This window comes from Mycolicibacterium palauense, from assembly GCF_002592005.1.
GTDB classification, from domain to species: Bacteria; Actinomycetota; Actinomycetes; order Mycobacteriales; family Mycobacteriaceae; genus Mycobacterium; species Mycobacterium palauense.
On the sequence record NZ_NVQF01000043.1, the window covers coordinates 1 to 45,919 of the forward strand.

Annotated in this window: 45 protein-coding genes and 1 pseudogene; 27 read left to right on the forward strand and 19 right to left on the reverse strand. The window is 67.3% G+C overall.

Features of this window, described 5'->3' with window-relative positions; genetic code table 11:
- The 4 genes from CSR00_RS17255 to CSR00_RS17265 form a co-directional block, all read right to left on the reverse strand.
- Positions 1-3,276: Calx-beta domain-containing protein (locus tag CSR00_RS17255; protein ID WP_099023650.1), on the reverse strand; the 3,276-nt coding region annotated here is incomplete at its 3' end.
- A gap of 21 nt (positions 3,277-3,297) precedes the next feature.
- Entirely contained in the window at positions 3,298-3,837 is a 540-nt protein-coding gene (locus CSR00_RS30210; protein WP_141564384.1) for a hypothetical protein, read from the reverse strand.
- Positions 3,838-4,307: 470 nt separating this feature from the next.
- Positions 4,308-4,814, reverse strand: a complete 507-nt coding sequence (locus CSR00_RS17260; RefSeq protein WP_099023651.1) for a cupin domain-containing protein — start codon at positions 4,812-4,814, stop codon at positions 4,308-4,310.
- Between the two features lie 22 nt (positions 4,815-4,836).
- Positions 4,837-5,733: an SDR family NAD(P)-dependent oxidoreductase gene (locus tag CSR00_RS17265; protein WP_099023652.1), complete on the reverse strand. Its 897-nt coding sequence runs from the start codon at positions 5,731-5,733 to the stop codon at positions 4,837-4,839.
- 119 nt (positions 5,734-5,852) lie between these two features.
- On the opposite strand from CSR00_RS17265, the gene CSR00_RS17270 reads away from it, so the two are divergent.
- Positions 5,853-6,446, forward strand: a complete 594-nt coding sequence (locus CSR00_RS17270) for a TetR/AcrR family transcriptional regulator (RefSeq protein WP_245906162.1) — start codon at positions 5,853-5,855, stop codon at positions 6,444-6,446.
- Positions 6,447-6,626: 180 nt separating this feature from the next.
- Positions 6,627-8,252 carry a chaperonin GroEL gene (gene groL / locus CSR00_RS17275; RefSeq protein ID WP_099023654.1) on the forward strand — a complete coding sequence of 542 codons (1,626 nt, stop codon included), beginning with the start codon at positions 6,627-6,629 and terminating at the stop codon, positions 8,250-8,252.
- 126 nt (positions 8,253-8,378) lie between these two features.
- On the opposite strand, the gene CSR00_RS17280 is transcribed toward groL, so the two are convergent.
- From CSR00_RS17280 to CSR00_RS17295, 4 genes are all read right to left on the reverse strand, one after another.
- Positions 8,379-10,619 (reverse strand): N,N-dimethylformamidase beta subunit family domain-containing protein, encoded by a 2,241-nt coding sequence (locus tag CSR00_RS17280; RefSeq protein ID WP_099023655.1) that lies wholly within the window; start codon positions 10,617-10,619, stop codon positions 8,379-8,381.
- 6 nt (positions 10,620-10,625) lie between these two features.
- Positions 10,626-10,943 carry a N,N-dimethylformamidase alpha subunit family protein gene (locus tag CSR00_RS17285; protein WP_099023656.1) on the reverse strand — a complete coding sequence of 106 codons (318 nt, stop codon included), beginning with the start codon at positions 10,941-10,943 and terminating at the stop codon, positions 10,626-10,628.
- A gap of 97 nt (positions 10,944-11,040) precedes the next feature.
- Positions 11,041-11,418: a hypothetical protein gene (locus tag CSR00_RS17290; RefSeq protein ID WP_099023657.1), complete on the reverse strand. Its 378-nt coding sequence runs from the start codon at positions 11,416-11,418 to the stop codon at positions 11,041-11,043.
- Positions 11,415-13,142 (reverse strand): N-acyl-D-amino-acid deacylase family protein, encoded by a 1,728-nt coding sequence (locus CSR00_RS17295; RefSeq protein WP_099023658.1) that lies wholly within the window; start codon positions 13,140-13,142, stop codon positions 11,415-11,417. The genes CSR00_RS17290 and CSR00_RS17295 overlap by 4 nt, the downstream gene beginning before the upstream one ends.
- Before the next feature lie 35 nt (positions 13,143-13,177).
- On the opposite strand from CSR00_RS17295, the gene CSR00_RS17300 reads away from it, so the two are divergent.
- Genes CSR00_RS17300 through CSR00_RS17320 form a run of 5 tightly spaced genes read left to right on the forward strand, consistent with a single transcriptional unit; the run spans position 13,178 to position 17,480 of the window.
- On the forward strand, positions 13,178-13,555 hold the full coding sequence (locus tag CSR00_RS17300) for a VOC family protein (RefSeq protein ID WP_099023659.1): 378 nt from the start codon (positions 13,178-13,180) through the stop codon (positions 13,553-13,555).
- A gap of 9 nt (positions 13,556-13,564) precedes the next feature.
- Positions 13,565-14,077, forward strand: a complete 513-nt coding sequence (locus CSR00_RS17305) for a mycothiol transferase (protein WP_099023660.1) — start codon at positions 13,565-13,567, stop codon at positions 14,075-14,077.
- A 59-nt stretch (positions 14,078-14,136) separates the two neighbouring features.
- Positions 14,137-15,672: an aldehyde dehydrogenase family protein gene (locus CSR00_RS17310; RefSeq protein WP_099023661.1), complete on the forward strand. Its 1,536-nt coding sequence runs from the start codon at positions 14,137-14,139 to the stop codon at positions 15,670-15,672.
- Between the two features lie 60 nt (positions 15,673-15,732).
- Positions 15,733-16,596: a polyphosphate kinase 2 gene (gene ppk2, locus CSR00_RS17315; protein WP_245906164.1), complete on the forward strand. Its 864-nt coding sequence runs from the start codon at positions 15,733-15,735 to the stop codon at positions 16,594-16,596.
- A gap of 32 nt (positions 16,597-16,628) precedes the next feature.
- Entirely contained in the window at positions 16,629-17,480 is an 852-nt protein-coding gene (locus tag CSR00_RS17320) for a hypothetical protein (protein WP_099023662.1), read from the forward strand.
- A gap of 688 nt (positions 17,481-18,168) precedes the next feature.
- Here CSR00_RS17320 and CSR00_RS17325 read toward each other — a convergent pair.
- From CSR00_RS17325 to CSR00_RS17345, 5 genes are all read right to left on the reverse strand, one after another.
- Entirely contained in the window at positions 18,169-18,510 is a 342-nt protein-coding gene (locus CSR00_RS17325) for a hypothetical protein (protein ID WP_141564385.1), read from the reverse strand.
- Between the two features lie 3 nt (positions 18,511-18,513).
- On the reverse strand, positions 18,514-20,007 hold the full coding sequence (locus CSR00_RS17330) for a putative alpha/beta hydrolase (RefSeq protein ID WP_099023664.1): 1,494 nt from the start codon (positions 20,005-20,007) through the stop codon (positions 18,514-18,516).
- Positions 19,986-20,303, reverse strand: a complete 318-nt coding sequence (locus CSR00_RS17335; RefSeq protein ID WP_099023665.1) for a DUF2563 family protein — start codon at positions 20,301-20,303, stop codon at positions 19,986-19,988. The genes CSR00_RS17330 and CSR00_RS17335 overlap by 22 nt, the downstream gene beginning before the upstream one ends.
- A 111-nt stretch (positions 20,304-20,414) precedes the next feature.
- Complete coding sequence (locus CSR00_RS17340) at positions 20,415-21,110, reverse strand: hypothetical protein (protein ID WP_099023666.1); 696 nt, start codon at positions 21,108-21,110, stop codon at positions 20,415-20,417.
- A gap of 31 nt (positions 21,111-21,141) precedes the next feature.
- Positions 21,142-21,447, reverse strand: a complete 306-nt coding sequence (locus CSR00_RS17345; protein ID WP_099023667.1) for a DUF2563 family protein — start codon at positions 21,445-21,447, stop codon at positions 21,142-21,144.
- 143 nt (positions 21,448-21,590) lie between these two features.
- On the opposite strand from CSR00_RS17345, the gene CSR00_RS17350 reads away from it, so the two are divergent.
- The 5 genes from CSR00_RS17350 to CSR00_RS17370 all read left to right on the forward strand — a co-directional run bounded on the left by CSR00_RS17350 (position 21,591) and on the right by CSR00_RS17370 (position 26,353).
- The gene (locus tag CSR00_RS17350) at positions 21,591-23,171 is read left to right on the forward strand and encodes a putative alpha/beta hydrolase (RefSeq protein WP_099023668.1); all 1,581 of its coding nucleotides are present in this window, start codon (positions 21,591-21,593) and stop codon (positions 23,169-23,171) included.
- A gap of 19 nt (positions 23,172-23,190) precedes the next feature.
- Positions 23,191-23,862: a hypothetical protein gene (locus CSR00_RS17355; RefSeq protein ID WP_099023669.1), complete on the forward strand. Its 672-nt coding sequence runs from the start codon at positions 23,191-23,193 to the stop codon at positions 23,860-23,862.
- 197 nt (positions 23,863-24,059) lie between these two features.
- Entirely contained in the window at positions 24,060-24,812 is a 753-nt protein-coding gene (locus CSR00_RS17360; protein ID WP_141564386.1) for a hypothetical protein, read from the forward strand.
- 103 nt (positions 24,813-24,915) lie between these two features.
- On the forward strand, positions 24,916-25,644 hold the full coding sequence (locus CSR00_RS17365; protein ID WP_141564387.1) for a hypothetical protein: 729 nt from the start codon (positions 24,916-24,918) through the stop codon (positions 25,642-25,644).
- Positions 25,645-25,681: 37 nt separating this feature from the next.
- Positions 25,682-26,353: a hypothetical protein gene (locus tag CSR00_RS17370; protein ID WP_099023672.1), complete on the forward strand. Its 672-nt coding sequence runs from the start codon at positions 25,682-25,684 to the stop codon at positions 26,351-26,353.
- Between the two features lies 1 nt (position 26,354).
- On the opposite strand, the pseudogene CSR00_RS17375 reads toward CSR00_RS17370, so the two are convergent.
- Positions 26,355-28,367 (reverse strand): annotated as a pseudogene (locus tag CSR00_RS17375) (prolyl oligopeptidase family serine peptidase); the annotation flags it as partial.
- 73 nt (positions 28,368-28,440) lie between these two features.
- Here CSR00_RS17375 and CSR00_RS17380 point away from each other — a divergent pair.
- The 5 genes from CSR00_RS17380 to CSR00_RS17400 all read left to right on the forward strand — a co-directional run bounded on the left by CSR00_RS17380 (position 28,441) and on the right by CSR00_RS17400 (position 32,243).
- A complete protein-coding gene (locus tag CSR00_RS17380; protein WP_099023674.1) occupies positions 28,441-28,920 on the forward strand; it encodes a DUF779 domain-containing protein in 480 nt (159 codons plus the stop codon).
- 58 nt (positions 28,921-28,978) lie between these two features.
- Positions 28,979-29,263, forward strand: a complete 285-nt coding sequence (locus tag CSR00_RS17385; RefSeq protein WP_099023675.1) for a putative holin — start codon at positions 28,979-28,981, stop codon at positions 29,261-29,263.
- Complete coding sequence (locus tag CSR00_RS17390) at positions 29,256-29,846, forward strand: hypothetical protein (protein ID WP_245906166.1); 591 nt, start codon at positions 29,256-29,258, stop codon at positions 29,844-29,846. The genes CSR00_RS17385 and CSR00_RS17390 overlap by 8 nt, the downstream gene beginning before the upstream one ends.
- A gap of 75 nt (positions 29,847-29,921) precedes the next feature.
- Positions 29,922-31,316: a dihydrolipoyl dehydrogenase gene (gene lpdA, locus CSR00_RS17395; protein ID WP_099023676.1), complete on the forward strand. Its 1,395-nt coding sequence runs from the start codon at positions 29,922-29,924 to the stop codon at positions 31,314-31,316.
- A 3-nt stretch (positions 31,317-31,319) separates the two neighbouring features.
- Entirely contained in the window at positions 31,320-32,243 is a 924-nt protein-coding gene (locus CSR00_RS17400) for a hypothetical protein (RefSeq protein WP_099023677.1), read from the forward strand.
- Positions 32,244-32,265: 22 nt separating this feature from the next.
- Here the strand turns inward: CSR00_RS17400 and CSR00_RS17405 are convergent, their stop codons facing one another.
- Positions 32,266-32,814: a carboxymuconolactone decarboxylase family protein gene (locus tag CSR00_RS17405; RefSeq protein WP_099023678.1), complete on the reverse strand. Its 549-nt coding sequence runs from the start codon at positions 32,812-32,814 to the stop codon at positions 32,266-32,268.
- 49 nt (positions 32,815-32,863) lie between these two features.
- Positions 32,864-34,276: an acetate metabolism transcriptional regulator RamB gene (gene ramB / locus CSR00_RS17410; RefSeq protein ID WP_099023679.1), complete on the reverse strand. Its 1,413-nt coding sequence runs from the start codon at positions 34,274-34,276 to the stop codon at positions 32,864-32,866.
- A 122-nt stretch (positions 34,277-34,398) separates the two neighbouring features.
- On the opposite strand from ramB, the gene CSR00_RS17415 reads away from it, so the two are divergent.
- The 4 genes from CSR00_RS17415 to CSR00_RS17430 all read left to right on the forward strand — a co-directional run bounded on the left by CSR00_RS17415 (position 34,399) and on the right by CSR00_RS17430 (position 38,881).
- Positions 34,399-35,214 (forward strand): acyl-ACP thioesterase domain-containing protein, encoded by an 816-nt coding sequence (locus tag CSR00_RS17415; protein ID WP_099023680.1) that lies wholly within the window; start codon positions 34,399-34,401, stop codon positions 35,212-35,214.
- Positions 35,215-35,510: 296 nt separating this feature from the next.
- Positions 35,511-36,797, forward strand: coding sequence for an isocitrate lyase (gene aceA, locus CSR00_RS17420; RefSeq protein WP_099023681.1), 1,287 nt, complete (start codon positions 35,511-35,513; stop codon positions 36,795-36,797).
- Between the two features lie 119 nt (positions 36,798-36,916).
- Positions 36,917-37,774, forward strand: a complete 858-nt coding sequence (locus tag CSR00_RS17425) for a 3-hydroxybutyryl-CoA dehydrogenase (RefSeq protein ID WP_407662466.1) — start codon at positions 36,917-36,919, stop codon at positions 37,772-37,774.
- Between the two features lie 234 nt (positions 37,775-38,008).
- A complete protein-coding gene (locus tag CSR00_RS17430; protein ID WP_099023682.1) occupies positions 38,009-38,881 on the forward strand; it encodes a cyclopropane mycolic acid synthase family methyltransferase in 873 nt (290 codons plus the stop codon).
- Positions 38,882-39,010: 129 nt separating this feature from the next.
- On the opposite strand, the gene CSR00_RS17435 is transcribed toward CSR00_RS17430, so the two are convergent.
- On the reverse strand, positions 39,011-39,868 hold the full coding sequence (locus CSR00_RS17435; RefSeq protein ID WP_099023683.1) for a polyphosphate kinase 2 family protein: 858 nt from the start codon (positions 39,866-39,868) through the stop codon (positions 39,011-39,013).
- A gap of 27 nt (positions 39,869-39,895) precedes the next feature.
- Entirely contained in the window at positions 39,896-40,603 is a 708-nt protein-coding gene (locus CSR00_RS17440; protein ID WP_099023684.1) for a TetR/AcrR family transcriptional regulator, read from the reverse strand.
- 202 nt (positions 40,604-40,805) lie between these two features.
- Here CSR00_RS17440 and CSR00_RS17445 point away from each other — a divergent pair, with 202 nt between their 5' ends.
- From CSR00_RS17445 to deoC, 6 genes are all read left to right on the forward strand, one after another.
- The gene (locus CSR00_RS17445) at positions 40,806-42,095 is read left to right on the forward strand and encodes a DUF445 domain-containing protein (protein WP_099023685.1); all 1,290 of its coding nucleotides are present in this window, start codon (positions 40,806-40,808) and stop codon (positions 42,093-42,095) included.
- Positions 42,096-42,224: 129 nt separating this feature from the next.
- Entirely contained in the window at positions 42,225-42,734 is a 510-nt protein-coding gene (locus tag CSR00_RS17450) for a helix-turn-helix domain-containing protein (RefSeq protein ID WP_099023686.1), read from the forward strand.
- A 72-nt stretch (positions 42,735-42,806) separates the two neighbouring features.
- Entirely contained in the window at positions 42,807-43,496 is a 690-nt protein-coding gene (locus tag CSR00_RS17455; protein WP_099023687.1) for a heparin-binding hemagglutinin, read from the forward strand.
- A 205-nt stretch (positions 43,497-43,701) separates the two neighbouring features.
- Positions 43,702-43,983: a DUF2516 family protein gene (locus tag CSR00_RS17460; RefSeq protein ID WP_099023688.1), complete on the forward strand. Its 282-nt coding sequence runs from the start codon at positions 43,702-43,704 to the stop codon at positions 43,981-43,983.
- Positions 43,984-43,987: 4 nt separating this feature from the next.
- The gene (locus CSR00_RS17465) at positions 43,988-44,425 is read left to right on the forward strand and encodes a DUF2599 domain-containing protein (protein WP_407662465.1); all 438 of its coding nucleotides are present in this window, start codon (positions 43,988-43,990) and stop codon (positions 44,423-44,425) included.
- Positions 44,425-45,105 carry a deoxyribose-phosphate aldolase gene (gene deoC, locus CSR00_RS17470; protein WP_099023689.1) on the forward strand — a complete coding sequence of 227 codons (681 nt, stop codon included), beginning with the start codon at positions 44,425-44,427 and terminating at the stop codon, positions 45,103-45,105. Before CSR00_RS17465 ends, deoC begins: the two co-directional genes overlap by 1 nt.
- An 18-nt stretch (positions 45,106-45,123) precedes the next feature.
- Here the strand turns inward: deoC and CSR00_RS17475 are convergent, their stop codons facing one another.
- A complete protein-coding gene (locus CSR00_RS17475) occupies positions 45,124-45,885 on the reverse strand; it encodes an LmeA family phospholipid-binding protein (protein ID WP_099023690.1) in 762 nt (253 codons plus the stop codon).
- Positions 45,886-45,919 lie beyond the last annotated feature (34 nt).

Below are 45,919 nucleotides of genomic sequence, written 5' to 3' on the forward strand. Positions count from 1 at the left end.
GGTCAGGGTGGCGCCGGTGGGGTTGGTCAGGGTCAGGGTGAGGGTTTCGTTGGGTTCGACGGTGGTGTCGGCGGTGGTGGTGATGGTGACCTGTTGGCTGGTTTGGCCGGGGGTGAAGGTCAGGGTGCCGGTGGTGGGGGTGTAGTCCTCGCCGGCGGTGGCGGTGCCGTCGGTGGTGGTGTAGTCGACGGTGACGGTGTCGGTGGCGGCCTCGGAGAGGGTGACGGTGAAGGCCACGGTGCCGGTGTCTTCGGCCGCGGAGCCGCCGGTGATCGTCAGTGCCGGTGGGGTGGTGGGTTCGGGGTCGCCGCCTCCATCGTCAACGCTGGTGCCGTTGACGGTGAAGTTGGTGACGGTGGTGGAGTCGCCGGTGGCTTGGAAGCCGAAGGTGACGCTTTGGCCGGCGGCCAGCGCGGCGTTCCAGGCGGCGTTGTCGACGACGTAGTGGGTGCCCTCGTGGCTGGTGATCTCGCCGCTCCACAGGTTGGTGATCTGGGAGGGGGTGTCGAATTCGACGGTCCAGCCGTTGAGGGCGGTGTCGCCGGCGGTCAGGGTCACCGAGGCGACGTAGCCCGAGCCCCAGTCGCTGCCGACCTGGTAGAGCACCGAGGCGTCGGTGTCGGCGGGGGGTGGCGGTTCGGTGGCGGTGTCGTCGTTGGTGATGGTGGCGGTGGCCGTCGCGGTGCCCAGGGTGGCCCCGGCGGGGTTGGTCAGGGTCAGGGACAGGGTTTCGTTGGGTTCGACGGTGGTGTCGGCGGTGGTGGTGATGGTGACCTGTTGGCTGGTTTGGCCGGGGGTGAAGGTCAGGGTGCCGGTGGTGGCGGTGTAGTCCTCGCCGGCGGTGGCGGTGCCGTCGGTGGTGGCGTAGGCCACGGTGACGGTGTCGGTGGCGGCCTTCGACAGTGCCACGGTGAACACAACCGCCCCGTCGTCCTCGGCCGCCGACCCACCCGACACCGACACCACCGGCACCGACACGGTCGGCTCGCCCGCGTTGTCGAGGATGCCCTGCCACTTCTGCACCGTCGCGGCGTCGAGTGCGATCACGTTGCCGATCTGCAGATCGCCGATCGCCACCCCGTCGAGGGTGTAGGTCTGCTGGTTGCCGACGATCGCGATCCGGGTGGAACCGGTCTGCTCGCTGACGTCGAACTCGTCGGGGTGGAACCAGCCGAAGTCGAGCTTGTCGGTGGCCGGGTCGAAGTCGAGCACGGTGTCGGTGCCCCAGTGCCAGCCGATGACGGTGGTGGTGCCGCCCTCCACCGGGTCCCCACCCGTGCCGGTTCCGGTGCCGGGATCCACCGGGTTGGCCACCCCGAAGTCGTTGAAGACGTCGCTGAAGGCGGCCGTGGGGTCGGACAGCCCCGAGGCGTCGTTGGTGGACTGGCCCAGGGTGCCGGGATTGTCCCGCTGCACCGACCACATCGACAGCATCCCCAGGCCCTTGGTGTTGGCGTAGTCGAGCAGCGCCTGGGCGTCGGCGACGGTGAACACCTCGGTGGTGATGTCGTTGACGCCGATCATCGGGGTGACGCCGAGCTGGCCGTAGCCGAATTCCTCGCCGTGCTGGGCGTAGAGCTGCGCCAGCTGGGTGTAGGTCGACTCGGCGGATTCGATGGCGTAGGCGCCCATGGACTGGGCGTCGGGTCCGCTGGTGGGTGCCGCGGACTCGCCGTAGTCCATCGCCATGATGTTGACCCCGTCGAGTCGCACGCCGGCCGCCAGCGCCGAGTCGACGACGGACAGGCCGTCGGAGGTCAGACCGCTGGGCAGGACCGGCAGGGTGTACCAGACCTTCAGGTCGGGCCGGTCCTGCTGCAGCAGCACCAGCGCGTCGCTGCGCAGGTCGACCGAGGCCTGATCGGCCACGGCGGCGCCCTCGATGTCGAAGTCGAGGCGATCCAGGGAGTAGGTGTCGATCACCGCGCCGTAGGCGTCTGCCAGTGCCCGGGCGTCGAGCCCCTGGCCGGCGTAGACCTGCGCGATCGTGGTGTTCGCGACACCGCCCAGCGAGACGGCGACCTCCCCGCCGGCGGCCTGGAACTCCGCGATGGACTGGTTGATCGCCACCGCCTGCTCGTGTGTCGAGTCGGGTTCCAGCGCCGCGAGTGCGGCCCAGGCGAGCTTGCCGTTCGGGTCCGCCTGCATGAAGCCCAGGTTCAGGAAGGACACCCCATAGGTCTGGGAGATCGCCAGCAGGTCGGGCACCGGGTAGTCACCCATGTCGACATAGGGCGCGAAGAAGGCCGCCCCCGTCTGCACCGCCGCGGCCTCCTCGGCGGTCAGCGCCGTCGTGGCCGCCGCCAGCGAGACCGTCTGGGCGGAGGTGTCGGCGGGCACGGTCTCTTCGGCCGTGGATTCGGCCGTCGGCTCGGAGGTGGATTCCGACGTGTCTGTAGTGGCCACCGCGTCCGGTTCGGCCTGGAGCTGCTGCTCTTCGGTGCGCCGGTAGGCGGCCACCATCAGGTCGAACAGCGGAGTGCCCACCGGTGTCGACGGGTCGGTCGGCAACGCGCCGAGGTCGGTCACCGCGTCCTGTACTGCCACGGCCTCCTCGCCCGACGACTGGCCCGACGACTCGCCCGAGGATTCGCCCGACGGTTCGGTCGCTGCCGAGGTGTCCACCGCCTCGACCGTGTCGGTGACCTCGGTGGCTGTCGAGGCCGTATCCGGCTGCGACTGCCCGGAGGTTGCGGTGTCGGCCGGCTCCGCCTGGTCGGTGGCGGCGGGTGCGTCGATCTCGGGATCGCCGACCGCCGCGGCCTCGGGGGCACGGTCGGTCGCCGGGCCGGTTGCCTGCTCGGTGGGCGGGTCCCCGGCCCGGCTGCCGGCCTGGGCCCGGCGCTGGGCCCGCTCCTGGGCGCGTTCCTGGGCTCGCTCCCGGGCATTCTGCAGGGCCTCCTCGACGGCGGCTGCCCGGGCCGCCTGCCTGGCCTCCCGCTTCGCCTGACGTTCGGCCCGTTTGGCCTCCCGCTCGGCCTGTCGTTCGGCCCGTTTGGCCTCCCGCTCGGCCTTCTTCTCCGCCCTGGTGGCCGCGCGCTCGGATGCCGCGCTGCCGGAGGACCCGGTGACGCCCGAGGCCCCGGACGTCCCGGAGGTCCCCGACCCCGTCGACTGGGCCGCCCCGCTGCTGGTCGAGGACCGTGCGCCCGCCGCGCCGCCGTCGCCGGTCCCGCCGTCGCCGGTGTCGGCATTACCGACCGCCGGTGCGGCCACCCCGATCCCCAGTGCCACCGCCAGCGTTCCGACGCGTCCGATGTAGCGCGCGTGCCCCATGTCCCCGACCTTCCTGTTTGTTCAATCCCGGTATTTGTCCGGGAATGAATTCGAATAACTGACGAACTGACGCAAAAAAAGATCACGAACAGATATCGCGACGGACACCCGCCGATAAAGGAGCGAGACCGACGAGAACTCCTCCGGAATTGCTGACCGGTCGCTCTGTCGGATCCGCACAGAATCGGTCGACTGTCGGCGCGCATGCGTCGGGCGGCGCCGTGGAATCGGCGGTCGCGCTCCGGCCGTGCGGTCCGCGGCATCCGTCGGGAGGGCGGCCGACGCTCGGGATTCGGGGTTGCCGGCCGGGTAGTAGGCCGGGTAACTGCACGGATTCGGTCGCCGCCGAGGCTGGGCGTCCCGGTCCGCCGCGGCGTGAGTCGGTGTCGCGGATCCGTCCGGGTGGCCCGTCGCGTGGTGGGTCGGGAGGGCATCGGCGACGCCGGTGTCGTCGGCGGGGCGGCCGAGGGCGCGGGTGACACGGGCCGTCTCGACGTTGCTGAGCAGTTCTGCGGCAACGATGCGAGCGGCGCGGTTGTCAGGCGATGCGTATGTATCCATGAGTGAACTTCCAGCGCCCGATCGCTGGTTGGGGGTTTTTAGGCGGTCCTCTCGCGGGCGGCGAGGGGAATGTGTTGCATGACTATAGGACAAAGATGCGCATTGTTAAAGCCAATATGCCATTTTCCGATACGTCCGGGACCGCCATTAAGGCCGTAACCTAGCTAAGCTATTCAATGTATTCTCGCTGGCGGCCCCGAATCTATGTCCGACATTGGAGCCAGCTGTGTGTAGTCTCCGAAGACGCTGTGAGCGTTGGTGTAAACCTGCTGGACAAGTGCGGTTTGTCAACGGTGTGGACACCGGCCGGCCGCCGTGTCTTGCGGCACCGCGACGGAAAAGAGAAACTCGACCGCCGTCGTATTTACGCGTGTATATGCGGTATTGAGATATCAAAAAATGCGCCGAATTAATTTCGGCGCGGTCCGTGGTGAATTCGGGGCCGGCTCAGCCGGCGCATCTGGGGGCGCTCAGATGACGAAGAAATTGTCGTGGTCGACAAAGAACTGGGTCCGCTCGGCGTCGGTCATCTCCGCCAGCCGCTGGAGCCCCTCGAAGTAGCCCTCTCTGGGGGCGCCCGGTGCGAACAGGATCAGGATCGATGCCGGGGCATCGGCCTCGTTGGCGAATCCGTGGATGCCCCCGGGCGGGACGTAGAGGAAGTCGCCGGTGTCGCCGTCGACCCAGCCGTTTCCGTCGTGCAGTCTCATGCGGCCCTCGAGGACGAAGAATGCCTCCGACATCGTGCGGTGGAAGTGCGGGCCCGGGCCGCCGGAGGCCGGTGGCAGGTCCACCCGGTAGAGGCCGTAATCGCCGCCGGTGCCGGCGCCGGTGACCAGGTAGTGATACCGCAAGCCGGAGCGCGACGTCAGCTCCGCCCCGGTGTCGTGGCGGCGTAACCGGGCGCTGATCTTCGGGTCGTCGGCGGTGTAGCGGGGCGGGGGATACGGGGAACCTGGCGGCATGACCTGTGACATGCCGCCAAGTCTGCTCCGCCGTCTACCGGGGGAAGGTCACTGCGGTCAGTTCCTCGGAGACCGCCCACAGCCGACGTTGCGCCGCCACGTCGTGCGACCGGTCATTGGAGGCCACCACCTTGGGGTCGCCCTGTATCTCGAAGGCGCCGTCGGGCCCGTAGTACTGGCCGCCCAGCGCACTCGGGTCGACCGCCGCCCGAAGCTGCGGCAGCGCGCCCTTGTCCGCGTTCTGCGAGATGAGCCTGCTCAGTGGAACCAGGACCGCAGGCACGTGACGGATGAGTTCGGTGTTCGATCCGCCGGGGTGGGCGGCCACGGCGATGGTGTCGGTTCCTGCCAGTCGGCGCTGCAACTCATAGGTGAACAGCAGGTTGGCCAGCTTCGACTGGGCGTAGGCGGAGAAGCGGTTGTAGCTCCGTTCCCACTGCAGGTCGTCGAACCGGATGCGGCCAAACCGATGCCCGATGCTGCTGACCGTGACCACGCGCGAGCCGGGGGTGGTCAACAACCGGCCGAGCAGGAGCCCGGTGAGCGCGAAATGGCCCAGGTGATTGGTGCCGAACTGCAGTTCGAAGCCGTCGGAGGTGCTCTGCCGGGGCGAGGGATACATCACCCCGGCGTTGTTGATCAACAGGTCGATCCGGTCGTGCCCGGCCAGCAGTGCGTCGGCCGCCGCGTGGACCGAGGCCAGCGAGGTGAGGTCGAGTTCCTGTACCGAGACCTCGGCACCCGCGGTGCGCCGGGAGATCAGGTCGGCGGCCGCCTTGCCCTTGTCGGGGTTGCGAACCGCCAGCACGACGCGGGCCCCGGCGCCGGCGAGGGCCTTGGCGGTCTCGTAGCCCAGGCCGGTGTTGGCGCCGGTGATGACCGCGGTGCGGCCGCGCTGGTCGGGAATGTCGGCGGTGCTCCATCCGGGCATGACATCTCCTGCAATAGAATGGTTAAACGGAGCGTGCGCCCCGGTTGCCTTCGAATATACGGAACGCACGCCCCGCTTTGTCAATGCCCCGCTCGGGCCCGTCACGAGGTGGTGTGCGCGTGAGCCAACCCGGCGCCCGACCCGGCCGCGAGGGCCGCCCGTCGGCACGGCCCCTGCGCGCCGACGCGGCGCGCAACCGCGACCGCGTCCTCAAAGTCGCCTACGAGCTGTTCGCCGAGCAGGGCCCATCGGTGCCGATCGACGACATCGCGCGCCGCGCCGGTGTCGGGGCGGGTACCGTCTACCGCCATTTCCCGACCAAGGAGGCCCTCTTCCGGGCGGTCGTCGACGACCGGGTGCGTCAGATCGTGGAGCATGCGCGGGAACTCCTGGCCGCCGACCCGGGCACCGCCCTGTTCGGTTTTCTGCGCGAGATGGTGCGCGCCGGTGCGGCCGACCACGGCATGGTCGACGCGCTGACCGGGTACGGAATCGACGTGGCCACGGCGGCACCCGGCGCCGAAGCGGCGTTCCTGGGGGTCCTGGAGTCGCTGCTGTCCGCCGCGCAGCGCGCGGGCACGGTGCGCGCCGATGTCGGTGTCGCCGAACTGAAGGCGTTGATGACGGTGGGCAAGTCCGGTCAGGACCACGGGAGCGACGTCGCCGAGCGGATCGCCGCCGTCATCGTCGACGGCTTGCGACCACCGGGTTAAGCGCTGAGCGATCTTCTTGCACTCGGAGGTCCCGAGTGCTAAGAATGCAGTTGGCACTCGCGATGGGTGAGTGCTAGGTCGGGACGGTGAGATCGAGGCCCTGACAGCCGAGGTCGTCCGTCGCGGGCACTGCACCCGGCCCCGAACGTGTCATCCCCGATCCGGAGGAATCACTTCGCAATGGCTAAGACAATTGCGTATGACGAAGAGGCCCGTCGCGGCCTCGAGCGGGGCCTGAACAGCCTCGCCGACGCGGTAAAGGTGACGCTGGGCCCCAAGGGTCGCAACGTCGTCCTGGAGAAGAAGTGGGGCGCCCCCACGATCACCAACGATGGTGTGTCCATCGCCAAGGAGATCGAGCTGGAGGATCCCTACGAGAAGATCGGCGCTGAGCTGGTCAAGGAAGTCGCCAAGAAGACCGACGACGTCGCCGGCGACGGCACCACCACCGCCACCGTGCTCGCCCAGGCGCTCGTTCGCGAGGGTCTGCGCAACGTGGCCGCCGGTGCCAACCCGCTGGGTCTCAAGCGTGGTATCGAGAAGGCCGTCGAGTCGGTCACCGAGCACCTGCTGAAGAGCGCCAAGGAGGTCGAGACCAAGGACCAGATCGCGGCCACCGCCGGGATCTCCGCGGGCGACCAGACCATCGGCGACCTGATCGCCGAGGCCATGGACAAGGTCGGCAACGAGGGTGTCATCACCGTCGAGGAGTCCAACACCTTCGGCCTGCAGCTCGAGCTCACCGAGGGTATGCGCTTCGACAAGGGCTACATCTCCGGTTACTTCGTGACCGACGCCGAGCGCCAGGAAGCTGTCCTGGAGGAGCCCTACATCCTGCTGGTCAGCTCCAAGATCTCCACGGTCAAGGACCTGCTGCCCCTGCTGGAGAAGGTCATCCAGTCCGGCAAGCCGCTGCTGATCATCGCCGAGGACGTCGAGGGCGAGGCCCTGTCGACCCTGGTGGTCAACAAGATCCGCGGCACCTTCAAGTCCGTCGCCGTCAAGGCCCCGGGCTTCGGTGACCGCCGCAAGGCGATGCTGCAGGACATGGCGATCCTCACCGGTGGCCAGGTCGTCAGCGAGGAGGTCGGCCTGTCCCTGGAGACCGCCGACGTCTCCCTGCTGGGCAAGGCCCGCAAGGTCGTCGTGACCAAGGACGAGACCACCATCGTCGAGGGCGCCGGTGACTCCGACGCCATCGCCGGCCGGGTGGCTCAGATCCGCGCCGAGATCGAGAACAGCGACTCCGACTACGACCGTGAGAAGCTGCAGGAGCGCCTGGCCAAGCTGGCCGGCGGTGTTGCGGTGATCAAGGCCGGCGCTGCCACCGAGGTGGAGCTCAAGGAGCGCAAGCATCGCATCGAGGACGCGGTGCGCAACGCCAAGGCCGCCGTCGAGGAGGGCATCGTCGCCGGTGGTGGCGTGGCCCTGCTGCAGTCGGCCCCGGCCCTGGAGGACCTGAAGGTCACCGGTGACGAGGCCACCGGCGCCAACATCGTCAAGGTGGCGCTGGAAGCTCCGCTGAAGCAGATCGCCTTCAACGCCGGGCTGGAGCCGGGCGTTGTGGCCGAGAAGGTGCGCAACTCGCCGATCGGTACCGGGCTCAACGCCCAGACCAACGATTACGAGGACCTGCTCAAGGCCGGCGTCGCCGACCCGGTGAAGGTCACCCGCTCGGCGCTGCAGAACGCGGCGTCCATCGCGGCGCTGTTCCTCACCACCGAGGCCGTCGTCGCCGACAAGCCGGAGAAGGCCGCCGCTCCCGCCGGCGACCCGACCGGTGGCATGGGCGGCATGGACTTCTGAGTCCAGCCCTCACACACACGGGAAAGCCCGGCTCCTCTGGGAGCCGGGCTTTTTCGTCGTTCCGACGAGTGCGGGGCCAAACCCGGCGCAACGGGGATTCCGGGTGTTCGGGCCGCGCCGTGCGCCTCAGGCGGTGAACGGGGCGGGATCCAGAAACCGGCGCAGGACGTTCTCCGTGATTCGCGAGACGTTGTTGTCGTATCCAGCGTTGAACAGGCTACCCGCCCAGGAGATCGACCCGACGGAGAAGACCGCGCCGGCATTCGGCGTCTCGAAGAAAACCAGATCGGCTCGGGCGTCGGGATTCTCGTCGGCCCCCAGCGCGGGTCCGGTCTCGAGGAACTCCTCCGGAACCAGGTAGTAGGCATTGGTGTGCCGCTCCGAGGAGGCAAGCACATAGGCGTTGGGTGGGGTGCCCAGATCCGATGCCGCGCGGTCGAGTTCGAGTCCCGCGGCGCCGCCGCCGACCAGCCCGAAGTCGCCGATCAGCTCATCGGGACCGACACCGTCGAAGATGAACGCCACCTCGGGCTTGAAGCTGTCCGGCTTGCGGCGGTAGTAGGACGAGAGGTCGAAACCCTGGGCCGAGAACCCGACGCCGACGAGGGTCTGAGGCGCCCGGCCCTGGCGTAACCACAGGCCGCCGTAACGCCCGTCGAAACCCTGGTAGTACTCACCGGGTTCGGCCGCCCAGGCCCGCACCCCGGTCTCGGCCCGGCGCAGTTCGATGATGCCCGGGACCTCCGGATGGTAGGCAATGCGCCAATAGAACCCGTCCCCGCCCAGGTACATCAGCCTGCCGCCGTGGTTCTGATAGGCGGCATAGGCGTCCCACATCTCGGTAGACGTGTACTCGGGGTGCGACCCGGTGAGCACGACCTGGTACGGCTCCAGCAGGGGGTAGCCCACGTAGTGCAGTTCTTCGTCGGTATAGATGTCGACGTCGAATCCCTTGGCGTGCAGCCAGTTCACGATATGGGTATCGGCGTTGAACTGCCACAACTTCGAGGATCCGAAGCCGCCCAGCAGGCACTGCACCTTCGGGCGCATCTGCAGCAGTGGCCGCATCCGCGAGGAATAGCAGATCCCACTGCCGTCGGAATGCTCGTCGTAGAGCGAGCCGCCGTACTCCCAGTGCTCGTTGAGGTAGAGATCGGGTGGGGTCAGGACATTGAGGACGTTGTTGAGCAGCTCGGAATTCCCTCCGTCGGTTCCGAGGTGGTCGTTCCCGTAGGCCATGTAGCTCGCGGTCGGGAGAACGAGGGCGATGCGGCGTTCCCGGCCCGGTGCGGCACCGACGGTGAACGGGATGTACTCCTCGGCGTCCGCGGTGCGAAGCCGCGCGGCGTAGAGGCCGCTTTCCATCGTCTCGGGAATCGTCAGCGTGAAATCGGTTTCCCAGCAGGCGTCGTAGATGTCGTCGTCGTGGAAGTGGATGGCGCCCCACTGCGACGGGTCCTGTTTGAAATCCATCACCTCGCCGGTCCAGTTCCACCCGGTCATCGCTCGCGCGGGGAAGTTGACGACGGTACCGTGCAGCCCGTGCGGTGAGAGGTCGGCGGCCCGCTGGGAGCCGATGTCCGCGCCGAAGTCCCAGGCGCCGATCAGGCCCGGCATGTGCGGATCCACCCGCGGCATTGCCAGTGCCACACTTTCGGCCTCGGTGACGGGTCGATCGCAGATGCGTGGGCTGTCGATCTTGCCGTTGAACACCCCGGTGGGTCCCTGTCGTTCTCCGGGCCGCAGCCCGGAGAACGACGCGAAGAACAGCGGGCTTCCGGTGTGCTGCGGCCGGAAACTCAACCGTGTCTCCACCGCGCCGCCGTCATCGATCCCGGGCGTCGGGTGCAGGGGTGTCTGGAACACGCGAACGGTGCCGCCGACGGCATCGTAGCTCGCGCCGACGCGATACCAACGTCGCTGATGCATCGTCTTTCCCACGGCGACAACCGAATCGGTGGTTCCGTCACCGATCCGCAGGGCCACCGAGCCCGTGTCGTCGACGATGAGAGCGAATCCGGTGCCCTCCGACCACTTCGCAATCAGTGCCTGTTCACCCTTGCGCGGGGTCGTCGGCCACACGGCCGCCTGCAGCGAGAAGCTCTCCAGCTCCTCCAGCACCGCCCGACTCGGTACCTCCACATAGGAGCCGGCCTGGGCGTATTGCGTTCGCCCCGCGTACATGCCATTGGCGGACGTGTCGATGACCGCCTCCGTGACGCCCGGCCCCGCCGGTGAGGTATCGCCACAGATGATCCGGACGATCTCGGCGCGGTACTGCTCGGCCGCCTCGCAGTTGACCTTGAACTCGATCGTGTCGCCGGGGCGGCAGTAGAGACGATCGCTGTAGCCGGTGAGAGTGAGCATCAGGTTTCACTCGACGACCAGGTCGTGGCCGGTTTGTTCCTTCCAGCGCAATCGAAAGACCTCCCGCTCGGCCGTCAGCAGGTCGGTGAACGTCGTCTCGAGCAGCTGCACGGGCTTTCCGCGGTGCCCACTCAACTGTGCCAACCGCCATTTCCGGTGTGCGGAAACCTCGACGAGAACGTACTTCCCGGTAAGTGGTTCGCCGCGGAGCACGTTGAGCACGCGTTGCAGACCCGGGCTGTGCGCACCGACCGGCTCCGCCATGAACTCGCGGGCGAAGGGCAGGTCGCCGACCGGATCGATGCGATAGCTGGACTGCGTCATGCTCCGTGATCGTAGAGCGGTAGCCGGGTCCGCGCCCGTCGAGCGGAGGTGGGCGCCAGCACATCTCCCGGCGCCCGACCCCGATCGCCGCCGAACTCTAGGCCAGGGGCATGCAGTCGTCCGAACAACCGGGACGCGTCGGTGGCGATTCCGCGCTCGCCCTGCGATGCAGCACCGCGCGGCCGGGGATGACCACAAGCCGACCGTCCTCGGTGAGGCCGCCTTCCCGACCGTCGACGATCAGCGTGTATCCGCCCGGTTGGTGTGGCGGCCACAGCAACGTGACCTCAGCGTGGCGGGAGGCGTTCCTGCGTGAGCTGTTGCCGACGGGCCCGACGGTGAACCGTCCGTCGGCGAGTACGGCGGACACCGCCACGGTGTGCGCGCGGAAGTCGTCGCCGACCGTGATCAGGTACGCGCCCCGGAAGTCGGCCAGCGTGGCGGCCAGCCGATCGAGGTCCACCGGGACGCTCATGACGGAGTCGGCGGACGCTGGCGTCCGCGCACCAACCGGCCGGGGCGCGCCTCGGTGGGCACGCCGTTCTCGGCGATCACCTCGCCGGAGACGATCGTGGCCACGTAGCCCTCGGCGGTCTGGTCGAGGCGGCGGCCGCCGGCGGGCAGGTCGTAGGCGACCACCGGTTTGTGCAGCGTCAGCGCCGCGGAGTCGATCACGTTCAGGTCCGCCTTGTAGCCGACGGCGATGCGCCCGCGGTCGGCCAGCCCGGCGACCCGCGCGGGCACCGAGGTCAGCTCGCGCACCGCCTGTGCCACCGAGAGCCGTCCCGAGGCACGGTCGCGCACCCAGTGGGTGAGCAGGTAGGTGGGGAACGACGCGTCGCAGATCATGCCGTAGTGCGCGCCGCCGTCGCCCAGGCCGAGCACCACGTCCTCGCGGGGCAGCAGCTCGGCGACGGTGTCCAGGGAGTCGTCGCGGAAGTTGGCGAGTGCCACCAGCAGCATGGCATGCCCGTCTTCGGCCAGCAACAGGTCGTAAGCCTCCTCCAGCGGGCTGACTCCCCGGGCGCGGGCGCGCGCGCCCACGGATTGCGAGGGGGACGGTTCGTAGTCCGGCGGGTCGCCGAGGGGGTACATGTAGTCCCAGGCCTGGGCCATGAACAACAGCGGATGGCCGTCGCCGCTGGGTGAATCCGACAGGATTCGTTGCCGCACTTCGGGTCTGCGCATCTCGGCGACTCGCTCGGCCAGGGGGAACTCGGCGATCTCGCGGTAGCTGGGGTACAGCACGAACGGGTTGCCGGTCAGCTCGAGACCGATCACCAGGCCGATGGGGCGCGGGAAGATCTGGGCGGAGATGTCGCCGCCGGCGGCGTTGGCCTTCTCCACCATGGTCAGCGCGTCGAGGTAGTACGGCTCGCCGCGGTTGCCGATCGCCAGGGTGAACGTCACCGGCAGGCCCACCTCGGCGGCCACGTCGAACACCGTCTGCAGCGCCGGCTGGTAGTCGCCGGCGACCAGGTCGGGCACGAACTGGATCAGCCCGCCACCGGCGTCCTCGACCCCGCGCGCGATGGCCTCGATCTCCTCGCGGGCGGCGTCGTAGCTGGGGATCGGCAGGCCACTCTCGGTCTTGTGCAGGGTCAGCCGCGAGGAGGCGAAACCGAGCGCGCCGACGGCGACGGCCTCGGCGGCCAGCTTGCGCATCATGGCCAGGTCCTCGGCGGTGGCCGGTTCGCGTTCGACGCCGCGCCGGCCCATCACGTAGACCCGCAGCGGCGAGTGCGGCAGCAGCGCGGCGACGTCGATGTCGCGCCGCCGCGACGACACCGCGTCGAGGAACTCGGGGAAGGTCTCCCACGTCCAGGGCAGGCCGTCGACCATCACGACACCGGGGATGTCCTCGACCCCGGCCATGACGTCGACCAGCACATCGTGGTCCTCGGCGCGGCAGGGGGCGAAGCCCACGCCGCAGTTGCCCATCACCGCGGTGGTGACCCCGTGCGCCGACGACGGGGTCAGCCGGTCCGACCACACGGCCTGACCGTCGTAGTGGGTGTGCAGGTCGACGAAACCCGGGGTGACCAGCAGGCCGGTCGCGTCGATCTCCCGGGCGGCGGGCCCGGTCACCGCACCGACCGCGGCGATGCGGCCGTCGCGCACCGCGACGTCGCCGAGGAACGGCTCGCCGCCGAGGCCGTCGACGACGGTGCCGTTGCGCAGTATCAGGTCGTAGGTCATATCCCGAATCTACGGCGGAAATCTACGATGGATTCGTGATCGATCACCTGAGCATCAACTGTTCCGACTGGGCGAAGTCCCAGGAGTTCTACGACAAGGTGCTGCATGTGCTGGGCTACTCCCGCCAGATGGAGTTCGGCCCCGCCGTCGGCTACGGCCGCGACCGGCCGAGCTTCTGGATCGCCGACGCCTCCGCCGGGGGCGTCGACGGTCCCAATCGGGAGGTGCACATCGCCTTCGCGGCCCGCAGCCCCGAGGAGGTGCAGGCGTTCTACCACGAGGCGCTGGCGCTGGGCGCCGAGCCGCTGCACGCGCCGCGGCTGTGGCCGGAGTACCACGAGAACTACTACGGCGCCTTCGTGCGGGATCCCGACGGCAACAACGTCGAGGCCGTCTTCCACGGCGGGGCGTAACGTCGGGGCATGGCCGACTCGACCGCCGCTCAGGAACTGCTGCGTGACGCGTTCACCCGTCTGATCGAGCATGTCGACTCGCTGACCGAGGGGCTGGCCGACGACGTGTCGTTCTACCGCCCCACCCCCGAGGCCAACAGCATCGCCTGGCTGATCTGGCACAGCGCCCGGGTGCAGGACCTGCAGGTCGCCGAGATCGCCGGGGTTCCGCAGGTGTGGACCGACGAGGGATGGGTGGAGCGGTTCGGGCTGGACCTGCCGCGCAACTCCATGGGATACGGGCACACGGCCGCGGAGGTCGGCAAGGTGCGGGCACCGGCGGAGCTGTTGGCCGGCTACTACCACGCCGTGCACGCCATGACCCTGGACTATGTGACCACGGTGTCCGCCGAGGAGCTGGCCCGCATCGTCGACAGCCGCTGGGACCCGCCGGTGACCGCGAGCGTGCGGCTGGTCAGCGTGGTCGACGACTGCGCCCAGCACCTCGGACAGGCCGCCTACGTGCGGGGCATCGCGCCCTGAGTTGACAGGTGTCAACCCCGGTGCGACTCAGGTCACAGCCCGGGGCTACCATGGGCCCCATGACCGCGACACGTCCCACCGTCGAAGACCGTCCGGGCGCTCCGGAGCTGTCCACCACGATCCGCAACCCCGCCACCGGCGCGGTGGCCGGTGAGGTCGCCTGGACCGACCCGGGCGAGGTTCCCGCGATCGCCGCGAGACTGCGTGAGGCCCAGCGCGAGTGGGAGCAGCGCGGGCCGGAGGGTCGCGCCAAGGTGCTGGCGCGGTTCGCGGTGTGGATGGGTGAGCACCGCGAGGAGATCGAACGCCTGCTGATCGCCGAGACCGGCAAGTCGGCCGTCGACGCGGCCCAGGAGGTGCCGCTGATCGCCATGATCACCTCCTACTACGTCAAGACCATGGCCAAGGCGCTGCAGCCCGAGACCCGGCCGGCCTCGCTGCCGTTCCTGTCGATGAAGAAGGTCACCGTGCACTTCCGGCCGCGGGCACTGGTCGGGATCATCGCGCCGTGGAACTACCCGGTGGCCAACGCGCTCATGGACGCCATCGGGGCCCTGGCCGCCGGTTGTTCGGTGCTGTTGAAGCCCTCCGAGCGCACCCCATTGACCGCCGAGGTGTTGCTGCGCGGCTGGCGCGAGAGCGGCGGCCCCGACGTGTTGGCGCTGGCCCAGGGCGCCCGCGCGGTCTCCGAAGCGGTCATCGACGTCGCCGATTTCATCCAGTTCACCGGCTCGTCGGCCACCGGTGTCAAGGTCATGGAGCGCGCCGCGCGCCGCCTGACTCCCGTCAGTCTGGAACTGGGCGGCAAGGACCCGATGATCGTCTGCGAGGACGCCGATATCGCGCTGGCCGCCAACGCCGCGGTGTGGGGTGCGATGTTCAACGCGGGGCAGACCTGTGTGTCGGTGGAACGCGTCTACGTCCTGGAGTCGGTGTACGACCAGTTCGTCGAGGCCGTCGTGCAGGCGGTGAACAACCTGGAGATGGGTGCCGGGGAGGGGCACCACTTCGGTTCGCTGATCGACGAGAGCCAGGTCGCCGTCACCGAGCGGCACGTGGCCGACGCGCTGGCCAAGGGCGCCAAGGCGCTCACGGGCGGCTCGCGGCCGGCCGGCTCGGGCAACTTCTACCCCGCGACGGTGCTGGTCGACGTCGATCACTCGATGCTGTGCATGACCGAGGAGACCTTCGGGCCCACCCTGCCGATCATGAAGGTGCCGAACGTGGCCGAGGCGGTCCGGCTGGCCAATGACAGTCCCTACGGCCTGAGCGCGTCGGTGTTCTCCAGGGACGTCGACCGTGCCCGCGACATCGCGCTGCAGCTGGATTGCGGGGCGGTCAACATCAACGACGTGATCACCAACCTGATGTGCACCACCGCGCCGATGGGCGGCTGGAAGATGTCGGGGATCGGTGCCCGGTTCGGCGGTGCCGACGGCATGCGCAAGTTCTGCCGCCAGGAGACGGTGGTCGCCCCGCGTACCAGCGTCGGCGGCGGGCTGACCTACTACAACGGCTCGCTGAAGATGGCCAAGCGGACCAACAAGTTGCTGGCCAAGATGGCGCTGGCCCGGCCCCGCAAGCTGCTCAAGTAGCACACCGGTTGTTCACCCGCACGTCACCGTCCGGTACCTGCGCGCCGATACGTTTTGGCCGTGCTGCACGCAGACCCCTCCATCACGTACTCGGTTCGCGACGACGATGACGACGACCCGGTGCTGCTGCTGCAGCCGGGCGACCAGGTCGTCGACACCTGGCGGGAGAACTACCCGTACGACGAGCGGATGAGCCGCAAGGACTACGAGGAAGACAAGCGGCTGCTGCAGATCGAGCTGCTCAAGCTGCAGAAGTGGAGCCAGTCCAACGGGCTGCGGCACATCATCGTGTTCGAGGGCCGCGACGCCGCCGGCAAGGGTGGGACCATCAAACGGTTCATGGAGCACCTCAACCCCCGCGGTGCCCGCGTCGTCGCGCTGGAGAAGCCCACCGAGCGGGAACGCACCCAGTGGTACTTCCAGCGCTACGTCGAGCATTTCCCGGCCGCCGGGGAGATCGTGCTGTTCGACCGATCCTGGTACAACCGCGCCGGGGTCGAGCGGGTGATGGGCTTCTGCACGCCCAAGCAGCACGACGAGTTCATGCGCCAGGCGCCGCTGTTCGAGGAGATGCTGGTCAACGACGGCGTCGACCTGATCAAGCTGTGGTTCTCGGTCTCGCCGGCCGAGCAGCGGACCCGCTTCACCATCCGGATGGTCGACCCGGTGCGGCAGTGGAAGCTCTCGCCCACCGACCTTGCCTCGCTGGACAAGTGGGACGACTACACCGCGGCCAAGGAAGACATGTTCGCCAAGACCGACACCGACGTGGCGCCGTGGATCGTGGTCAAGAGCAACGACAAGAAGCGGGCCCGTGTCAACGCCATGCGCTATGTGCTGGGTAAGTTCGAGTACGACAACAAGGACTACGAGGTGGTCGGCCAGGCCGACCCGTTGATTGTGGGACGTGCGCTGACCGACTGACCCGCGCCGGCCCGGTCGGCAGAGGAGGCGCCGTGCGGTTCATCCTGACGGTGCTGCTGTGGCTGATGACGACGGTCGTGCTGGCCGTCGCGGTCCCCGCGGCATGGTTGCAGGTCAACGTCATCGATGCCGACGGGTACGCGGCGTTCACGCAGAAGGCGGCCACCGATCCGGGTCTGCAGCAGGCGATGGCCGGTGAACTGACCACCCAGGTGCTGGCGCTCGCCGATGACGACGGCCTGTCACTGACCCCGGCGGTGGTGCGGGCGGCGGCCAACTCCTACACCAGAAGCTCGGCGTTCCCCGAGCAGTTCGCCGAGGCGAACCGCTTCGCCCACCGGTGGCTGTTCACCGACTCCGTGACCTCCAGCGTCGACGGGCAGGGGCGCTGGGTGATCGACCTGGCGCCGATGCTGTCGAACAACTCGTTGGGCCAGACGCTGGACAGCTACAACATCGACGTGCCGACGTCGTTCCCGGTGCCGTTGACCGAGGATCTCCCGGACGTGCTACGGCCGGGTGGGCTGCAGCAGTGGGCAGCGTGGGGGCCGTGGGTCAGTGTCGGCGCCGCTGTCCTGACCGGTGTGCTGGCGCTGCTCACCCTTGCCGCGGCGCGCTCGCGCGGAAAGACCCTTGCTGCGCTTGGGGTCTCGGCGCTGCTGGTGGGTGGGGCCGGCTGGGCCGGACTGGAGGTCGGCCGTCGCTACGTCGACAACGCACTGAACCAGACCTCCGGCGACATCCGGACGCTGGCGGATTCCGTGGTCACCCAGGCGATCTCGTCGATGCACCAGTGGCTGAACTGGTCGCTGATCGTCGGCGGCGGCCTGGTGGCGCTCGGTGTGGTGGTGGCGATGCTCGGTGGGTTGCGCAGCCGGGACTAGATGCCTCGGTCGGGTAACGAAGCCCACACAGTCGTGGCGCCTTGATCTTGATGTGGGAGGTTCAACGGGACTCAATGTCGACCACCGAGATCGCCGCCGCCACCATCAGAACTGCCGCAGAGGGACAGTCGGGCGACTCGGATGGCAGAAGTAGTCAGAGGCAGATCGTGCGGCGCGACCAGAAGACGACAGTGCCGGCGGCGCTGTGGTGACAGAGCTGATCTTGGGGCGCATCGGCGGCCGCCCGGCAGCCAGTTTTAGATCTGGGAATCACCGATCTCGCGCTGCGAACATGTCTGGTGTCTTATCGATCTCGCAGGGCGGGCGGTCGATCTGGTCGGCGCAGGTAGTGAAACGCCGCGTAGGTTTGTCCGCCGATCTTGATGTGCGATGTCCGCAGAAACGCGATTGCCACTAGGCACAGAGCCGTCAGGACTGCGACGAAAAGTCCTGCACACCAATGAGGTAGCTGGGAAGCGAATAGTAGCGGAGTGCCGGTCGCACAACCTGACCAGTAGACGCGACGCTCGATCGAGTCGGGGGACAGTCGCGACGAACGCCACAGAGGGAAGGTGCTGAGCAGTGAGCCTGCACCGATGCAGGCGATGCCGGTCCACAGCGCAAGGGGCTGCCCCGTGCCCACAATCGGGCCGGCCATGAGGAGCATTCCTGGGTCTGCTTCCTCGCCTCACTTCTCGCTGTCCGACTGGTTGAGCGCGGGCGGTCTGTCCGGTTCGCGGAGGTTGGCGAATGCGGCGAAAATCCGCCCCCTGATCTTGATGTGATTGGTCCAGTTGAAAGCGACACCCACCAGACCCAGGCCGAAGGCAACCGACAGGAATGCCCCGGACCGCCAGTCGGGCGCTTGTGACAGGAATAGCAGGACCAGCCCCAAGCCGCAGCCGGTCCAGTACGTGATCCGCTGGACCGTGTCAGGGGACAGGGTGGCCGACTTCCACAGCGGAAACCAGCCGGACAGCGTTGCTAGACCGATCGCGCTTATACCCAGCCAGAAGAGCACTTTGGACACGGGCTACCAACTTCCTCCGGCAGAGGGTTTGACGTCGAACATCGACCCGACGCCGCCCCCGAGGCTCCCACCTGCTTCGCCGCCTATGAGTGAGGCGGCGACGACGATGGCCGCTGTCGTCCACGGCCCGGTCACCGAGCCGGCAACGGCGGCGGCGCCCCAGGCAGCCCCTGCCCCGCCGAGCACGCTGCCGACCGCGTTGCCGAGATCTTCATTTCGTCCCTCGCCACCCTGGTACCAGTCGTAGGAAGCCATCGTCAGTTGGACGAGGTTTCCGATGTTGCCTGCCCTGCCGGCGATCTTCTGGATCGTTTTCGCGTCGGCGGCCGAAAGGAGGTCCACCGGCAGCGCATGCTTGCCTTGCGGTATGGATCCTGCATAAGCCTCCGTCCCGGCGAGCCAAGGACTCGCGCCGCCGATGAGGCCGCTGATGTACTGCTTGGCCCCTTCCTCGGAGACGCCGGCGGCGGTCAAGGCGAAGTACGCCTGTTTGGTGGTCGTCACCCGACCGAATGCCTCGCCGTCGTCGAGCGTCTGGGTGGCTTGGTCCGGGGTCATCGGTGGGATACCGGCGTAGCCTTGCTCGAGCTGGCTCTGCAGTCTCAGCCGGTTTTGCGCGCGGCTCCGTGCATCGCCGCCCAGGACGGGGTCGGTCGGTAGCGGGCCAACGTAGTTGGCCATCCTGAAGTCGTCGAGACGCTCACCGGCGAGTTGGCGAGCGTCGAGGGTGGCATTGGGATCCGTTGCGGTCGCGAAGTCCCGCAGGCGAGCTTCGGCGGCGGCCTTCTCCGGAGTCATCGGACCCGGCTCTGCCACGAGTTCTTCGTCTTTGGCCCGTTGGGTCGCCTCGTAGTGTTCGGTGCCCGAACGCCCCCGCTGTTGCTGACCGAGTTCGGCGTCTCCGTCGACGTCTTCGATCGCTGCTGGGTCGTAGCCGTGTTCTCGCCGCAGTTCGGTCAGCGACCGGTTGAGTTCCGACGAGTAGTGATCGCGAAGGCCCTCTACCGTTTTCAGGACATTGGCGGTCGACGTGATCGCGTTGTCTTCCAGTGCCGAGGTGTCCTGGTCGTTGGCGAGAGCCCGGCCGATCAGTGCATCGATGTAGTGCAACTGGCCGTTGAGGGTGTCGATCTGCATCGCGGAGAACCGCTGTGTCTCGGCCAGGGTGGCGGCGATGTTGGCGAGATCGGCTCCGATCGCGGGTAGCTGGTCACGCTGCACGAACAGCTTGGTCGTCGCGCGCTGCACCTCGGCGCTGTCGTTGATCGGGTACTCACCGTCTTCACGGTTCCACGAAGCCTGGAACCGCTGTTGCGCGTTGACGAATTCGGTGTAGGTCTCGGAGGTGCAGGCGCCGGCGTTGTAGAAAGCGCGGGCCAGCTCATTGATCTCGCCGGGATCGCCGCTTTGCAGAGTCTCGTCGACGACCCATGGATCGCCGGCGGCGGCGATGAGTTCGCCGACACCGATGTGGGTCAGGTTTGGGTATTCGGGCACAGCACCGTCCGCAACGCTTCGGCGTTGCGCTCCTCCATGTCGACGAAGGCCGATGCAGTGGTGTGGGCCTTGTCGCCGAGCACTCCGAGACGATTCTCGTGGTGCCGTAGCCGAGCGACGTGCTGGGTGTGGGCACCGCTGAGCGCGGACTGGAACGACTCCGCGTCAGCAAACCCTCCGAAGATCCCCGAGGTGACCCTGGCCCGGGAGAGGTTGTCGGCACCTTCCATGGCCAGCCAGGCGGCGTTGTACGACTTTGCGGCCCCGGCCCGCATCTCTTCGACGTCGACGAACACGTTTCCTCCCTCCAGCTAACAATCACGTTAGCGGAGATCGGCCGGTGGTCAATTCACCGCTCGTGGTGGCCGGCCCGTTGCTCCCCTGTTCTCCTGATCGGGGTCGCCTCCTCAGTCGGTCTTTGCGTGCCGGCCCGTGGGCGCGCCCCTGCCCATCGGCTTGCGTCTTCCGATTTCGTAGCCGAGCAGATAGGCCGCCGGCGGTAGCAGCCACAGCGGCACCGATGTCACGAGGATGACGAAACCGGGCAGGTATTGACCTCGAACATGTGGAAGTTTGCGGGTGGCGTCGCCGACCCCGCCGAGGCCGAGAATCACCACCAGCACGGCCACGGATCCCAGGACGGCGAGGTTCCAACCGGCGACGAACACGGCCAGCCCCGTGGTCGCGATCCACACCGCCATCAACCACCACAGGTTGGTGGCGGTCACCGTGCCCATGTAGCTGTCCGGTGGAGGTGCGCGGCGTTCGGCCGGGGCGCGTTCGGCTTCGGTGTTGGGAATGGTGAACGCGATGATGCGACCACCGATCTTGATGTAGGGCGTCGACATGTAGGCGCGGAAGACTGAGATGAGAGAGCAGCCGATCCACACCGCAATGACGCCTCCGGGGCGTAGGTGCCACAGGGCGGCGGTGAAGAAGGCGGCGGCGCCGAGCCATCCACCCCAATAGAGCCGGCGCTCGAGCCGGAGGTCGTTCTTGACGAATGCGGATGCCAGGAGGGCCAAGCCTCCCACGACGGCGCCGCAGACCAGGGCGAATGTCGACCAAGGGGGGACGTCGGTCGACTGCGCGAGGTAGGTCACGGTGCAGTGACGTCAGCGCGCCGGCCAAGTATCACGTCTGGTAGACGTCGCGAACGGCCGCCGAGTTCCTCTCCTCCGTGTCCGCGAACTCCGACGTGGCAATGTGCGCCTTGTCGCCGATGCTTCCGAGCGACGTGCAGTGATCGTTCGCCAGCTGTGCATGCCGGGTGTGTGCGTCGCTGAGTGCCCGATGGAAGGACCTGGCTTCGGCGAACTCACCAAAGATGCCGGAGCCGACTCCGGCGCGGGACAGCCGCCCGGAAGCCTGATCGGCGCTGTCGGCTGCGGTGTAGGACGTGTTGGCGCCGGCGCGAAGACCAGCGAAGTCGACGAACACGAAGTAACCCCCTTGATGTGGTGCTTACTCCATTATTCGGGTTTGCCAGCACAGGGCAAGTCACCGCTGCGAGGGTGGCTTGCGGTGGGGTCGGCAAACTGTAGATTACGGGTCGTGGCGGGGAGGATGGGAGTGCGCAGACCATGACTGCGCCGACTTTTCGCTGGTTCACTGCCGCATCACTGGCTGCCGCCGCCGGTGGAGACCCCTGGCAGGTTGACGACGAGCTTCAAGCGGGGGACCCGGGTGAGATCAGCGGGCTCGCCGACGCGTTTCACGAGGCCGGCAGCCATCTCAAGGATGCCGATGACCAGTTCAACGCGGCCAAGGACCAGTTCACGGCGTCCTGGGATCGGGAGGACACGGTCGAACACCCGATCAACGACGCGGCCGAGGTGAAGAGGGTCAGCGCCGCGCTCGGTGGTCAGCCGGATGAACTCGCCAAGATCGCCGTGTCGTTGCAGCAGATCGCGGCCGCGCTGGCCACCGCGCAGCGGGACAGCGCGGCGCAGATAACCGATCTCAATGCCGACCTGCACGACATCGACAACGAGATCACCCAGGTGATGCAGGAGCTGCCGTATCGGGCCTCCGAGCTCATCGGCGAAGCGCAGCAGCTGACGAAGGCGGTACTGGACAACATCGAGTACATCCGGGGCGCCTACATCACCCAGCTGCAGAGCGGCGAGACGGCGATGATGGAGTCCGGCTACGTTCCCGACGCCGTCGACGAGTCGGACGGAACTCCCGGGGACTCACCGCAGGAGGCGGCGGACCAGTACGCGAAGTCGGGCCAGCTGGCCAAGGACCGGGCGACCGTCGAGGAAGCCGTCCGCCGCCACGGTGGCGGCCGAATCGGTCACCTCCATTGGGAGATGGATGAGATTGCGGCCGCCCGGCGTCTCGATGACTACGCCATCGTGACCGACCCCGCCAACGGCGCGGCCCGCTATGGCGATGCGCATGAGCAGGATGAGGCGGCGCGCCTGGCGGGAAGCCGGTTGGGCGACTTCAATCTGGCCAGCTCGACGGGTCCGGTGGCCAAGGACCCCGTCCTCGGTGGAGACATGCGAGACCGCGCAAGACAGCGCCTGCTGATGCAGCGCCAGCTTCAGGACGCCCAGCTCCCGTGGAGCCCGACTCCGATGTCCGCCGACGACGCGACGCGGAAAATGAACCAGCTCGAGGTGCAGGACAGGGCGCGCACCCTGACGCGGCTGCACGAGCAGCTCCAGGACTGCGGGATGTCCCCGAGTGGTGCTGCCGCAGTGGTGGACGGCATCTCCCAAGGGGTTATGCCACAGGAGTACCTTGATGCCGCAGCGGCCGCCGGCACAGTGTTCGACAACGGGAAAGACGCAGTCGATGCATTCAGCGACAGGTTGCCTCAAGGGCGTCACTGGAAACCGGGCATTGCTTTCACGGAAGCCGACATTGAGGCGTTGTCCAAACTCGGAGGACGCCTTGGTGCCGTAGGTAGCGCCCTCGAATTCGGCGTAGGCGTGTACGACATCGCCGTCAACGACGCCTCACCGGTCGACGTTATAGCGAAAGCCGGCGGCGGGTTCGCCGGGGCCGTCGCTCTCGGACAGTTTGGAGCATGGGGCGGGGGGGCCGTGGCAGGTCCTCCGGGCGCATTCGTGGGAGGGCTGGTGTTCGGGACAGCGGGTGCCTTTGGTGGTGAGAAAGCTGCAGAGAGAATAGTGGATTGGATCAGAAATTGACCAAAGCAGGGGGGGCCGTGTGAGCACGCTGCCTATCGCAGCGGGGCCGTCAGTCGACAACCCGCACACGCTGGTCTTCTTCGTTGCGGCTCTACTGTCCTTGGCGCTGACCTTCATCCCCAAGGGCAACAAGCGAAGCCTGAGCTGGCAGCGAAAGGTGTACTGGAGCGGGACTTTCGGTGCCGCCGTGTGCGCCTTCATCGCATCGATTCCCAACTTCACCACGGGTGCCCTCCTCGCGGCTTTCGCGGTCTTCCTCATGACGGTTTCTGCGTACTTCACGAGTCAGTACATCAAGATCGGTAGCCGAGTAATCGCCTTCCAGAGCGCGACCGACCTGACTGATCGTGCTGGCGGAAGTGGCGAACTGACCGACGACGAACCATACGGTTCTCGAGTTTCTGCCGCGAAGATGTGGTGGTTGGCCGTACCGTCTGTCGGAATCGGGTCGGTCAACTTGTTCGGCTACCTCTACGACAACGACGGACTGGTTTACGGGCTGCTCGGGCTGGGCATCTTGGTCGCGACAGGACTCCTCATCGGCTGTGGCGACGGTCTATGGCGACAGCGCGTCGCCCGCGGGCAGTACCTTCAGTTCGCGATCGTGGCTGTGATCTCGGCCGGCATCTTTGCGGTGAGCTATCTCGTGGCCTACTCGGCCGCACTTCGGTGGAAGGACTCTTCCAGATGAGCCGTGGCCTGCTGTGCACTGATGAGGCGGATGTAGTGATCGGTGTACACGCGGGGCTACCCCCTCGTTCGCCGCGCGCCGATCTCAGGGTGGCAAGAATACTTGGGGAAGAGGAGTCCTTGGGGAGGAGAAGAGGAGGGTGTGCGGACGAGGCCGCGGAGTGTCCGCACGGGGCGAAGGGGTGGTGAGGAACCTAGGTGACGAACCCAAGCGCAGTCGCGATGCCCACATTCGACGATCCGCACACGGTCGTCTTTTTCGTGTTGTCGATGCTCTGTCTCGCGGTCGCGGTCGCGCCGCTACCTAGTCGTTTTGACTTGCGTTCGCAGCGATACGCGTACTGGAGTGGCGTCGGTGGCGCGTCCGTGTTCGCGTTTCTCGCGGCTTTGCCTGATTGGACGTCCGCGATCGTTCTGTTCTTGACGGTGTGGGTTGTGATGGTGATCCCCGCCTACTTCAGCTCGCCGTACATCAAGGTTGGTGGCAAGGTCGTCGCATTTCACATCGACGACAGCCAAGCTGAATCACCGCAACGTGGAGCTGACGCAACACCGCGAACCGGGGCTGAGGTCGATTCGGAACCCGATTCCTATGCCGGGCGCGTCACCGCGGCCAAGATGTGGTGGCTGTTGATCTTCGCAGTCGGCATCTGTTCATTCAACGTCGGTGTGCACTTCATCGATGAAGACACTGACAAGCCGTGGCTGTGGATAGTCACCGCTGTCGCACTGGTGTTGATTGCCTTGGCCTTTGGTCATGGCGATGCGAGTTGGGGCTATGCGGTTGCGCGTGGCCAGTATGTGCAATTTGGCATCATCACTCTCATCAGTGCAGGTGTATTCGCCGTTGTGTATCTCGTCGCCTACCGCGCGGGCCGCCGCTGGCCGCTCCGTCCGAAGCGGTCGATGGAGTACCGGGCCCATCCACGGTTTCATGAGGATGAGCGTTGAGGTGGTGCGGGATTCGACTCGTGTAAGGCACGAAAGTCGGTGCACCCTGGGAGTCCCTCTGCGGATGTCCAGGCGGAGCCGTGGGCAGTGATAGGAGGTGAGCATGCAGGTATTCGAGTCGAACAGCCATGCTGTTCATTCACCCCAGACGCCATATTTCATTGCGGCGGCGTTCCTCTTCTTGGCGTTGACGCAGCTTCCACTTATCGTCCGCAGGGGTGAGAGTTTCGCCCGCTTCTGCTACTGGGGCGGTACGGCGGGAGCGGCCGTATGCGCCTTGATCGCTGCGATCCCGGACTGGGTCGGTGGCATTGTCTTCTCGGCGGTCACCCTGTTTGCGATGACGCTGACGGCCTACTTCGCCACCCACTACATCAAGATTGCCGGCAAGGTCTACACCTTCCACATTCAGCGTGACCGGTCCCAGCGCAAGGACTCCGATGCCGACCCGTGGAGGCTGCCCGAGGGCTATCCGGATGCGTACGGCACCGGTGTGACGGCGGCAAAGATGTGGTGGTTGCTGGTCCCGTGTTCAGCGCTGTGCACCTTTACGGCCGTCACCCAGTTCGCCGACTCTGCCGGAACCGGGCTGGTGATCGCTGCAGTGGCAGCTATTGTGCTGCTGGCCCTGGGATTCGGGTATTTCACCGACGGCAGCTGGGGATATCCGCCGGCGCGGGGCCAGTACGTGCAATTCGCGCTCGTGTCGATCCTCTCCGCGGGCGTCTTCGCGGTGTTCTACCTGCTGGCTTACGCAACGGGGCGCCGCTGGCCACTGCGCAACAAGAAATCGCTGGAATACCGTGCGCATTCACACTTCCACGAGAAATAGACGGCGCCCATACGACGATGAGCTCGTGAGCTAGGCCGTGATGACGACGCAAGCAGCAGCGACGCTCTCGTTCAGTGATCCGCACACACTCATATTCTCGATTGCGGCGATGTTGTGCCTGGTACCCACCTTCATTCCGTGGGGCGACGGGCGCAGCCTGAGCTGGCAGCGCAAAGTGTACTGGAGCAGCACGTTCGGTGCTGCCACCTGTGCGTTCATCGCATCGCTTCCGAGCGTGTTCACAGGAATCCTTCTTGCCGCGTTCGCGATTTTTCTGATGGCGCTGCCCGCATATTTCTCCACCCAGTACATCAAGATCGGAAGGTGGGTCATCGCCTTCCGGAGCGCGACGGACCTCACCGCCGGCCGCACAGACTCCGGCGAACCCCTCGGTGACGAGCCCTACAGCTCGAAGGTTTCCGCCGCGAAGATGTGGTGGCTCATGGTTTTCGGGGTGGGGATCGGCGCCGCGAACCTGTTGATCTATGTCGTCGATCGGGAGGACCTACGTTACGGCCTCCTCGGCCTCGGGATCATCGTGGCGGTCGGTGCGCTGTTCGGCTTCGGCGACGCGAGCAGCGCCCAGCGGGTAGCCCGTGGCCAGTACGTGCCCTTTACCGTCATCGTGCTGATGACCGTGGGCATCTTCGGCCTCTGCTACCTGGCGGCCTATGCGGCCACACTTCGGTGGAAGCAGACGCCCAGATAGGTCACGTCCCGCCCAGCACCCGCCACAGGAACGAGTAGCTCAACGCCGACTTGAAGGCGGTCTGGGCGTTGTCGGCGGCGCCGGCATGGCCGCCCTCGATGTTCTCGTAGTAGCGCACCCGGTGTCCCACGGCTTCCAGGGCCGCGGTCATCTTGCGGGCGTGGCCGGGGTGCACCCGGTCATCGCGGGTGGAGGTGGTCATGAGCAGCGGCGGATAGGTCCGGTCGGGTGAAATGTTCTGGTAGGGCGAGTATTCGGAAATGAAGGCCCAGTCGTCGGGATTGTCCGGGTCGCCGTACTCGGCCACCCAGGAGGCGCCGGCGAGCAGCAGGTGGAAGCGCTTCATGTCCAGCAGCGGCACCTGGCACACCAGGGCGCCGAAACGCTCCGGGTACTTGGTCAGCATGATGCCCATCAGCAGGCCTCCGTTGCTGCCGCCCTGTGCGCCAAGCTGTTCGACGGTGGTGATGCCGCGCTTGACCAGATCGGCGGCCACCGCGGCGAAGTCCTCGGCCACCAGGTGGCGGTTCTCCCGCATCGCCTGCGTGTGCCAGTTCGGCCCGTACTCGCCCCCGCCGCGGATGTTGGCCAGCACGTAGGTGCCGCCGCGAGCGAGCCACAGCCGGCCCAGCACGCCCTCGTATCCCGGCGTGCGGGCAACCTCGAATCCGCCGTAGCCGCCCAACAGCGTGGGGCGGGGCCCGGACGAACCGCGCGGCCCGACCACGAAGTACGGGATCTGGGTGCCGTCCTCGGAGGTCGCGAAATGCTGATCGACGGTGATGCCCTCGGCGTCGAAGAACGACGGCGCGGCCTTGACGCGCTCCGGGGGTTCGGTGCCGAACTGGCGCAGCAGCTGCGACGGTGCGGTGAAACTGCTGGAGTCCAGGAAGACCTCGTCGCCCTGGTCGTCGGCGGCGATCACGACGGTGTTGGTGTTCGGCGGAATGCCGGGCATCGGCTCTGTGGTCCACTGTCCGGGGGTCACGACGTGCAGGCGGCTGGCGACGTCGGACAAGGTGACCAGGATCAGCCGCTCACGGGTCCAGACGAATTGGTGCAGCGCGGTGTGCGCGTCGGGTTCGAAGACCACGGTCAGCTCCGCGGTGCCGTCGAGGAACTCGTCGAAGTCGGCGGCCAGCAGCGCCCCGGCGGGATAGCTGGCCCGCCCGGTGTTCCACTCGGTGCGCAGCTCGATCAGCAGCCAGTCGCGATGCGCGGAGACCGTGGCGTCGGTGGGGGCGTCGATCCGGACGAGTTCGCCTGAGCGCAACAGGTAGACCTCGTCGTTGAAGAAGTCGGTGGCCCGGCGCAGGAAGGTCCGTTCATAGCCGGGTGTGCGGTCCACCCCGGCGGCGACGATCACATCGGTGGCGGGGCCGGTGAACACGGTTTCGGCGTCGGCGAGTGGCTGCCCGCGCCGCCAGCGTTTGACGATGCGCGGGTAGCCGGACTCGGTCAGCGAGTCCGGGCCGAAGTCCGTGCCGATGAGCACCGTGTCGGGGTCCTGCCAGGTGACGTGGGTCTTGGCCTCGCCGACCTCGAACCCGTCGGCGACGAATCGCCGTGATTCCATGTCGAATTCCCGGACCACCGCGGCGTCGGAGCCGCCCCGGGACAGGCTGATCAGCGCGCGGGTGAAGTCGGGTTCGATGACGTCGGCGCCGGCCCACACCCAGTTCGCGTCGTCGTCGCGGGCCAGGGCGTCGACGTCGACGAGCACGTCCCAGTCGGGTTCCTCGGACCGGTAACTGTCCAGGGTGGTGCGCCGCCACAGGCCGCGCGGATTGGCGGCGTCGCGCCAGAAGTTGTAGAGGTACTCACCCCGGCGGCGCACGTAGGGGATTCGGCTGTCGGTGTCGAGCACCTCCAGGGCTTCACGGCGCATCTGTTCGAACCGGTCGTCGCACAATTCGGCCAGGGTCGGCTCGTTGTGTGCGCGCACCCAGTCCAGCGCGTCGTCGCCGGTGATGTCCTCGAGCCACAGGTGGGGGTCGTCCGTCACCCCACCATTGTGTCCTCGGGCGTAGTGTGAGCTGTATTACGACCTGCAAAACCGACATCGACACCGGACCCAGGACGAACCGATGACCCCTCCTTCCCGAGTGCTGGTGACCAGTGCGGCGGCCGCGCAGTTGACCCGCCTGCACCAGCAGCACGGCCCGGTGATGTTCCACCAGTCCGGTGGGTGCTGCGACGGGTCCTCCCCGATGTGTTATCCGGACGGTGATTTCGTCGTCGGCGATCGTGATGTGCTGTTGGGGCTGCTCGACGTCGGCGACGCCGGGGTCCCGGTGTGGATCTCCGGCCCGCAGTTCGAGGCGTGGAAGCACACTCAGCTGGTCATCGACCTGGTGCCCGGACGCGGCAGCGGGTTCAGCCTGGAGGCCCCCGACGGGGTCCGTTTCCTGTCCCGCGGGCGGGCCTTCACCGACGCGGAGAACGAGCAGCTGGCCGGGGTGCCGCCGTTGACCGGCAAGGACTACGAGGGCGGCAGGCGGCCGGCGGTTCCGCGTGGCGAGGTGGTGGCCGAGGCCGCCGACGCCTGCGCGATTCCGATCCGATAACAGCACGGCCACGGCCTCATACGAGCCTCGGGCCGACGGGGTTCGGCCACGTAATGTCATGGGTGTGATTCCCCTTCCACGGCCTTGGTGGCTGACCAGCGCGATGCTGGTCGGCTGGGCGACGGGGCTCATGGCTGGCATCGTCGCGACCCTCCTGGTCACCGCGCCCGTGCGGCCCGACGTGGCCATCGCCCTGGCGCTGGGTGTGCCCGGCGTGGCGGGTCTGGCCGCCGTGCTGTTCTCCGCCTACCGCTGGGTGACCGCCTTCGGTGCGTTTCTGCTGGCCCTGGGTCCCGGGTGGTTCGTGGCCCTCGTGCTGATGCAGGTGATGTCCGGTGGCTGACTCCTTGCAGGACTATCTCGACACCGGGGTCATCGACACCGAGGCGCTGCCGGAGACCGAACCGCAGGCGTCGCCGATCTTCGACACCGGCCCGCACCCGGAACCGCTGCGTTCGGCGGGGGCGCCGGAGTCACCATCGCCGGAGTCATCATCGCCGGAGTCACCGCCGGAGCAGACCGGGGCCGAGGACCACAACCCCTACCGGATCCGACGGCCGGACCGGGGCGCGCCGAAGTCGGGCCCGACCCCCATCCCGGCCGCCTCGGTGGTGCTGCCAGGGCAGCTGCAGTTCCTGAAGCGGTGGAAGTTCGCGCTGGTGGTCCTCGCTATCTGGATCCCCGCCGCCGCGGTGGGCCTGGCCCTGTACTACTGGTGGTTTCACGCGCTGGACAAGACCTGGCCGGATTTCGGGGCGCTGTTCTACGTCGTGGTCTGCGTGGTCACGGCCATGCTGGTGGCGATGGGGGACCGCAGGCCGACGGTGACCGCGATGAGCCTGGGGCTGATCTCGGCGCCGTTCGCCTCGGGGATGTCGGCCGCCGCGCTCTACGGCAGCTACGTCTTCGGCTGGCTGGCGCCCTAGCCGAGGGGACCGATTTTCGGAGCGCTCCATCCCCGAGGTTCCGCGCCGCCATGGCCGCCCCACTAGGGTGGACCCGTGACCCACTATGACGTCGTTGTTGTCGGAGCCGGTCCCGGCGGTTACGTCGCGGCCATTCGTGCTGCCCAACTCGGGCTCAAGACCGCCATCGTCGAGCCGAAGTACTGGGGCGGGGTGTGCCTCAACGTCGGCTGCATCCCCTCGAAGGCCCTGCTGCGCAACGCCGAGCTCGCGCACCTGTTCAACAAGGAAGCCAAGACCTTCGGGATCAGCGGCGAGGCCACCTTCGACTACGGGGCGGCCTTCGACCGCAGCCGCAAGGTCGCCGACGGGCGGGTCGCCGGTGTGCACTTCCTGATGAAGAAGAACAAGATCACCGAGATCCACGGCTACGGGAAGTTCACCGATGCCCACACGCTGAGCGTGGATCTCAACGAGGGCGGCACCGAGACCCTCACCTTCGACAACGCCATCATCGCCACCGGCAGCAGCACCCGCCTGGTGCCGGGCACCTCGCTGAGCGAGAACGTGGTCACCTACGAGAAGCAGATCCTGTCCCGCGAGCTGCCCGGGTCGATCATCATCGCCGGGGCCGGCGCCATCGGCATGGAATTCGCCTACGTGATGAAGAACTACGGCGTCGACGTCACCATCGTCGAGTTCCTGCCCCGGGCACTGCCCAACGAGGACGCCGAGGTCTCCAAGGAGATCGAGAAGCAGTACAAGAAGCTCGGCGTGAAGATCCTGACCGGCACCAAGGTGGAGTCCATCGACGACGACGGGTCCACGGTGACGGTCACCGTCAGCAAGGACGGCAAGTCCGACACGTTGAAGGCCGACAAGGTGCTGCAGGCGATCGGTTTCTCACCCAACGTCGAGGGCTACGGACTCGACGCCGCCGGCGTGCAGCTCACCGACCGCAAGGCCATCGGCATCGACGACTACATGCGCACCAGCGTGGGCCACATCTACGCGATCGGCGACGTCACCGGCAAGCTGATGCTGGCCCACGTCGCCGAGGCGATGGGGGTGGTGGCCTCCGAGACCATCGCCGGTGCGGAGACCCTGGCCCTGGGCGACTACCGGATGCTGCCGCGCGCGACCTTCTGCCAGCCGCAGGTGGCCAGCTTCGGTCTGACCGAGCAGCAGGCCCGCGACGAGGGATACGACGTCAAGGTCGCCAAGTTCCCGTTCACCGCCAACGGCAAGGCGCACGGCCTGGGCGACCCGACCGGGTTCGTCAAGCTGGTCGCCGACGCCAAGTACGGCGAGCTGCTGGGCGGGCACCTGATCGGACCCGACGTCTCGGAGTTGCTGCCCGAGCTCACACTGGCACAGAAGTGGGACCTGACCGCCAACGAGCTGGCCCGCAACGTGCACACCCACCCGACCCTGTCCGAGGCGCTGCAGGAGTGTTTCCACGGCCTCACCGGCCACATGATCAACTTCTGATCGATGCGAGTTGCGGCGATCCTCTCGGCGGCGCTGGGCGCGGCACTGGCCGTGGCCGGACCGGCAGCCGGACCGGCGGGGGCCGCCCCCGAGGCGCCGGACCTCGGCGACTATCGCGAGGCTCCGGTCGGACCGTTCCTCGACGGCGCCACCAATGGCGGCGAGGTGTACTTCCAGACGCCCGACGGCCTGCTCTGCGGCATCCGCCCGGCGCAGGGCCGGGCGGGATGTGACGGCGCGCTGCCGGGCACGACGACGGGCGCCAACGAAATCGTGATGTCCGCCGATCCCGCCGCCCGGGGGCTGCGGATCACCCCGACGCCGCAGTTCGTCAAGCCCACCGGACGGGCTGCCCCCGTGCTGGCCGCCGGCGACAAGATCCTCTTCGAGGACTTCGCGTGCGCCACCGGCGAGGACGCGCTCACGCTGTGCACGCAGGGAACCCCGGCCGCGCAGTGGATGGTGATCGGGCCGGAGGGCACCGCGGTGGGCCCCGCGACCCCGGGGCTGCCGTCGGGCTTCCCCGACCCCAACGATTTCGTGGTGGGTGACCAGAGCTACCTGGTGGGCATCGGACCGAAGAACCTGTTCCCGGTGTTCACCACCTCCGGCGGTCTGCAGTGCAAGATCCAGATGTCGCGCGGCGGCGAGATCGGTTGCGACGGGCCGCTTCCCGGAGTCGAGAACGGTGACGACGAGGTGTTCGCCCAGTTCCCCGGAGCGGTGGGCACCCGCAGGGCGGGACACCCGCCGTTCTCCACCCCCGCCTACCCGGGGCCGATCCTGGAACTGCCCGCCGGCCACCGCATCGATTCGTTCGGCGCCACCTGCATGGCCACCGACGACGGCGGGGTGGCGTGCTTCGGGATGGTCGACGGGAAGGCGCAGGGCTTCCGGGTGAGCGCCGAGGATACCGCCACCTTCTAGACCCGGAGGCTAGTCCCGGAAGCTAGTCCGGGAAGTCCAGCGGCAGTCGCAGTGAGTTCATGGTCGCCGCCAGGGAGTCGTACTGGCCTGCCAGGAAACAGAATTCGATCAGCTGCCGACTGTCCAGATGGGTCGTCAGCGCCGTCCAGGTCTCCGGGCTGACGCCGCGTTCCAGCACGTACTCGTCGGTGGCGGTGAGCAGGGTCCGCTGCCGGTCGCTGAGGCCCTGCGCGGTGGGTCCCTCGAAGATTCTCTGCTGCAGCGCGGGGTCGAGGCCGCGGGAGCGTGCCAGCCTGCGGTGCTGCTGCAGTTCGTATTCGCAGTTGCGCAGGTGCCCGACCCGCAGGATTACCACCTCGGCGTCCTTGCGGGAGAGCCGGCCCCAGTACAGCTGCACACCGCTGAACGGCAGCCAGGTCCAGAACAGCGCACTGTGCCGGGACAGGGCGTTGAACAGGTGAAACTGTTGTGCTCGGATGCGGCGGGCGCCCATCCGGCAGATCACCCAGTTGATCGGGCCGATCTGGCGCAGGTCACTGGAGACGGGGACGCGGGCGGGTTCGGCGGTCATGTTCCTCGGTTCTCGACGTGGACGGCTCCGGGCGCTTCCTGCCGTCGGCTCACTTTTTCACAAGGTAGGGGGAGACGGTGCTGCGGTGCTCGTTGAGGTCCAGGGCGCGGCCCAATGCCGGGAACGCCCGCTGCGGGCAGATGTCGCGTTCGCAGACCCGGCAGCCCGCGCCGATCGGGGTGGCGACATCGCCGGAGAGGTCGAGCCCCTCGGAGTAGACCAGCCGGTGGGCATGGCGCAGTTCGCAACCCAGCCCGATGGCGAAGGTCTTGCCGGGTTGCCCGTAGCGCGCTGCCCGGCGCTCGATGGTGCGGGCCACCCACATGTAGTTGCGCCCGTCGGGCATCTGGGCGATCTGCACCCCGATCTTGCCGGGGTTGGCGAACGTCTCGTAGACGTTCCACAGGGGGCAGGTCCCACCCGTGGAGGAGAAGTGAAAACCCGTGGCCGACTGCCGTTTCGACATGTTCCCGGCCCGGTCGACCCGGACGAACGAGAACGGCACCCCCCGCATCGAGGGCCGTTGCAGCGTCGAGAGCCGGTGGCAGATGGTCTCGTAACTGATCGAGTAGAACGCCGAGAGCCGCTCGACGTCGTAGCGGAAGCGCTCGGCGACCTCGTGGAACTGCCGGTAGGGCAGGACCGTCGCGGCGGCGAAGTAGTTGGCCAGTCCCAGCCGGGCCAGTGTGCGCGACTCGTCGCTGGTGAACTTGCCCTCCTCGACGAGCTGGTCGATCAGGTCGCCGAACTCCAGGTAGGCCAGCTCGGCGGCGAGCCGGAACACCTGCTGGCCGCCGGAGAGCTGGCTGCTGATCTCCAGGGTCCTGGTGTCCGGGTCGTAGCGGTGCAGCAACGTGTCGCCGAGGTCGGTGCGCCGCACCACCCGGACGCCGTGTACCTGGTTGAGACGCTGGGTCAGGTCCCCGGCCAGCTCACCGCGGTGCAGGCGCATCCGGATCGTCAGGTCCTCCGCGGCGGTGTCGAGCTCGTGCAGATAGTTCTGCCGCTGGTAGAAGTAGTCGCGGACCTCTTCGTGCGGCATGCTGATCGAGGCGCTTCCGCTGCCCTCGTTGAAGCGGTCCTCGGTGGCCGCGGCCAGCCGGGCGGCGGTGATCCGGTACCGCCGGTGCAGGTTGACCATCGCCCGGGCCAGCGCGGGGTGGGCGCTGACGCAATCGGCGATCTCGGCCGGATCGACCTCGGCGTCCAGATCGCGATCCAGCGTCACCTCGCGCAGCTCGGCCACCAGCCGGGTGTCGTCCTGCGACGAGAAGAACGTCGCGTCGACCCCGAACAGCTCGGTGATGCGCAACAGCACCGCCACCGTCAGCGGCCGGACGTCGTGCTCGATCTGGTTGAGATAGCTGGGTGAGATGTCGAGCATCTGCGCCAGCGCGGCCTGGCTGAAGCCCCGTTCGCTGCGTAGTTGGCGCACCCGCGAGCCGACGAACGTCTTAGCCACGTTGCCAGGCTACCCGGGTGTGAAGAGGGTCTTCGCAGCCTTGGCAGACCGGGCAGGTGGCAGCGGGACGAGCACCTTTGGCATGATCGCCCGGGGAAGGGCAGGACGGGGAAGAGGCAGGCATGGCAGCCGACAAGGCGACCGCGGGACTGACATCGGCGATGATGGCCGTGCCGGACCCGCATCCCGATGTGTTCGACCGGAACTGGCCGCTACGGGTCGGCGACATCGACCGCACCGGCAGACTCCGGTTCGACGCGGCTTGCCGGCACATCCAGGACATCGGCCAGGACCATCTGCGTGAACTGGGTTTCGAGGAGACCCATCCGCTCTGGATCGTGCGACGCACCGTGATCGACCTGATCCGTCCGATCGAGTTCCAGGACATGCTGCGGTTGCGCCGCTGGTGTTCGGGCACGTCGAACCGCTGGTGCCAGATGCGGGTGCGCATCGACGGGCGCAAGGGCGGGCTGATGGAATCGGAGGCGTTCTGGATCAACATCAGCCGCGAGACCCAGGGGCCGGCGCGCATCTCCGACGACTTCCTGGAGGGGCTGCAACGCACCACCGACGTGGACCGGTTGCGGTGGAAGGCCTATTTGAAGGCCGGCAGCCGCGACGACGCCCAGGAGATCCGGGAGTATCCGGTCCGGGTGTCGGATATCGACCTGTTCGACCACATGAACAACGCCGTCTACTGGACCGTCATCGAGGACTTCCTCTTCACGAATCCGCATCTGCTGGCCGGCCCCGTGCGGGTGGCCATCGAGCACGACGCCGCCGTGGCGCTGGGTGACAAGCTGGAGCTGCTGACCCACGTCTACCCGCCCGGCTCGACCGACAGGTTCGGGCCGGACCTCGTCGACCGCACTGTTACAACGCTCACATATGCCGTCGGCGACGAGACGAAAGCCATCGCGGCGATCTTCCCGCTTTAACAGTACGGTTGTCCGTTATTTGTCGGCGCTGACCTGCGCCAACGACGTTACTTGCCGGTAGCTTCTGAAACGGTTCAGCTCTTCGTAACCTTCGCAACATTTGCAAATTCACGCGGTGATGTTGCCAAAATTGGCAAGTGAAACGGGTGGACCTGCGTATATGGCCGATGGCAAGCTGTTGTTAACACACCAGTGAAGTTGCTTCGGCGTTAACAAACCGGTGATCCCGGCGACGCCTGAAGCGCTTGCAAGTTACCGAGTTCTCGTCATTCTCATCCGTGGAGGAGCACGTCCACATGTCCACCGTTGGCACCCCGAAATCCCCCGAACAGATCCAGCACGACTGGGACCACAACCCCCGCTGGAAGGGCATCACCCGTACCTACACCCCGCAGGACGTCGTCGCGCTGCAGGGCCACGTCGTCGAGGAGGCCACCCTGGCCCGCCGCGGCGCCGAGGTTCTCTGGGAGCAGCTGCACGAGATGGACTTCGTCAACGCGCTCGGCGCGCTGACCGGCAACATGGCGGTCCAGCAGGTCCGCGCCGGGCTGAAGGCCATCTACCTGTCGGGCTGGCAGGTCGCCGGTGATGCGAACCTGTCCGGCCACACCTACCCCGACCAGAGCCTGTACCCGGCAAACTCGGTGCCGCAGGTGGTGCGTCGCATCAACAACGCACTGCTGCGCGCCGACGAGATCGCCAAGGTCGAGGGTGACCGCTCGGTGGAGAACTGGCTGGCCCCGATCGTCGCCGACGGCGAGGCCGGCTTCGGCGGCGCGCTGAACGTCTACGAGCTGCAGAAGGCGATGATCGCCGCCGGTGTCGCCGGTTCGCACTGGGAGGACCAGCTGGCCTCGGAGAAGAAGTGCGGTCACCTCGGTGGCAAGGTGCTCATCCCCACCCAGCAGCACATCCGCACGCTGACCTCGGCGCGGCTGGCGGCCGACGTGGCCGACGTCCCGACCGTGGTGATCGCGCGCACCGATGCCGAGGCCGCGACGCTGATCACCTCCGATGTCGACGAGCGCGACCGCCCGTTCATCACCGGCGAGCGCACCGCCGAGGGCTTCTACCGGATCAAGAACGGCCTGGAGCCCTGCATCGCCCGCGCCAAGGCCTACGCGCCGTACTCCGACCTGATCTGGATGGAGACCGGCACCCCGGACCTGGAGCTGGCCAAGAAGTTCGCCGAGGGCGTCAAGAGCGAGTTCCCCGACCAGATGCTGGCCTACAACTGCTCGCCGTCGTTCAACTGGCGCAAGCACCTCGACGACGACACCATCGCGAAGTTCCAGAAGGAACTCGGCGCGATGGGCTTCAAGTTCCAGTTCATCACGCTGGCCGGCTTCCACGCCCTGAACTACTCGATGTTCGACCTGGCCTACGGCTACGCCCGCAACCAGATGAGCGCCTACGTGGAGCTGCAGGAACGCGAGTTCGCCGCCGAGGAGCGCGGCTACACCGCCACCAAGCACCAGCGTGAGGTGGGTGCCGGCTACTTCGACCGGATCGCCACCACCGTCGACCCGACCAGCTCGACCACCGCGCTGACCGGCTCGACCGAAGAGGGCCAGTTCCACTGAGCCTGCGGTCACCCGGCCACTGAGCCGAGTCGACAGCGACCGAGTTGATAGCGTCAGGCCCCGTCCGCACGCCGCGGGCGGGGCCTGACCGCTGTGAGGAGATCCAGGTGAGCATCCAGGTGAGTATTGAGCGGGTCGGCGTCGTCGGCGCCGGGCAGATGGGCGCCGGCATCGCCGAGGTCTGCGCCAAGGCCGGTGCCCAGGTGCTGGTCTACGAGCCGACCGAGGAGCTGATCACCGCGGGCCGCGCGCGCATCACCGGGTCGCTGGACCGCGCCGCGGCGAAGGGCAAGCTCTCCGAATCCGATCGCGACGCGGCCGCCGCGCGTCTGACCTTCACCACCGACATGGCCGACCTGGCCGACCGTCAGCTGGTGATCGAGGCGATCATCGAGGACGAGACGGTCAAGACGACGGTCTTCGCCGAGCTGGACCGGATCGTCTCCGATCCCGACGCCGTCCTGGCCTCCAACACCTCGAGCATCCCGATCATGAAGATCGCCGCCGCCACACAGAATCCGAGCCGGGTGCTGGGCCTGCACTTCTTCAACCCGGTTCCGGTGCTGCCGCTCGTCGAGCTGGTCAGCACGCTCGTGACCAGCGAGGACGCCGCCGCGCGGGTCGAGGCGTTCGCCTCGGAGGCGCTCGGCAAGCAGGTGGTGCGCTGTGCGGACCGTTCCGGTTTCGTGGTCAACGCCCTGCTGGTGCCCTACCTGCTGTCGGCGATGCGGATGGCCGAGGCCGGGATCGCCGAGGTCGAGGACATCGACACCGCGGTCGTGGCGGGGTTGTCGCACCCCATGGGGCCGCTGCGGCTGTCCGACCTGATCGGGCTGGACACCCTCAAGCTCATCGCCGACAAGATGTTCGACGAGTTCAAGGAACCGCTCTACGCGCCGCCGCCGTTGCTGCAGCGGATGGTCGAGGCGGGCCTGCTCGGAAAGAAAGCCGGTCGCGGCTTCTACACCTACCAGTGACCACCTACTGGGGATCTGACCCGAAAACCTGGTGAAAAGCTGGGGGCCGACTTATTGGAGGGACCGCCATTGGCATTGCGGGATTCGGTTAGCTAGCCTCTCCTGCGATGGAACGATAGGTTCCGGTCGGGTCGCAACGTGACTACCTGGCTCGCCCTGAGAGGTGTCTTCCTCCTCGGGCGGGGCGTAGGTTCCGATCTGTAGTACTCAAAATAGGCAAGGGGTTGTGTACGCATGTCCGGTGCGGAAACCGAATTGGAACCGTTCTACGAGGAATCGCAGTCGATCTACGACGTCTCCGATGAGTTCTTCGCGCTGTTCCTGGACTCGACGATGGGCTACACGTGCGCGTACTTCGAGCGCGACGACATGACCCTGGAGGAAGCGCAGCTGGCGAAGTTCGACCTCGCCCTGGGCAAGCTGAACCTGGAACCCGGGATGACGCTGCTCGACGTCGGCTGCGGCTGGGGCGGTGCCCTCAAGCGCGCCGTGGAGAAATACGACGTCAACGTCATCGGCATCACGCTCAGCCGTAACCAGAGCGAGTACACCCGCCGGCTGATGGCCGGGATCGACACCTCGCGCACCGTCGAGGTGCGCATGCAGGGCTGGGAGGAGTTCACCGACAAGGTCGACCGGATCGTCAGCATCGGCGCGTTCGAGGCCTTCAAGGCCGAGCGCTACCCGCTGTTCTTCGAGCGGGCCTACGACATCCTGCCCGACGACGGCCGCATGCTGCTGCACACCATCCTGGCGCACACGCAGAAGTTCTTCCGCGAGAACGGCATCAAGCTGACCATCAGCGACCTGAAGTTCATGCGGTTCATCGGGCAGGAGATCTTCCCCGGCGGCCAGCTGCCCGCGGTCGAGGACATCGAGACCCTGGCCGCGAACTCCGGGTTCACCCTCGAGCGCGTCCACCTGTTGCGGCCGCACTACGCACGCACCCTGGATATGTGGGCCGAGAACCTGGAGAAGCGCCGCGACGAGGCGATCGCGATGCAGTCCGAGGCGGTCTACGACAAGTACATGCACTACTTGACCGGCTGCGCCGACTTCTTCCAGCGCGGCATCACCAACGTCGGACAGTTCACCCTGGTCAAGTAGGACGGCCACGCGGTCTTAATGGGCGTGACTCACGCCGGTCCGCATTGGCGTGACTCACGCCGGTCCGCATTGGCGTGACTCACGCCGGTCCGCATTGGCGTGACTCACGCCGGTCCGCATTGGCGTGACTCACGCCTCGGCCAGCCGTTTCCGCTCCGCCTCGATATCGAATTTGGCCGGCGGCCAGGACATGTTCAGCGACTTGAGCGCCTCGATCAGCAGCTCGGTGATGGCCAGCCTGCTGTACCACTTCTTGTCGCAGGGCACGATGTACCAGGGCGCGTAACTGGTGGACGTCTTGTCCAGCATCGCCTGGTAGGCCCGCTGGTAGGCGGGCCAGAACTCGCGCTCGGTGATATCGCCCGGATTGAATTTCCAGTACTTGTCCGGACGTTCCAGTCGCTCGGCCAGCCGCTCCTTCTGCTCCTTGAGGGACAGGAACATCGCCACCTTGACGATCGTGGTGCCGGCCTCGACCAGCTCGCGCTCGAACTCGTTGATCTCGTTGTAGCGCGCCCCCCACACCTCGGGCGGGACCAGATTGTGTACCCGCACCACCAGCACGTCCTCGTAGTGCGAGCGGTCGAACACACCGATCTTTCCCGGCCCGGGCAGGGCCCTGCGGACCCGCCACAGGTAGTGATGCTTGCGTTCCTGCTCGGTGGGCACACCGAAGCTGGTGTAGCGGATGCCCTGGGGATTGGCCGCGCCGACGACGTGTTTGACGATGCCGCCCTTGCCCGCGGTGTCCATGCCCTGCAGGACCAGCAGCACCGAGCGGGTGTCGCCCTCACGGCTGTTGGCGTAGAGCATCTCCTGCAGCCCGGCGAGGCGTTCGTTGCGTTCGGCCTGCAGCACCGGGGCGTGCTCCTTGTCACCCTTGAACCCCGGGGTGGCGTCGTAGTCGATGTCCAACACCGACTGCCCGGGCCGGAACTGCAGGACGGTGTGCGGCTCGTGGGACCACAGCGACGGGAGATCGGACATACCCGGGAGCCTAGTGCGGCCCGGTGGTCAGTCCCCGCTCATCGGGGGCGGAAGGATCGGAGAGGGATGGGCCTGCCCGTTGAACCGCTCCAGCGACCCGCCCACCTCGACGATGCCGCACAACGCGCTCCACGACAGCATGGTCAGGTAGTCGGTCAACTCCTCGGCGGACATCCGGCGATGCGACATCCACGAGTGGGTGGCCAGCTGGACACCACCGACGATCATGTAGGCCCACGGCTCGACGCCCTTGGTGTCCATGCCGACCTCCTGCATGCGCCGGCGGAACATCACGGCCAGCATCCCGGCGATGATCCGTTCGCTGTCGGCGATCACCTTGCTTTTGCTGGCCGAGCTGTTGGCGAAGACGAACGGATAGATCTCGGGTTCGGCGGCGACGGTGTCGACGTACACCCGGATGATCTCGCGGGCCAGGTGGTAACCGTCGAGATTCGACGACAGCGCCGCGGCCATGTTGGGAATGAGCGTCGTCTGAGCGAATCGCATCATCACTGCCGTGGTGAGATCGTTCTTGTCGATGAAGTAGCGATACAACACCGTCTTGGACACGCCGATTTCGGCCGCGATCTCGTCCATGCTGACGTCACGGCCGCGGGTCCGGATGGCCTCCAGGGTTCCGTCGACCAACTCGTTTCGCCGCTCCACCTTGTGCTGGTGCCAACGACGTTTGCGTCCGTCCACCTTGACGGCCCCGGGCTTGGATTGAGGTGCCACTGTCTCGCGTCCTATTTCGCTAGTTACACGTAATAATACGGGCTTCGTGGCGCCGCGCCGGGGATGGAGTCACAGTAACTGGCGGCGCGTGCGGGGCACCCTTCGCGTGGTGATAGCGGATGATGGTGAAGTGGCACTTCGACAGAACTCGCGGGTTTCGCCAGCGGGCTCGGACCTGCCTTCGTTGCTGGCGGGCGCGGCGATGACGCGGGGGTCCTTCGCGGAGTCGTTCGCGGGCGCGGACCCCGAGGCCGACGCGGTCCGGCGCCGCTCGCTGCGGCGCATGAAGGTGGTGGCCCTGAGCTTCCTGCTCGGCGCCACGGTGATCTTCCTCGTCTGCACGTGGGCGCAGAAGACCGGCGCGCCGGCCTGGGTGGGGTACGTCCGGGCCTCGGCCGAGGCCGGCATGGTGGGCGCGCTCGCCGACTGGTTCGCCGTCACCGCGCTGTTCAAGCACCCGCTGGGGGTGCCGATCCCGCACACCGCGATCATCAAACGCAAGAAGGATCAGCTCGGTGAGGGGCTGGGCACGTTCGTGCGGGAGAACTTCCTGGCGCCACCGGTGGTGGCCACCAAGCTCAACGACGCCCAGATCTCGGCCCGGCTGGGCCACTGGCTGGCCGAGCGCGCGCACGCCGACCGCGTGGCCAGCGAGACCGCCACGGTGCTGCGGGTGCTGGTGGCCCTGCTCAACGACGACGACATTCAGCAGCTCATCGACCGGATGATCGTGCGTCGGGTCGCCGAACCCCAGTGGGGGCCACCGGTCGGCAGGGTGCTGGCGACGCTGCTGGCCGAGAACCGGCAGGAGGCATTGATCCAACTGCTGTGCGATCGGGCCTTCGAATGGTCGCTGAACGCCGGCGAGACGATCGAGCGGGTGGTGACCCGGGATTCGCCGAGCTGGTCCCCGCGGTTCGTCGACCAGCTGGTGGGCGACCGGATCCACCGCGAGCTGATGGATTTCACCGACAAGGTGCGGCGCAACCCCAACCACGAACTGCGGCAGTCCGCGACGCGGTTCCTGTTCGAGTTCGCCGACGACCTGCAGAACGATTCCGCGACGATCGCCAAGGCCGAGGCCGTCAAGGAGCAGCTGATGGCCCGCGACGAGGTGACGAGGGCTGCCGAGACGGCGTGGACGACCCTCAAGCGGTTGGTCCTGGATGGGGTCGACGACCCCTCCAGCGCGTTGCGTACCCGGGTCGCCGACTCGGTGATGCGCATCGGCAAGTCGCTGCGCGACGACCCCGACCTGCGGGCCAAGGTGGACGCCTGGATCGTGCGGGGGGCCCAGCATCTGGTGGCCCAGTACGGGGTGGAGATCACCGCGATCATCACCGAGACGATCGAGCGCTGGGACGCCGACGAGGCCAGCCGGCGTATCGAACTGCACGTCGGCCGCGACCTGCAGTTCATCCGGATCAACGGCACCGTGGTGGGTGCACTGGCCGGCCTGATTATCTATTCAGTGGCGCAAATATTATTCTGACCTGCGCTAACAAGTGCTTGCAAAAGTTAGCACTCGGGCGTACGGTGGATTTTGTCACCCGACGACACCATGTTGGTGATCCGCGTTGGTTGCCAGGTTGGTTATCCAATCCGCCGAAGGGGGAAACCCATGCAGCAGGACGAGAATCTTGCCGCCGTGGTGACCCATGCCGCGTCCGATATCGGAGACTTCATCAAGACGCAGCGTGAGGCGGCGCAGGTGTCGATCCGGCAGCTGGCCGAGAAGGCGGGGGTGAGCAACCCGTACCTGAGTCAGATCGAACGCGGGTTGCGCAAACCGTCCGCCGAGGTGCTCAACCAGATCGCCAAGGCGCTACGGGTGTCGGCCGAGGTGCTCTACGTCCAGGCGGGGATCCTCGAACCTGGGGAGGGCAACGAGGTCCGTGACGCCATCGTCTCCGACATGGCGATCACCGAGCGGCAGAAGCAGGTGTTGCTCGACATCTACACCTCGTTCATCCAACAGAACGAGGCCACGCTGGCCCTGGAGGGCGAGCTGGGCGCAGAAGTCGGGCATGTGGTCGAGCATGAAGTCGGGCATACCGACGTGCTCGGGGGCATGAACGACGGCCTGCACGAAGACCCGAACGACCCAGAGCCGAAGGAGTCGAACGACTGATTTGATGTCCGATCTCCGCCCCTGAGGGCTCACCACGAAAAAACGTTAACCATCTGTGTGAAAGGAACCACCATGGCCGAGAACACCAACCCGACCATCGAAGACCTGAAGGCCCCGCTGCTGGCCGCCGTGGGCGCCGCCGATCTGGCGCTGGCCACCGTCAACGAGATCGTGGCCACCCTGCGCGAACGGGCCGAGGACGCCCGCGCCGATGCCAGTGCCCGCGCCGAGGAGCGGCGCAGCGCCCTGAACACCCGCGTCGACGACGCCCGCGACCGCCTGACCAAGCTGCAGGAGGACCTGCCCAAGCAGTTCGGCGAGCTGCAGGACAAGCTGACCGCCGACGAGCTGCGCAAGGTCGCCGAGGAATACGCCGACGCGGCGCAGAGCACCTACAGCAAGCTGGTCGAGCGCGGTGAGGCCGCGATCGAGCGGCTGCGCAGCCAGCCGGCGCTCGGCGACGCCGCCGACCGGGCCGAGGGTTACGTCGAGCAGGCCGTCGAGCTGACCCAGGATGCGCTGGGCAACGTCGCGAGCCAGACCCGCGCCGTCGGCGAGCGCGCCGCCAAGCTGGTCGGCGTCGATCTGCCGGGCCGCGTCGACGAGGCCGTGCTCGAGGCCGACGAGGCCGTCGAGGACGCCGGCAAGCGGGCCGAGGGCGCCATCAAGAAGGCTCCGGCCAAGAAGGCCCCCGCCAAGAAGGCTCCGGCCAAGAAGGCTCCGGCCAAGAAGGCCCCGGCCAAGAAGGTCACCCAGAAGTAGGTCGACTGGCAGGTGGTAGCCGGTGCCAACCGCCGGCTACTAAACCTGTCCAACAATTTGCCACTGAGGGTTCGGCATCGAGAGTTCGACATCGAGAGTTCGACATCGAGAGTTCGACATCGAGAGTTCGACACCGAGAATTCGACATCGAGAGTTCGACACCGAGAATTCGACACTGACAATGTCGCCCGCATAGGCTGGTGGGGTGTTCCTTGCCGGTCTAGCGGGCGACATCGTTTTCCTGCTTTCGATTGCCGCGCTGATCCTCGGCGTCTACTCCTTCGTGCATGCCGCCATGCAGCGTCCCGACGCCTACACCGCCGTCGACAAGCTGACCAAGCCGGTGTGGCTGCTGATCCTGGGTGTGGCCACCCTGCTGGCCATGGTGCTCGGGATCACCGGGATCGCCATCTGTGCCGTCGCCTCGGGCGTCTACCTCGTCGATGTCCGGCCCAAACTGCTGGAAGTGCAAGGAAAGTCACGCTGACCGGATGCGACCGTCGATGATGTCCAGAACGGTGCCGGCGGTCGTCTCGGCCACCTCGGCGCTGTTGTGCGCGGCCACCCTGATGGCCCCCGCCGCCGGCGCCGACGACGAATTCGCACCCCCGTTCATCGACCACACGCAATGGGCCAAGTGGGGTGACCTGTCGAGTCTGCGGGTGTATCCGACGCCCACGGGACGGGAGGCCGCCGGCACCTTCGGTACCGGAAGCCTCGGTGACGAGGCATGGACCGAGGTGCTCGCGATGGCCCCCGAGGCCGACCTGCCCGGCATGCGCGACCAGTTCAAGTGCCACTGGTACCTCGCCGAGTTCGGTGCGCCCGGCAAGACCAGCTGGAACCTCGAGCCCTGGCGGCCGGTGGTCGACATCGGCGCCATGCTGGAGGCGGGCTGCAACCCCGGCGGCTCCGAAGAACCCTTCTGATGGCGGCCGAATGGACCCGTGCCCGCGTCGCCGCCCTGGTCGACCACACCCTGCTCAAACCCGAGGCGACCGCGGCTGATATCGCCGCGCTCGTCGACGAGGCCCTCGACCTCGGTGTCTACGCCGTCTGCGTATCGCCGCCGATGGTGTCCACCGCGGCACCGCTGTGCGGTCCGGGACTCGCCCTGGCCGCCGTGGCCGGTTTCCCGTCCGGCAAGCACCTCTCGTCGGTCAAGGCGCGGGAGGCGGCGCTGGCCGCCGAGGCGGGCGCCGGCGAGATCGACATGGTGATCGACATCGGTGCCGCGCTGGACCGCCAGTTCTCCTCGGTGCACTTCGACATCGCCGCCGTGCGGTCGGCGGTTCCCGGTGCGGTGCTCAAGGTGATCGTGGAGTCGGCGGCGCTGCTGAGCCTGGGCGACGCCGACACGCTGGTGACCGTGTGCCGCGCGGCCGCCGACGCCGGCGCCGACTTCGTCAAGACCTCGACCGGCTTCCACCCCGCCGGGGGAGCCTCGGTGCCTGCCGTGGCGGCGATGGCCGAGACGGTGGGGGACAGGCTGGGGGTCAAGGCCAGCGGCGGTATCCGCACCGCCGCCGACGCGGTCGCCCTGCTCGACGCCGGCGCCACCCGGTTGGGGTTGTCGGGAACCCGCGCCGTGCTCGACGGGCTGCCCTGACCCCGACGCTGCCCGGCGTCAGGCGATCCCGGCGAAGCAGGGATCGTCCTGCGCGGCCGGCATGGTGGCGTTCTGGGTGGAGAACTGGCTGGTCACCCCGGTGTCGGTCACCGAGACACTGTCGGCCTTGATGCCCATCGGGTAGTTCTTGGTCAGCTGTGAGGTGAAGGCGTCCAGCGCGGGCTGCACGGTTTCCCGCGGCAGCGTGAAGCCCAGTCCGGTGACCTTCAGCACCTGCAGCGACAGGCCCCCGTCGACGACCTCGGGTTTGGCGATCACGCTGCCGAGCGCCCCGTCGAGTTCGATGGTGCCGTCGGCGGGGTTGGTCTGCACAGCCGAGACGATCCCGCCGAAGAGCGGGATGGCGTCCTGGACGGTCTGCTTGATGCCCTCGTTGCTCCAGTTGATGGTGGCGACCAGCGAGCCGATGGTGCCCGCGGAGTTCCCGGTGTCGTTGAGCCGCACGTCGCGGATGTCCAGGTCCACCTTCATGCCCTTGGCTTCGCGGATCTGGTTGCCCGCCGTCTCCACCGAGATGTTGGTGTAGTGACCGTTCATGTGCTGCCACAGAAACGGCGGCAGCGGCGCGAACGAGACGCTGGCGTTGTCCTGCACGACGCAGCTGACGACCTTGGCGACCACCGTGTCCGCGCGGTTGCGGGCGTAGAGCTCGCCGGCGAGCAGGCCGGCGAACACCAGGGCCACGACGATGACGACGATCAGGACGATCGACAGCGGATCCTTGAGGAACGTGCGCAGGCGGCTCTGCTTGCGGGGCATCTCGGGGGCGCTCCTGCGGGGTACGGCTGCGGTG

Excerpts from the sequence above, each read along its gene's own strand:
- CSR00_RS17290 (WP_099023657.1), bottom strand. The coding sequence starts at position 11,418 with ATGAGCGTCCCGGTGGACCTCGATCGGCTGGCCGCCACGCTGGCCGAC.
- CSR00_RS17310 (WP_099023661.1), top strand. The coding sequence starts at position 14,137 with ATGACCGCGACACGTCCCACCGTCGAAGACCGTCCGGGCGCTCCGGAG.
- CSR00_RS17435 (WP_099023683.1), bottom strand. The coding sequence starts at position 39,868 with ATGTCCGATCTCCCGTCGCTGTGGTCCCACGAGCCGCACACCGTCCTG.
- CSR00_RS17260 (WP_099023651.1), bottom strand. The coding sequence starts at position 4,814 with ATGTCACAGGTCATGCCGCCAGGTTCCCCGTATCCCCCGCCCCGCTAC.
- CSR00_RS17285 (WP_099023656.1), bottom strand. The coding sequence starts at position 10,943 with ATGACGCAGTCCAGCTATCGCATCGATCCGGTCGGCGACCTGCCCTTC.
- aceA (WP_099023681.1), top strand. The coding sequence starts at position 35,511 with ATGTCCACCGTTGGCACCCCGAAATCCCCCGAACAGATCCAGCACGAC.
- CSR00_RS17365 (WP_141564387.1), top strand. The coding sequence starts at position 24,916 with ATGCAGGTATTCGAGTCGAACAGCCATGCTGTTCATTCACCCCAGACG.
- CSR00_RS17450 (WP_099023686.1), top strand. The coding sequence starts at position 42,225 with ATGCAGCAGGACGAGAATCTTGCCGCCGTGGTGACCCATGCCGCGTCC.
- CSR00_RS17265 (WP_099023652.1), bottom strand. The coding sequence starts at position 5,733 with ATGCCCGGATGGAGCACCGCCGACATTCCCGACCAGCGCGGCCGCACC.
- deoC (WP_099023689.1), top strand. The coding sequence starts at position 44,425 with ATGGCGGCCGAATGGACCCGTGCCCGCGTCGCCGCCCTGGTCGACCAC.
- CSR00_RS30210 (WP_141564384.1), bottom strand. The coding sequence starts at position 3,837 with ATGGATACATACGCATCGCCTGACAACCGCGCCGCTCGCATCGTTGCC.
- CSR00_RS17475 (WP_099023690.1), bottom strand. The coding sequence starts at position 45,885 with ATGCCCCGCAAGCAGAGCCGCCTGCGCACGTTCCTCAAGGATCCGCTG.
- CSR00_RS17350 (WP_099023668.1), top strand. The coding sequence starts at position 21,591 with ATGACTGCGCCGACTTTTCGCTGGTTCACTGCCGCATCACTGGCTGCC.
- CSR00_RS17380 (WP_099023674.1), top strand. The coding sequence starts at position 28,441 with ATGACCCCTCCTTCCCGAGTGCTGGTGACCAGTGCGGCGGCCGCGCAG.
- CSR00_RS17400 (WP_099023677.1), top strand. The coding sequence starts at position 31,320 with ATGCGAGTTGCGGCGATCCTCTCGGCGGCGCTGGGCGCGGCACTGGCC.
- CSR00_RS17295 (WP_099023658.1), bottom strand. The coding sequence starts at position 13,142 with ATGACCTACGACCTGATACTGCGCAACGGCACCGTCGTCGACGGCCTC.
- CSR00_RS17385 (WP_099023675.1), top strand. The coding sequence starts at position 28,979 with ATGGGTGTGATTCCCCTTCCACGGCCTTGGTGGCTGACCAGCGCGATG.
- CSR00_RS17445 (WP_099023685.1), top strand. The coding sequence starts at position 40,806 with ATGACGCGGGGGTCCTTCGCGGAGTCGTTCGCGGGCGCGGACCCCGAG.
- CSR00_RS17415 (WP_099023680.1), top strand. The coding sequence starts at position 34,399 with ATGGCAGCCGACAAGGCGACCGCGGGACTGACATCGGCGATGATGGCC.
- CSR00_RS17305 (WP_099023660.1), top strand. The coding sequence starts at position 13,565 with ATGGCCGACTCGACCGCCGCTCAGGAACTGCTGCGTGACGCGTTCACC.
- CSR00_RS17430 (WP_099023682.1), top strand. The coding sequence starts at position 38,009 with ATGTCCGGTGCGGAAACCGAATTGGAACCGTTCTACGAGGAATCGCAG.
- CSR00_RS17465 (WP_407662465.1), top strand. The coding sequence starts at position 43,988 with ATGCGACCGTCGATGATGTCCAGAACGGTGCCGGCGGTCGTCTCGGCC.
- CSR00_RS17280 (WP_099023655.1), bottom strand. The coding sequence starts at position 10,619 with ATGCTCACTCTCACCGGCTACAGCGATCGTCTCTACTGCCGCCCCGGC.
- groL (WP_099023654.1), top strand. The coding sequence starts at position 6,627 with ATGGCTAAGACAATTGCGTATGACGAAGAGGCCCGTCGCGGCCTCGAG.
- CSR00_RS17455 (WP_099023687.1), top strand. The coding sequence starts at position 42,807 with ATGGCCGAGAACACCAACCCGACCATCGAAGACCTGAAGGCCCCGCTG.
- CSR00_RS17405 (WP_099023678.1), bottom strand. The coding sequence starts at position 32,814 with ATGACCGCCGAACCCGCCCGCGTCCCCGTCTCCAGTGACCTGCGCCAG.